The organism is Litoreibacter albidus (genome assembly GCF_900107015.1).
Classification (GTDB): Bacteria; Pseudomonadota; Alphaproteobacteria; order Rhodobacterales; family Rhodobacteraceae; genus Litoreibacter; species Litoreibacter albidus.
The window spans coordinates 1-56661 of sequence record NZ_FNOI01000008.1 but is presented as its reverse complement, the minus strand read 5'-3'; the positions used below and the strand labels follow the sequence as shown (position 1 = coordinate 56661).

The following is a 56661-nucleotide window of genomic DNA, read 5'->3' as shown; positions in this document are numbered from 1 at the left end:
GTGGTTTGTCCATGAATGGGCAGCAATTTTCAAGGAAACAGTCTGTGAACATACTTCTTACGGTCTTGGAGATTGTGGCCCCCGTTTTCATCTTGGCGGCTATCGGCTTCACGTGGGTAAAGCTTGGTTTTGACTACCGGATCGAGTTCGTAACTCGTCTTGCGATGACCCTGTCTGTGCCATGTTTGATCTTCTCCGCGCTAATGCGCACGGAGATCGCACCGGACGCTTTGACCATCGTGTCTTTGGCGGCAGTTGCAGCCTACGGCATTGTTACCATTGCATGTTTCGTCTTGGTCAAGCTTGGCCGGATGGACGTTCGCACCTATCTGGCCCCGCTTATTTTCGGAAACACAGGCAACCTTGGCTTGCCACTCGCCTTGTTCGCATTTGGCGATGAGGGGTTAGGCTACGCCGTTGTGATCTTCGCGATCATGGCGATTTACTCGTTCACCTTCGGCGTCTGGCTGGTGTCTGGCGGCGGCTCTTTGAGTAAAGTTTTGAAGGAACCTCTCGTGGCGTCAACTATCTTGGGCGCGTTGTTTTTGGTGATGGATTGGGAAACCCCGCGCTTTCTAACAAATTCGATTGAGCTTATCGGGCAGATGGCCATTCCAATGATGCTGATCACTTTGGGCGTCGCGGTGGCACGCCTGAAGCCCCAAGGCGTGGGCAAAGCTGTCGTGGCCTCAACCATAAAGGCAGGGATTTGCGTCGCAGCGGCCACCGCCGCGGGCATGTGGTTTGAATTGCCACCGATCCCATTCGCGGTACTGGTGTTGCAAGTGTCGACACCGGTTGCGGTGACCTCCTACCTGTTGTCGGTGAAATACGAGGCGGATAGCGATGTTGTTGCGGGGCTTGTGGTGGTTTCCACGCTGCTGTCGGTTGGCTACATACCGCTCACATTGGCGTTTTTGATCTAATCTTGACGATTGTGCAGTTTGCGTAACGTGGAATTTACGTTAAGATTTGGCAAAGCCAAAAAGGCACAAAGCCAAATCAAGGCGAGCAGGTACCATGAAAAAGATATTCACCGCGTTAGCGTTAGTTTTGATCGTGTCCGCATGCGGCGGCGGTGGCGGCACACCGCCACGGAACTTAGACAACGCGTGCTCGATCGTATCGCAGCGCGCAAGCTGGCTGAGCGACATGAAATCCGTGGAGCGCAAATGGGGCATTCCCGTCCACGTGCAAATGGCAACTATTCACCAAGAGAGCAAATTCGTGAGCGATGCGCGCACGCCGTTCCGCTATGCCATTGGCGTGATTCCTATGGGGCGTCAAAGCTCTGCATACGGCTTCAGCCAAGCGTTGGATGCAACGTGGAAAGAATACCAAGTTGACCAGCGCCGGTTCGGCGCCAAGCGCGAAAAATTCCGCGACGCGGTCGATTTTATGGGCTGGTATATGCACGGCAGCACAGAGCGTTTGGGCATTTCCAAATACGACGCACGAAGCCAGTACCTTGCCTATCATGAAGGCCGTACCGGCTTCGCCCGTGGATCGTATAACGCCAAGTCCTGGCTGTTGCGCGTATCGCAGGCCGTTGCCGACCGCTCAGAGATGTACCGCAACCAATTGATCAGATGCGGGAAAGCGTAGGGGCTTAGTTAAGCCCCCGTGCCTGTATTTCCTGTGGGATGTTGAACGGGCGCGCACCGATTTTCACACCTGTCTTCAGATCGCCCAGAATAACCGTCGTCTGGCCGCCTGCGTCATCGGTGATGACCCATTGGCGCAGTTGCACCGGATTATCGGTGAACTTTAGCTGGATGTTCCCGTATTCTGGGTGCTGCGGGTCTTGAACCTTCACCACAGTGGCTGTGCCATCGTCGCGGTGACCAACAACCATGTTGGAACGGCTGAAATCAACCTTACGTGCCAGAATCAGGTTCAAAGGCGTCCGCTTTAGCGGGAACTGCTCCGGCGGGACATTCGATTTCGGGTCAAACACAGCCACCTGACTACCGCCGGCAATCACCAAGCTGTTGTCTGGTGCCGCGTAGTCAAAGCGGATACGGCCCGGACGTTTGATCAGGATCTCGCCGGTGGTGACGGAGCCGTCACCATTGATCTGGGTGAACTCCCCCTTAGCGGTTTGAAAGCTGTTGAGGTATTTCGAGACTTCGGAGAGCGAAATCTTATCGGCCATAGCTGGCACTGCCAAAGCGAGCGACAGAATGGGGGCAAGGATCAGTTGTTTAATCATCATAAGCTCAAGATAGGCAAAAGGCCGGGGGTTTAAACCCTCGGCCCTTCACGAAGCTGACATAGAGCGCAATATTGCGCAAAGGCTAGTGCTGCTCTGGCACAAGTATCTCACGTTTACCAACATGGTTGGCTTGGGAGACAACGCCCTCCTCCTCCATCTGCTCCACAAGGCGGGCTGCCTTGTTGTAGCCGATCGCCAGCTTGCGCTGGATATAGGAGGTGGAACACTTGCGGTCCTTCAGGACGATTTGCACCGCCGTGTCATAGAGCGCATCTTCGCCGTCGGTGTTGCCGCCAAGGCCAAGCACCATGTCGATGTCGTTGGATTTTTCGTCTGCCGGCCCTTCGACCACGCCGGACATGTAAGATGGTGGCCCGAATGATTTCAGGTGGTTGACGATTTCCTCAACCTCCTCATCCGACACGAATGGCCCGTGAATACGCGTAATCTTGGAGCCACCGGCCATGTACAACATGTCGCCCATACCCAAGAGCTGCTCCGCCCCCATTTCACCAAGGATTGTGCGACTGTCAATTTTCGACGTCACTTGGAAGGAAATACGCGTCGGGAAGTTGGCCTTGATCGTACCAGTGATAACATCGACCGAAGGGCGTTGCGTCGCCATGATCAGGTGGATACCGGACGCCCGCGCCATCTGTGCAAGGCGCTGGATACAGGCTTCGATTTCCTTGCCGGCAACCATCATCAGGTCGGCCATCTCGTCCACCACAACCACGATGTATGGCATGGTTTCGGGCTGGAACTCTTCGGTCTCGAAAATCGGTTCCCCTGTCTCGTCGTCGAAACCTGTCTGGACGGTGCGGGTGAACATCTCACCCTTAGCAAGCGCATCTTTGACGCGGCTGTTATAGCCGTCGATGTTGCGCACGCCCATTTTGGACATTTTGCGGTAGCGCTCTTCCATCTCGCCCACAGTCCACTTGAGGGCCACAACGGCCTTCTTAGGGTCTGTTACGACTGGGCTAAGCAAGTGTGGGATGCCGTCATAGACGCTGAGTTCCAGCATTTTAGGGTCGATCATGATCAGGCGGCATTCATCCGGCGTCAGCTTATAGAGTAGCGACAGGATCATCGTGTTGATTGCCACAGATTTACCGGAACCGGTTGTCCCCGCGATCAGGAGGTGAGGCATTTTCGCGAGGTTGGCCACGACAGGGTCACCGCCGATGTCCTTACCCAGTGCCAATGGCAACTTCTGGTTGCCGTCGCCGAAGTCACGCGCGGCGAGGATTTCGCGCAGCACGACCATTTCGCGTTTATCGTTGGGCAATTCGATCCCGATGACCGTGCGACCCGGTACAGTAGACACACGCGCCGACAGCGCGGACATGGACCGTGCGATATCGTCAGACAGACCAATCACGCGGGATGCTTTCAGGCCGGGCGCTGGTTCCAACTCGTACATGGTAACAACTGGGCCGGGGCGAACGGACACGATCTCCCCTTTTACGCCGTAGTCATCAAGGACGGCTTCCAGCATCCGCGCGTTTTCTTCCAATGCCTCGTCACTAAGAACGTGGCGTTCTACGGTGGAGGCTGGGGTCAACAGGCTAAGCGGCGGCAACTCGAAATCCGACGCGCTGTCTTCAAACTGCAACGCGGGCTGCGCCTCGGCTTCGGCACGTTTAGATTGCGCGACGGGCTTGCGGACGGGCTGTTGCACGACGGGTTTGGTCAGCGGTGCGTTCATCCGGTTGATGGTCGGCGCAGGTGCTGCCGGAGCAGGCTCGATCACCGCGTCGTGGTCATCTTGCATGTACTCTGGTGCAGGTGTTTCACGCAGTTTAGGCTCTATGCGAAGCGGTTCGGGCCCACGACCACGAGTAAGCTGAGGCTCCGGCCGTAGGGCTGGCTCCTCCACGTATTCCAGCGGTTTGGTCCGGCGACCACGGTTTTTGATCACGTCCGAGATCTTGGACTTGATGCGATCCTCTGGGTCCACATCGTCATGGATCACAGCGGGTTCATCATCGTAATCAGGCTCTAACAAGGGTTTCAGACCCGGCAGGCGCGCCAGCAGGCTGGGCTTGGCCACGGGCTGTTCTAAATCTTGGTAGGTATCAGCAACAGGTTGCGGCGCGTGCACGATAGGGGCGCGGCGCAGGGATGGGCCTTCAATCGGCACGTCGTCTTGGTACGTCTCAACCGCAGCGTTCATCCGTGCTTCTTTGCGCTGGAGGCGAATATCATTGGCCTTAGCCGCCGCAAAGACAGCGCCCTTACCTGTGGAGCCCAAAATTTTCATGATGCTGGCGTAGGTCAGGATGACACCAACCAACATGAAACGCGCGGCGGTTTTGATTTCCTCGCGGTCAAAGCCAAGCACGAACAAGGACAGGAAAATCAGGCCGAAGAACACGATGAACGCCAAGACCTTCAGGCCAAAGGTGGCGCTAATTGGTGCAACGCCCAGAATCGCGCCCAGAACAGTGTCCCCGAACAAACCGCCCAACCCGAAGGAGTGCGTCCATTCGCTAACCGGAACATGAGTGGAGGCGTAAACCGATGCCAAGGCAATGGCCAACGGCGCAAAGATCAGGCGGCTGATCGCGCGGTCTTCACCGCGATGCATGACGAAACGAAGCCCCCACACGATGGCGACGAACGGAATGGCCCACGCGCCGAAACCGACGATGATGAACAACGGGCTCGCGAGGTATGCGCCGTAGCGGCCCAGCCAGTTTTTCGCAGGCTCGTCGGTGGCGGACATCCAGCTTGGGTCCTCTGGCACGTAAGACAGCAGCAACATGGTTACCATGACGCCGATCGCGAGCAGACCGAAGCCGAAGAGCTCCTTGCCCCTCTTCTCGATTGCTGCTTGCATATCGCTGTCCAAAAACGGATCGCGTGGCCTTGCCTGATACGCCATAACTACTTCCTCACCTTCAACCGTATATGCAGCTCTTGAGCAGGGTTAGCCCTGGCTGCAGTTCGTTCATTGGGGCGACCAACGCCACCCGGATATAATTCTGTCCAGGGTTCGTGCCCTGATAATCGCGGCCCAGATACGCCCCGGGCAACACTTTCACGCCGGTCTTGGACCAAAGCTGGGTCGTCGCCGCCTCCCCGTCTGGGACGGGCAACCACAAGAAGAAGCCAGCCTCGGGCGATTTGTAACCGTCTATCTCGTCAAACAGCGTGTCACTGAAATCCAGCTTCTCACGGTAAAGCGCGCGGTTGGCTTTTACGTGTTCTTCGTCCGCCCAAACCTTTTCCGCAACCCGTTGCAGCGGCAGTGGCAAAGGTGCGCCGGCGTAGGCCCGCAGCGCCTTCAGGCGTTTCATGTTCTCAGGGCCGCTTGCCACGAAGCCGGACCGAAGACCCGCAAGGTTGGAGCGTTTGGAGAGCGAGTTGAACAGAACCACGCGTTCGGGGTCCAGATCCTTGCCCGCCGTCAGCGCGCCCATTGGCGCCGCCTCACGGTAAATCTCCGAATAGCATTCGTCCGCGAAAATCTTGAAGTCGTATTTTTCGGCCAGCGCCAGCAGGTCAGCCCAATACTCTGCGGTCGCAACCGCGCCTTGCGGGTTGGAGGGCGAGCATAGGTACGCCACAGCCGTGCGGTTCAACACATCGGCTGGCAGCGCCGCGAAATCAGGCAGAAATCCTGTGTCCAACGTTGCAGGCACGTAAATCGGTTCCGCACCAGCGGCGAGAGACGCAACCGCGTAAACTTGGTAAAACGGGTTCGGCATAAGCACGACCGGCGTGCCGTTCTTGTCTTCAGGACACAGCGCCAACGCCGCGTTGAACAGCCCTTCACGCGTGCCGTTCAAAGGCAATATCTGCGTCGCCGCATCAACGGCAACGCCGTATCTGCGCGCAATCCAAGCCGCAATTGCGGACTGCAACTCTGGCGTTCCGTCGTTTGGCGGGTAGCCACCAAAACCGGCCGCGTGCTCCACAACAATGTCGGTGATCCAATGCGGGAACGGATGCAATGGCGATCCGATCGTCATGTCCACAGGCACTCCGCCCGGCTCTATGCCGGCGAGAAGCGACCGCAAACGCGGAAATGCATATGGTGGCAGGTTCGAAAACCGCTCAGGAAAGGTCATTGGGACCTACTTTTACTGCCTCAAGGATCGGGATCATTATTGCCCCGTTACCCCCAAGCTATCCCACCGAACGGCGTATCGTCCAGAAAAAGGACCGTGATTTCAGCAATGTGGTCACACGCCTGTGACTTTTTGGCCCTTTAGCTTCGTAGAGGGGAACTGTCGGGGCTGCCAATACCCACAGGCCAGTTGGAACGCGTCAGCACAGCGCATGGACAATCCGGCGCATCCACTCATATTGAGGGGTATGGAATATGATAGCGAAATCGCGATTGTCGGCGGCGGCTTAAACGGCTGCGCCCTTGCCATTGCCCTGTCTAGCGGCGGGCTTTCGGTCACCTTGGTGGATAGCCTTGCCGTCGACACGGCGAAAAGTGACAGTTTTGACGGGCGGTCCTACGCCCTTGCACTGGCATCTAAACGCCTGCTTGAAGCTGTGGGGCTTTGGGCGGACATCGCCGCAGATGCCCAGCCCATGTTGGAAATTAAGGTCACTGACGGTCGTGCGGGCGAAGGCCCGTCGCCGTTCTGGATGCATTTCGACCACGCCGAGATCGAAGAAGGTCCGATGGGCTACATGGTAGAGGACCGCCATCTGAGGCGTGCCTTTCTGGCAAAAATCGCATCCGACACGCGCATCAAGCATGTGACGCCTGACACCGTGGTTGCGCAATCCGTCGACCACACTGGCGCGCGCATTTCGCTGGCGTCGGGTAAAACCATCCGCGCGCGCTTGCTGGTAGGGTGCGATGGTCGGCGCAGCGGCGTGGCAGAGCGTGCGGGCATCACCCGCAGTTTCAAGGATTACGGCCAAACCGCCTTGGTGGCAGCGATCGGCCACGCTCTTCCGCACAACGGCATAGCGCATCAATTTTTCATGCCTGCGGGACCACTGGCGATCTTGCCTTTGACAGGCAGCAGGTCGTCTATCGTCTGGGCCGAAACCCATGCCCGAGCGGCGGAGCTGTCGGCGCTAGATGACGACGACTTCATCAACGCGTTGCGCCCTGCGTTCGGTGATTTTCTGGGTGATATCCACGTCGCGGGTGCGCGATTCTCCTACCCCATGAACCTGACTCTTGCGAGCCGACTGGTGGATCAGCGTTTGGTCTTGGTCGGCGATGCTGCGCACGGGGTTCACCCAATTGCGGGCCAAGGGCTAAACCTTGGGCTGCGCGATATTGGTGCCTTGGCAGAGGTGCTGGTAGAAGCGCGTCGGCGTGGCGAAGACATCGGCACCGACGCGGTTTTGGCCCGTTATGCGGAGTGGCGACGCTTTGACACCGCGACACTCGCGATGGCGACGAACAGCTTTAACGGTCTGTTTTCAAACGATAACCCAATACTCCGCGCAGGTCGCGATATTGGCATGGGTCTGGTGAATGCCTTCCCAGCCTTGCGCCGCAACTTTATCCGAGAGGCGGCGGGCCTAACTGGTGACTTGCCTCGATTGCTACAGGGGCGCGCGCTTTAATCCAGCTTGCGGGCTTCGTCGACTAACATGATGGGAATGCCGCCACGGATGGGAAACGCCAGTTTTGCGCCCTTGGAAACCAGCTCCTGCTTGTCCGCGTCGTAAGACAGCGTGGCCTGCGTGACGGGGCACACCAAACCTTCAAGCATGTGTCGGTCAAAGCTTGTTTCAGTCATTGCAGGGTCTCCTCGGCGGTGCCGCCACGTAGTGAGAATTCAATCAACGTCGTCAATGTTTCGCGTCGCGCGGCCAGTGTTGGCGCCTCTAGCAGGGCTTGCTTCTCTTCCGGCTCGAACGGGCAAAGCATCGAGAGCGTGTTGATCAACATCTCTGTCTCGGCTTCTTTCAGGCCGTCCCAGTCGGTGCGTAGCTCCTCCGCGTCGAAAAACTTTTTCAACAGGTTCATGAACTTAGGTCTATCAAAACCCGCGTCGGTTTCGGCTTTCCCCAAATCGCGCCCGAACGCCGACCACATCACATCCGCATTGCGGTACGCGCTAAATCCCGTCACCTCTTGCGCGATTTCAAACCGCGAGACACCGGTCAGGGTCATCATGTAGCGCCCGTCTTCGGTTTCGGAAAACTGGGTCACACGCCCCGCACAGCCGACAGTATGCAACTTATCGTCGCCGTCCACCGTACGCAGCGGTTGCACCATGCCGATCAAACGCTGAGGCGTCTTCAGGACGTCCTCAAACATCTGCAAGTAGCGAGGTTCAAAAAGTTGCAGTGGCAACCTTGCCCGAGGCAGCAAAAGCGCGCCGGGCAAAGGGAAAAGCGGAATGGTATCTGGGAGGTCTGCTGGGTTCATCATACGCATGCACTTAGCCCGCCCGCGCCATCAGACAAATATCATCGACGACAATTTACGCCGACCATTCAGAACAACTGGATCATCGGCCTTCAGCGCGTCGAAGACGGTGAAGAGCTGTGCCTTAGCCGCGCCATCGTTCCATTCGCGATCACGGCGGAACAGTTCCAGCAAGTGATCAACAGCCCCCGCGGCATCGCCTGCCGCGTGCAGCGCAACGGCCAGATCCAGCCGTGCCTGATGGTCATCGGCGTTTGCATCAACCGCAGCTTGAAGCTCCGCTGCGGGGCCGGTGTCTGCGGCTTGTTGCAACAGTTCCAATTGCGCGCGCACGGATTCGATTTCCGGCAAGCCGTTCAGCTCTGCCGGCGCGTTGGCCAGCAATTCGGACGCTTTGTCGAGATCTTCCAGCGCCAATTGCGCGCGGATCAGGCCCGCGTAGGCAGCAGGGTTGTTCGGCTCTTCGCCCAGAATGGCTTCGAAGGTTTGGGCGGCGTCGGCTACGTCGCCGTCTTCCAACATGGCTTCAGCGGCGGCGATGGCCTCGCCCAAGCCGTCGTCTACTTCACCACCGGATTCGGCGATCAGCTTGTCGATGAACCCTTTGATTTCGCTTGCAGGAAGCGCGCCTTGAAAGGCATCAATCGGCTTCCCTTTGTAGAATGCATAGACGGTCGGGATGGACTGGATTTGCAACTGGGCCGCGATTTGCTGGTTCTGGTCGACGTCGACCTTCACCATCTTCACGGCGCCTTTGGCGTCTTTTACGGCGGCTTCCAGCGCAGGGCCCAAAGTCTTGCACGGGCCACACCAAGGCGCCCAAAAGTCAACAATCACAGGGACTTCATGGCTCGCTTCGACAACATCGACCATGAAAGTTGCTTCGCTGGTGTCCTTAATCAGGTCGGTCCCGCCAGCGGGAATGCCACCTACGTTGAGTTCAAGCATGCTCTGTTCCTCGGAGTTTAGGCTAAGTTGCCCTGTATATGTGCGCTCTTTGCTCAAAGATCAAATGTCGCAAATACCGGCGCGTGATCGGAGGGCTTTTCCCACCCGCGGGCGGTGCGCACGATCCGCGAGGAGTGACCAGCCGATGCGATATCGGGGGTTGCCCAGACGTGGTCCAACCGGCGGCCCTTGTCTGCCGCGTCCCAGTCGCGGGCGCGGTAAGACCACCATGAATATAGCAGACCGTCGGGAATATCGTTGCGCGTCACGTCGGACCAGCCACCCGCGTCCATGACCTCGCCGAAATGCTCTACCTCAATGGGCGTGTGGCTGACGACCTTCAGCAGCTTCTTGTGGGACCATACATCATCCTCCCGTGGTGCGATGTTAAGGTCGCCCACTAGGATGGATTTGCTGGGCTTATCGGCGTGGAAGGCGTCACGCATCTCGGTTAGGTAGTCGAGCTTGTTGCCAAACTTGTCGTTCACGGCGCGGTCAGGTACATCGCCGCCCGCCGGAACATAGTGGTTATGGATCGTCACGCCGTTTTCCAAACGACCCGCGATGTGGCGCGCGTGGCCCAAGGATGCGTAATCTTCCGCGCCCGCCTCAACCATCGGCAGCCGAGAGATGATTGCGACGCCGTTATAGCCCTTTTGGCCGCGCGCTACGATGTGATTGTATCCAAGCGCCTGAAACCCCTCCAGCGGGATCTTATCGACGGGGCTTTTGCATTCTTGCAGGCACAAAACATCCGGCGCCTCCTCGCTGAGCAGTTTTAGCACCAACTCCTCGCGCAGACGGACGGAGTTGATATTCCAAGTGGCGAGCGTGAATGACATAGCTGTTCTCCGGTTTGACTTGGCGCGAGATTAGTCCGACGTTCGCTTCAGCACCACAGGGAAACATTTTATGTCGCTATTTGCTGCCAACCGGAACTATCGCTTGCTGTTTTCAGCCACCGCAGTTTCCAATTTAGGCGATGGCATTTCTGCGCTGGCATTTCCGTGGCTTGCGACCCTAATCACCCGCGATCCGCTGTTAATTGCCGCTGTGGCGGCTGCCACACGGCTGCCATGGTTGCTGTTTTCACTGCCCGCAGGCGTGATCACGGACCGGATGGACCGGCAGCGCCTGATGGTCGGTGCAGATGTGCTGCGCACGGTTTTAACGATGGGCGTAATCGGGCTGATTCTATCGGCCCCTCCTATGCCCTTGGCAAATGATGCTGCCGAAGCCCTGTCCTTGATCATTGGTCTATGCGCGGCGGCCTTCCTGCTCGGAAGCGCAGAAGTGCTGCGCGACAACGCGGCGCAAACCGCCCTGCCCTCGGTCGTGGACAAACAAGATCTGGAACGCGCCAACGGGCAGCTTTGGAGCATTGAGCAGATCATGGGGCAGTTTGTCGGCCCTCCGGTGGCTGGCCTGCTGATCGCACTCGCGGTACCTGCGCCGTTTCTTGTGGATGCCGCAACATTCGGGGTTGCCGCCTTCCTTGTTTGGCAAATCGCAATGATGCCGCGCGTGCGGGTTCACACGGTGGATGGCTTCTGGTCGCAACTGCGCGAGGGGGCAGTGTGGATGCAAGGACAGCCGTTGATCCTTCGCCTGGCATTGATGCTAGGCGTGCTGAACTTTGTGATCATGATGAGCGCGACAATGCTGGTGCTTTTGTCGCAAGAGATTATGGGGCTAGATGCCGCTGGCCACGGATTTTTGCTAACCGCAGGGGCGGCAGGCGGTGTTTTTGGCGGCATGGTCGGCCCACGGCTGGTACGTCGCTTCGGCGCGCAAGCCTGTGTCTTGGGCGCGCTGGCAATCTTCCCGCTCCCATTCGTTATCCTAGCCCTCACATCGAACGCGTGGCTCGCTGGCTGCGCGCTATTCTTGGAGATGGCGAGCGGGATCACGTGGAACGTCGTCACCGTCTCCCTGCGCCAGCGTTTGATCCCAGACGCCCTTTTGGGGCGCGTGAATTCGATCTACCGCTTCTTTGGCTGGGGTTCGATCCCGCTGGGCGCACTCTTCGCGGGCTTTCTGGTCACGACGTTAGAGGGAGATATCGGGCGGGAGGCCGCACTCCGGACGCCCTACGTCTTTGGCGCAATCGTATGTGTTGGGCTGGCCCTGTACGGGGCCTTACGTTTGCGACTGCCGAGAACCTAGGCCACTGCGCAAAAAAAGCCCGGGCGTTTGCCCGGGCAAGTCCAACAGGGAGGATACCGCAACATAACCCCGTCGCGGTCAGGGGAACTTTGCCTAAGGAACCCCTTAGGAGTTTAACTTATATCCGCCGGATTCGGTCACAAGAAGGCGCGCATTTGACGGATCTGGCTCAATTTTCTGGCGAAGGCGATAAATATGTGTCTCCAGCGTGTGCGTGGTGACACCTGCGTTGTACCCCCACACCTCGTGAAGAAGGACATCGCGCGGCACCACGCCATCTGTGGAGCGGTAGAGAAACTTCAGAATGTTGGTCTCTTTTTCCGTGAGACGGATCTTCTTCTCGTCCTCCGTGATCAGCACTTTCATCGCGGGCTTGAAGGTATACGGCCCAAGCTGGAACACAGCATCTTCGGACTGCTCGTGCTGGCGCAACTGGGCGCGAATACGGGCCAAGAGGACGGGAAATTTGAACGGCTTGGACACGTAGTCATTTGCGCCGGCATCAAGACCCAAGATCGTATCGGCATCACTGTCATGACCTGTAAGCATCAGAATGGGACACTTAACGCCTTGCTTGCGCATCAGGCGGCACAGCTCGCGCCCGTCGGTATCTGGAAGGCCAACATCAAGCACGACGAGGTCGTAAATTGCCTCTTTCGCCTTCTGCATCGCGTCAGCGCCGTTTGCGGCTTCGAACACGTCGAAATCTTCGGTCATAACCAACTGTTCGGAAAGCGCTTCGCGCAGGTCCTCGTCGTCGTCAACCAGTAGAATCTTTTTCAGCGTCGTCATGTTCAGTGTCCTCTCTTGTTAGTTACAAGATGTGTGCTGATCCCCTCAGAAACAACTCACGGCGGCGTTATTCACAGCCTCGTGTCGCAATATGGGTGTTTTGTTTCAACTTCCTTTCATTTCGCGTAAAAGGAAGCTGACTTTGTTACAAAATTGATCCCATGACACTGGCACCTGACATAATTGAACTAACCGCCCGCGCCCGCGCAGACCTGCGAATGGGGGTTCCAGTTGTGATTGGTTCGTCCCTTATCCTTGCGGCAGAGACGTTGAATGAGACCCGTCTGCGTGCTTTGCAGATCACCGGAACGCCACTTGTTCTGGCAATCACCGACTGGCGCGCGCGGACGCTAAAGGCGCGTGCGTATGACACCGACATCGCGCGCGTTGTCGTGCCGGAAGATGCGCCTGTCGATTGGATCACCGCTATTGCGGACCCCGCCGACGATTTGAACGCCCCGATGAAAGGACCGCTTCAGACCCTGCGCGACGACGACGCCACGGATGCGCGCCTTGCGATCCAGTTAACTAAAGACGCCCGCCTGCTACCCGCCGCCGTCGTTGCGCGGCTTGACGCCCCGCGTGAATATGCAGCGAGCCACAGCCTCACGATGCTAAACGCCGACGCGCTGGAGAAGACGTTTAGCGCGCCAAGCCCGCTGCACCCGTTGGTAAGCGCAAGGTTGCCGTTGGAAGTGAACGAGGCGGGGCGCCTACACGTGTTTCGCCCTGAGGACGGCGGCGAGGAGCATTACGCGATTGAGATCGGCCAGCCGTCGCGAACCGAACCGCTGCTGACCCGCCTGCATTCCGCCTGCTTCACTGGGGATTTGCTCGGCTCCTTAAAATGCGATTGCGGCCCGCAGTTGCGCGGGGCGTTGTCACAAATGGGCACGGAAGGACAAGGCGTCCTGCTATACCTGAACCAAGAAGGGCGCGGGATCGGGCTTGCCAACAAAATGCGCGCCTATTCACTACAGGACCAAGGGTTCGACACGGTTGAGGCCAACCACCGCCTCGGCTTTGAGGATGACGAGCGTGATTTCCGCATTGGCGCCGGTATTTTGAAGTCCATGGGCTTTAGCAAAGTGCGCTTACTGACAAATAACCCTGCCAAGATCGCTATGCTTGAGGCAAATGGCTTGGAGGTGGTGGAGCGTGTGCCGTTGAAGGTTGGCGAAAGCCGTCACAACAGCGCTTATCTGGCCACCAAGGCGGCGAAATCGGGGCACCTGTTGTGAGCCCCAACGACCTTGTCGTGACAAGATGGGGCGCGCGTTTTTTGGGCCGCGATATTCCCTGTAGCATCGGCTCGGGCGGTATCTCAGCGGGTAAACGCGAAGGTGACGGCGCGACACCGGTGGGCACGCACCGGATCGCGGGGATGCTGTATAGGCCCGACCGTGTACGCCGACCTGCTACTTGGGCCACGCCGATTGGCCCCGCCGACCTGTGGTCTGACGACCCGACGGACGCGGCGTATAATCTTCCTGTGCGTGTGCCTTACGCGCACAGTCACGAGGCCCTTCGGCGGGCCGATCCACTGTACGACTTGGTGCTGCTGACCGATTGGAATTACCCGGATGCGACGCCTGGCAAGGGGTCAGCTATTTTCATTCACCGGTGGCGCAAACCCCGTCACCCGACGGAAGGCTGCGTGGCGTTCAGCGAGCGGCATCTGCACTGGATTGCCCACAACGTCGACATCGGCACCCGCGTTATCGTTAAGCCGTAGGTGCCACCCTTTCGCCAAAGATAGCAGAGCCCACGCGCACGCATGTGGCGCCTTGCGCGATGGCGCACTCGAAATCGCCACTCATCCCCATGCTGAGTTCCGCCAGATTGTTTTGCGCGGCGAGTGCGCGCAGTTGCGCGAAGTGCGGTGTCGGATCTTCATCCGCAGGGGGGATGCACATCAGGCCGATGACGGGCAAGCCCAACGCGCGGCATTCTGCCACGAACGCATCCGTATCTTCGACCGAGACGCCCGCTTTTTGTGGCTCGTTGCCGGTGTTGACTTGAATAAACAGCGACGGGCAATGCCCTAGCTCCGAAGCGAGCGTTGCGATGCGCTTGGCCAGCTTGGAGCGGTCGAGCGTGTGGATACAGTCGAACAGTTCCATCGCTTGGCGCGCTTTGTTGGTTTGCAACGGACCGAGAAGGTGTAGCTCCACGCCATCGTAGCTGTCGCGGAACGTTGGCCACTTTTGGGCCGCCTCCTGCACGCGGTTCTCGCCGAAAACGCGGTGGCCTTCCTTCAGAACGGCCTCGACCCGCTCATTGGGTTGCACCTTGGACACCGCGATCAGTTTGGTAGTCCCCTCGGGGCGGCCAGCGTTTTTATCGGCGGCTGTGATGCGGGTGAGTATTTCGGGTAGGGACATCGGCGGCTCCTGAACGTGGTCTTACCTACATCCAACATAGACCCGCACAAAAGAAAAGAGCGGGCCGAAGCCCGCTCTCTCTTAATTAGTAGGTGGTGGTGGAGCTTAGAAGCTCAGGCCAAGACCCAGCGATGCGGATTTAGTAGATACGCCACCGGTTGGCTTCGAAGAACCGTAACCGAAGTGTACAACTGCGCCGCCGCCCAGGTCGTAAGCTGCTGCCAGACCGTAGCCTTTAACGTCAGCGCCGCCAGCAACTGCTGCGTTGTCTGTGTACTTACCGTAGTTGGCGTGTACCGAGATCGCACCAGTGGTGTAGCCCAGACCAAGGGAGTAGTGCTTGTCGTTCGCCATGTCGGACATGTCTGTGTAAGTCATGCCAGCGGACAGGCCGTTTGCGAAGGACGCGGACACGGAAACACCAGTTGCGCTACCTTGGTCAGTGAAGCCAGCTGCGATTGCGCCAGCTGCTTTTTGGTAACCCAGACCGAAGTTAACAGTCGTGCCGGACAGGTCCAGAGCGTATTTGAAACCAACAGCGTAACCTACGTCTGTGTTAGCAGCTTTGGAGCCGTTGTCGTCTTCCAAGGAGACTGCAACGCCGAATGCGCCCGATGTGTAATCCCAACGCAGGATTTGACCGTCTTGAGCACCGTCAAGGTACGCGCCAAGGTAGCCGCCGTGCGAAGTTTCGTCATCAGCGATGGAACCTGGGTTGCCCACGTTGCCAGCTTCAGTCATTGCCCAGTCAAGCGCGCCGTCTGTGTCGCCCATTGTGACTGTACCGAATGCGCCGGATACGAAGATCGTTGCGCCGCCGTCGTCAGAGTTGTCGCCAGTCGCGCGGTTCTGAGTGGAGAACCCTGGGGCCGTAACGCCACCAATTTGAACGTTGTCTGTGCCGCCACCTTCGTCCAGATCAACGGACGCACCGAATGTCAGACCGTTGTCTGTTTCGCCGGACATTGTGAATGTCACGTCGATGTCGGTGAAGAACTGAGCGTCAGTTCCGGAAACTTGGTAGATACCCATTTCGGCGCGGCCGGAAAGGGCAACGTCAGCGGCAGCTACACCAGCGGTGGATACCAGCGCTGTGGATGCGATAAGAATTTTTTTCATGACATTATGCCTTTGTGAGTTGCTGCGCCAATGAGTCGACGCATGTATTTCCAGAACGTTGATATATAGAAACCGTTCCGTGTGAAAGCGGTTGGAACTTCGCGCCACAAAATAGGCGCTTTTTTGCAACAATTCCTAAAACGGAAAAAGGCGAGCCCGAAGGCCCGCCTTTAGTAGTCTATCGCTTAGGTGGTTGAGCTTAGAAGCTCAGGCCAAGACCCAAGGACATTGTTTTGGATGTGTCAACCAGTGCAGTACCAGCTGCGTTGGTTGTGTCGCCGGAGCCGTAACCGAAGTGTACAACGGCACCGCCGCCCAAGTCGTAAGCTGCTGCCAGACCGAAGCCGTCAACATCAACCTGAGTACCTTGACCGGTGAACTTACCGTAGTTGGCGTGTACGGAGAACGCGCCAGTGGTGTAACCCAAGCCGATGGAGTAGTGCTTGTCGTTAACCATGTTTTTCATGTCTGTGTAAGTCACGCCAGCGGACAGGCCGTTAGCGAAAGTTGCGGACACGGAAACACCGGTTGCTTTTGCGTCATTTACAGTTGCGCCACCGACGCCATTGTCTGACGCCTTCTGGTAACCCAGACCGAAGTTAACAGTCGTGCCGGACAGGTCCAGAGCGTATTTGAAACCAATCGCGTAGCCTACGCCAGTGTTAGCTGCTTTGGAGCCGTTGTCGTCTTCCAAGGAGACTGCAACGCCGAATGCGCCCGAAGTGTAATCCCAACGCAGGATCTGGCCATCGCTCGAACCATCGAGGTACGCGCCGAGGTAACCAGCGTGCGAAGTTTCGTCATCCGCGATGGAACCTGGGTTGCCCACGTTGCCAGCTTCAGTCATTGCCCAGTCAAGCGCGCCGTCTGTGTCGCCCATTGTGACTGTGCCGAATGCGCCGGATACGAAGATCGTTGCGCCGCCATCGTCGGAGTTGTCGCCAGTTGCGCGGTTCTGAGTGGACAGACCTGGGGCCGTAACGCCACCAGCTTGAATGTTGTCTGTGCCGCCGCCTTCGTCCAGATCAACGGACGCACCGAATGTCAGACCGTTGTCTGTTTCGCCGGACATTGTGAATGTCACGTCGATGTCGGTGAAGAACTGAGCGCCGTTTGTAGTGACAACGCCAGTGTTGGCTACGGAGTCAGCTTTGAAGATACCCATTTCGGCGCGGCCGGACAGAGCAACATCAGCAGAAGCGGCGCCAGCGAAGGCTACCAGTGCTGTGGATGCGAAGAGAACATTTTTCATGTCGTTTTCCCTCGAGAGTTAATAACTTAGGTGCACCTCAATTCAGGGAATCCGAACTGAGTCTGACCTTGTTTCTTACGGACGGCCCCGCAATTCAAGCCAACTGACCCTAACGCGGAGTTTGCCGGCCAAATTGATGCAACTTCGCCACAGTCGGTTTTCTGGCCCATATCCTGGGCGATATGCCCATACAGCTATTCTTTCTTGTTCCACCCCGCCCTGTCCGATATGACAGGGAAAACAACAGGCCGAGAGCATTTATCCATGGCGATCACCCGTATCTTGAAGGCGACCACAGTTTGCACGCTGGTCTTTGCACTGTCCGCATGCGGCGGAAGCGGCATTTTTGGCAAAGGCAAGAACGAGCGGCGTGAGAACGACGCCAACGGCTTCTCGCGCGATTACGACAGCGCCGCCCGCGCCAACGCGGTAAAGAAGGGCAGCCGTCTGGCTGACCTGTTCACCAACAACGACGATCCAAACGTGACCCTGAAGGTGAACAAATACCTTTGGAAGGCGTCGCTGGACGTGCTCAACTTTATGCCCGTGGAAGCCGCTGACCCGTTCACCGGCACCATCGCGATGGGCTATGGCCGCCCGCAAGGCGGTGGCCGCGCCTACCGCGCCACCGTGTTTATCACGGATCCGGCGCTTGATGCGCGGTCCCTGCGCGTGTCCTTGCAGGGTGCTGGCGGCGCCGCCGTGTCGAACCAGACTGCCCGCGCCGTGGAAGACGCCATCCTGACACGTGCGCGCCAGTTGCGCATCGCCGACGGCAAGCTCTAACCACTGGACCAAGTCCAGTTGCACCCCTATTACATGCGCCGGGCCTCATCGCCCGGCGCTTTTCGTATCTGAGGAAGACAAAATGTCCCGCTACAATGCCCGCACCGTAGAACCCAAATGGCAAAAAGCTTGGGACGACGCCCAAACCTTCCTCGCCACGCGCGACGAGTCCCGCGAGAAATACTACGTCCTAGAGATGTTCCCCTACCCGTCCGGCCGCATCCACATTGGCCACGTGCGGAACTACACGATGGGCGACGTGATCGCGCGGTATAAGTCGTCATGTGGCTTTAGCGTGTTGCACCCGATGGGCTGGGACGCCTTCGGCATGCCCGCAGAGAACGCCGCGATGGCCATCGGCGGCCACCCCAAGGAATGGACCTATGGCAACATCGCCGCGATGCGCGACCAGATGAAACCGCTGGGCCTGTCAATTGACTGGACCCGCGAATTCGCGACCTGCGACCCAGAATACTACGGCCAGCAGCAGGCCCTGTTCCTCGACATGATGGAAAAGGGCCTGGTCTACCGCAAGAATGCCACCGTGAACTGGGATCCGGTCGACATGACGGTTCTGGCGAACGAGCAGGTGATTGACGGCAAAGGCTGGCGGTCCGACGCACCGGTGGAGCGCCGCGAGTTGACGCAGTGGTTCTTCAAGATCAGCGACTGGTCCGAGGAACTTTTGGGCGCGCTAGACGGGCTGGATAACTGGCCCGACAAAGTAAAGCTGATGCAGGCCAACTGGATCGGCAAATCGCGCGGCTTGCAATTCGGCTTTGAACGCACGGACGGCGGCGCGCCGATTGAGGTCTACACCACGCGCCCCGACACATTGATGGGCGCCAGCTTCGTTGGCATCTCCCCCGACCATCCGCTGGCGAAGGAGTTGGAAGCCTCCAACCCAGAAGCCGCCGCCTTTATTGCCGAATGCCGCAAGGGCGGTACTACCGCGGAAGCGTTGGAGACCGGCGAAAAGCTTGGCTTTGACACCGGTATAAAGGTGAAGCACCCCCTGAACCCCGATTGGGAGCTGCCGGTTTGGGTCGCCAACTTCATCTTGATGGACTACGGCACGGGCGCGATCTTCGCCTGCCCCGCCCATGACCAGCGCGATTTGGACTTCTGCCGTAAGTATGACTTGCCAGTGATCGACACTTTCTTTGCGTTGGATGACACGAGCCCAGTCGAAAATACTGCCTTCGTGCCTTTGAAAACTGAAAAAGTGAAATGGGTCGACCATTTCGCGGGGCTTGACGTCGCCACAGGTGAAGACGCCGTGAACACCACAATCGACTTCGCCGAGAAGGCCGGCTGGGGCAAAGGCGTCACGCAATACCGCTTGCGCGATTGGGGCCTGTCCCGCCAGCGCTATTGGGGCTGCCCGATCCCTGTCGTCCATTGTGATGACTGCGGCGTGGTCCCCGAGAAGAAAGAGAACCTGCCGGTCGAGCTGCCCGACGATGTGTCTTTCGACATTCCCGGCAACCCGCTGGACCGTCACCCCACGTGGCGCAACACGCCTTGCCCGTCCTGCGGCAAGCCCGCGACGCGTGAAACTGACACGATGGACACCTTCGTCGATAGCTCTTGGTATTACGCGCGCTTCACCTCGCCACGGGCCGAAACGCCCACCGACATGGCGGACGCCGAATACTGGATGAACGTTGACCAGTATATCGGCGGCATTGAGCATGCGATCCTGCACCTTCTTTATTCCCGCTTCTTTGCTCGCGCGATGCAGGAGACGGGCCACTTGCCCGCGTCCGCCAAGGAGCCGTTTAACGCGCTGTTTACCCAAGGCATGGTGACCCACGCGATTTACCAGACCCGCGACGACAACGGGCGGCCTGTGTATCACCTGCCAGAAGATGTGGACGAGACGAACGCGACACTGCGCGCGACGGGCGAAACGGTGGAGGTGATCCCCTCCGCCAAAATGTCGAAATCCAAGAAGAACGTGGTCGATCCAGTTGATATCATCGATCAATACGGCGCTGATACGGCCCGCTGGTTCGTGCTGTCCGACAGCCCACCAGAACGGGATGTTGAATGGACAGCCTCCGGCGCGGAAGCGTCGTGGAAGTTCCTTGGCCGCGTATGGCGCTTGGCCGCCGAATTGGGCGACGGTGACGACACCGATCAGGATCTAGAGCGCGCGAGCGCCATCGCGATCAACGAAGTGACGCTTGGAATTGAGACTTTCGGCTTCAACAAATCGGTGGCAAAACTCTATGAGTTCGCCAATGCGATCTCCAAATCCAAGGCTGGCCCCGGCGCGAAGCGCAAAGCCGTCAAGGTGTTGGCGCAGCTGATGTCCCCGATGACCCCGCACCTCTCCGAAGAGATTTGGTCCCATTTGGGTGGTGAAGGGCTGATCGCGAACGCCCCTTGGCCTATCGCCGACGAAGCACTGTTGGTGCAAGACACCATCACAATGCCGATTCAGATCAACGGCAAACGTCGTGGTGAAATCGACGTAGCGGCGGAAGCCTCGAAGGAAGAGGTTGAAAAGCTGGCCCTGGCGCATGATGCTGTGGTGAAGGCTCTCGAAGGTCGCGAGCCGAAGAAACTCATCGTGGTACCGGGTCGGATTATCAATGTTGTCATTTAACCGCCGCTTTCTGCTATTGGCATTGCCTGCCCTTGCCGCCTGCGGGTTTGAACCCGTCTACGGCACGGGGGGCAGCGCGGAGGGCCTGCGCGGCTCCATCCTCGTGGACGCGCCGACCACCCGCGACAGCTTCAACCTAGTGGCGCAGTTGGAACAACGTTTAGGCCGTGCGCAAGCGCCGGTCTACGGCATGAGTGTCGCCCTCAGCGTCGAAGAAAAGGGCCTCGCGATCTCGGACACCAACAACATTACGCGCTACAATATACTCGGGCGCGCCGACTACGTCCTGCGTGACCTTGCCACCGACGATGAGCTCTACAAAGGCAGCGTGAACACATTCACCGCTTATTCAGCGTCGGTGCAACCCGTGGCAACTTTGGCCGCCGAACGTGACGCCAATGCACGGCTGATGAGTGCCCTTGCGGACAAAATAACATCGGACCTGCTGCTAAACTCCGGCAAGTTTTGACATGAAGCTGGCCCCGAAAGACGCCCGCGCGTTCTTCGCCAAACCCGACCCGACCCGCGCCGGACTATTGATCTACGGCCCCGACGCGATGCGCATCGCGATGCGCCGACAGGAAGTCATCGCTGCTCTCGTTGGCAAGCAAGGTGAGGAAGAGATGCGCCTGACGCGCATTCCAGCGTCGGAATTGCGCAAAGATCCGGCAATGTTGATGGACGCCATCAAGGCGCAGGGTTTCTTCCCCGGACACCGCGTCGCTTTCGTTGAAGATGCTACGGACACTGTCGCAAAGGCGATAGAGGCCGCGCTGAAAGAATGGCGTCAGGGCGACGCGACGATCCTAGTGACTTGTGGGCAGCTCACCCCGCGCTCCGCCATTCGCAAAACGTTCGAGGGGCACAACAACGCCTACGCCGCCGCGATCTACGCCGACCCGCCCGGCCGTGACGAGATCGAGGCGGAGCTGCGCAACGCTGGTGTCACAGACATTCCGCCGGATGCAATGGGCGATTTAATGGATTTAGGTCGCGTGTTGGAGCCCGGTGACTTCCGTCAAACCGTTGAGAAGCTGTCTCTTTATAAACACGGGGATGCGACCCCCGTGACGTCGGATGATATCGCCAACTGTGCGCCCGCCACCTCTGAGGCGTCGCTGGACGACGCGTTGGACATCGTCGCCGAGGGCCGCTTTCAAGAAATCGGGCCGATCCTGACTAAGCTGGAGGCGCAAGGCGTTGCCGCCGTCCGCCTATGCATCGGGGCCACGCAGCACTTTCGCAAGCTGCATCTTGCGGCGAGCGACCCGAAGGGACCGGAGGCTGGTATCGCCCGCTCTCGCCCGCCCATCCCGTTCAAACGCAAAGACCGTATGCTGCGTCAGGCGCGCAGTTGGGGCACCCACAAACTAGAGAATGCATTGCGATTACTGACGGACACCGACTTACAACTTCGATCAGCAAGCACTGCGCCACAAATGGCATTGATGGAACGCGCTCTGATACGGCTCGCCATGATGAACCGCCGATGAGGATGACCTAATGTACACTCTGATCGGGGCGAACCAAACCCGCGCCTTGCGCGTGAAATGGGCGCTTGAAGAACTGGGCGTTCCCTACACGCAGCTGCCAGCAGCCCCCCGTTCTGCGGAGGCAAGGGAACACGCCCCGTCGGGCAAGGTGCCCGTGCTGATCGTAGACGGTGCCACGCTCACAGACAGCACGGCGATCATTACCTACTTGGCGGACCATCATAACGCCCTGACGCTAAAGGCAGGCACATTGGGACGGGCGCGCCAAGACGGCTTCACCAACATGGTGCTGGACGAATTTGACGCCGCGTTATGGACGGCTGCGCGCCACAGTTTTGTTCTGCCCGAAGACAAACGCGTCCCCGACGTGAAGCCATCCTTGCGTTGGGAGTTCGCACGATCGGAGGAGTTACTTGTATCGCAGATGGGCGACGGGCCATTCCTGATGGGCGCGGAGTTCACAATAGCCGACATCGTTCTGTGTCACTGTCTGGACTGGGCCGTTAAAGCGGGCTTTGGCGTGTCGCAGCCGCGTTTGGCCGAGTACCACGCCGCTATGCGGGCGCGGCCCGCCCATATCGCCGCCCGCGCTGAATAAGCCGGCTCCGTCACGGCTGCCGTGTCGCATAGCTTGCGGCCGCCTGTCCCGCCCAGCGGCCTGTCGCCAGACATCCGGTGATCAAGTAACCACCCGTCGGGGCCTCCCAATCTAGCATTTCACCGGCGGCAAAAACGCCGGGACGATCACGCAGCATCAGGTTCCTATCGAGGGCGCTCGCCGCTAATCCGCCCGCGGTCGAGATCGCCTCATCCATCGGGCGCGGACCATTATGGCTGACTGGCAGTGCTTTGATTGTCGCCGCCAACGCGGTCGCATCATCAGGCAACGGTCGCGCGAATTCCTGTAAAAGCGCCAGCTTCACAGGCTCTAACCTTAGGTGTTTACGTAAATGGTTCGTCAGGCTGTTCTTGCCGCGCTTCCGGCTCAGGCGGCTTACCACGTCTTTAAAGCTAAGGTCAGGCAGCAAGTCGATCGTAAGCGGAGCCCCGTCTCGTACCGCCGCGGATACAGCGTAAATGCCGCCGCCCTCCAGACCGCGCTTGGAAATTACGGCCTCCCCACGTTTAGTGCCGTTCAGCGCGATGTTCTTTAGCGGCGCGCCCATATGGTCCGCCATATGCCTAGACCAAGCGACCTCAAAGCCCATATTTGCAGGTTTGAAAGCGCGCAACTGATCCTCAGAGAAATGCGTTGACCATACACCATCAGATCCTAACTTGGCCCAAGATGCCCCCCCAAGCGCCAAAACGGTTGCTTTGGGAGAAAGCGACGCGGGGCCATCGGGCGTCGCGAAAACTGCGGCTTCGCCGTCCCAACCCTGCCAGCGCCACTGCGTCTTTATAACAACACCCTTCGCCCGCAACCGCGTCAACCACACACGCAACAACGGGGAGGCCTTCATCACGGTCGGAAACACCCGACCGCTGGAGCCGGTGAATATCTGCTGCTCCAGATCTTCCGCCCATGCCATCACCTCCACTGGGCCAAACTCGCGCAGGGCGGGCAGCAGCCAGTCAGCATTGAACGCCGCGAAAAACAGGTCCTCTGGCTCGTCTTTCGTCAAGTTTAGACCCGATTTTCCCGCCATCAGGAACTTCCGGCCAACCGACGGCTTTTGATCCGCCACCGTCACTCTGTGACCCGCGTCAGCCAGCATTTCAGCCGCCATTAGCCCCGCAGGGCCGCCACCAATGACAAGCGTGTCACTCACTTCGGCATCTCGCCTTTGAATTCCACAACGCGGTGCGGATAGGGGATTTCGATACCGTTGTCTTTCAGCGCATTCCAGATCAGGAACAGCACGTCGGACGTGTATTTATGTCGCCCGTCGTCGATACCGTTCACCCAGAACTCGACCGAGAAATCTATGCCGCTTTCGCCAAAACCACGCAGCTCGCAATCGGCAGGATAAGGCTCTAACAAGACGTCTGGGTGGCCTTGAACTGCCGCCTCAACAATCGCAGGGACCGTGTTGATATCGGTGTCATAAGACACGGAGAACTCGGCCTCATAACGGTTGGCAGAACCTTGGTCGCTGTAATTAATGACCCGCGTGACGATGAAGTCTTCGTTCGGGACGACGATCCAACGCCCGTCGTAGGTTTCCAAGATGATCGCGCGGGCGGTCATCTTTACGATCGTACCCGCCTCCCCGCCGTCAAGTTCCACGAAGTCGCCAACCGTGGCTTGCCCCTCCAGCAAGAGGATCACGCCGGAGATGAAGTTCGACGCGATCTTTTGGAGACCAAAACCAAGACCCACACCAACGGCCCCGCCCAGCACGGCCAAGCTGGCCAAATTGATGCCCATAATGTTCATCAGCAGCAGGAACGCCAAGCCGAAGATCGCGATTTCAACGGCCTTCACCGCCAGTTGCCGCGTGGCAGGTCGCAACTCTTCTTTTTTGCCGATCAGTGCTGCGCTTTGATCATTTGACCAGCGGCCCAGCCAGAACAGCAAGGAGCCCGCGATAACACCGCGCACCAGTGCCATCAGCGAGAACGAGATGTTGCCGACACCCACTTGAAACTCGCTCAGTGCCGCCGAAGCAGTGTCTAACAAGCCCAGAGCGTAGAGTGCTGCGATCGGGATCAGGATGAATTTGCCAAGTAGTTTCAGGAACGGGTCGGTTATGATCCGCTGCACCAGGATGCGCGCCGCCAAGAATAGAAACAGGCGCTTGCCGAACGCAATCACCGCACCGCTGTCGAACAGGGAGCGCACCACTTGCTCCCCGATTGCGGTGAACACATAGGCGAGCAATGGCAGCAATAGCGGCAGGAATCCTAAAACGAAGCGCCGTGATGTCGCCACCAACCCGACTGCATCTTCCGCCGGAGTAAGAAGGGGACTGATCGCTTTGTTCAAGCGACGGCTTAGATACCAAGCCAAGCCAAAGGCGACGACCAACAGCCCGAACTGGGACCAAGCCGCGGGGCTTGTCAGCCAGCCAAGGGCCAAGTCCATCCCTTGCTCCGCGTAGCCAAGCATTTTCTGAATGAATGGGTTTTCTAGCATGTCACGCGCCCTCGGTCCTTGTACCTAACCCGACTTTCTCTAATCGCTCAGCACGCGCAAAGGAAGCTTTTGACGCCTAACCCAACATCGCCTTGATCGCCGTCACGTGGTCAGCCTGCGCGGACACGACGTCCGCCGCCAAAGCTGTCGCGGCATCCACAAGCTCGACTTGGGGCACGATCCGGTCGACCAAACCCCACGCCAACGCCTCCTCCGCTTCGATTTTCTGGCCAGCCATCAAGATCACCTTCGCCCGCGCAGGACCGATCAGCGCAGACAGGCGTTGCGGGTCGGAGGGTTGGGGCAAGAACCCCAGCTTCATCACAGGATAGAAAAATTTTGACGTGGGGACGCAGATGCGCATGTCACACGCCAGCGCCATACCCATCGCGCCACCAGCAAGCGTTCCGTTCAACGCGGCGATGCTCAATCCCGGAAAATCCGCAACGGCTTTCGAGAGGCGTTCCCAGATCGGGTCTGTGGCGAGCCCCTCTTTCGCCGCCTCCAGATCGGCACCCGCACTAAACACCTTCCCTTCGCCGGTCAGTATTATGGCTTGCGCTTCGCCCGCAGCGGCCTCCACGGCCAGTGCCAAATCCCGAAGCATACGGCGTGTCAGTGAATTGGCCTTCTCTGGCCGGTTGATCTTGATGATCCAGATGGCGTCATCCTTGCTCACGTCGATCATTCCCCAAGGCCCACGCGCCTACGCACCTCCTCGTCCCGCAGCGAGATTTCTTCACCTAGATAGCTGTCTGAGTCTTCGCCGCACATCCACAGCAATGCCTTCGCGGGCCAATCTGCGGGGATGTGCACGGCCGGGTCTAACTCGCTGACTGGATTAATGCCGCTGGCCTTGATCTTCACCTGCATGTCGGTCGCGACGGTTCCCGGGGACAACCCCATGACCCGAATGCCTGTCCCGCCGTGTTCTGCTTGGATGCAGCGCGTCAGCATGGCTGCGCCAGCCTTGGAGGAACAATAAGCGCTCCACCCTTCCAGCGGCCCGTGCGCCGCGCCAGAACTGATGTTCAAAATAGTGCCTGAACCTTGGGACGTCATGGTCTGCAAAACGGCTTTTACGCCGTAATAGACACCTTTCAGGTTCACATCTATCAATGTGCTCCACGCGGCGGGGTCACTGTCCTCCAAACGCGCTATTGGGTCGATAAGCCCTGCGTTGTTGACCAGAATGTCGACGCGGCCGGTCTTTTCTAGCGCAAGGTCCACCGCTTTGGTCCAGTCGCCAAAATCCGCCACATCGGATTTGCAAACGCTGGCCTGCGGCCCGATCTCGGCGGCAAGCTTTTCCAGCTCTTCGCCACTGCGCGCCATCAGCACTACATGGGCACCTGCCCCCGCCATGACCCGCGCGGTGTCCGCACCAATGCCCCTGCTTGCGCCGGTGATCAGCGCTGTTTTTCCAGTAAGATCGACCATCATCAGCTCCCTCTTTGTTCGCACTATCTGACCCGTAGAGGCACCCAGTTGCAAGAGATCGTTACGGGAGCTGCCTTGCAAGCAGCGTCCCATCAGACTACCTCCAATCATAGAATTACCGGAGCACGTTATGTCCCAAGATCTATCCGCCCTAACAGACCGCATGCTGCTAGCCGCCCGAAAGGCCGGTGCAGAAAGCGCTGATGCAATGGCCGTTGACGGCACATCCGTGTCTATCGACGTGCTTGGCGGCAAGTTGGAGCACGCTGAGCGTTCCGAAGGGGTCGACATTGGCTTGCGGGTTATGATCGGGCAAAAGCAGGCGGTTGTGTCATCGTCTCTGTTCGACGACGCAACGCTGGACACAATGGCAGAGCGCGCCGTAGCAATGGCCACCGAGGCCCCAGAAGACCCCTACATCGGCTTGGCAGATACATCGCAACTGGCCGCGTCTTGGGACGTGGATGCGCTGGAGTTATTTGACCCGACGCCGGAGCCCAAGGCATCCGAATTGGAGGACGACGCAAAGCGCGCAGAAGCCGCAGCGCTGTCCTTTGATGGGATCAGTCAGGTGCAGTCCGCCTCCGCAGGTTACGGACAACGCCGCATCCATTTGGCCACATCGAACGGATTTTCCGGCGGCTATCAGCGCTCCAGCCGGAGTCTGTCGTGCGTGGCCATATCCGGTGAGGGCGCCGATATGGAGCGGGATTACTGCGGCGAGGGCCGCATCTTCCAAAACGAGCTACCAAGCCCCGAAGACATCGGCCGCATCGCCGCGGAGCGTACAGTGGCACGCACCGGCGCGCGTCGCCCCAAAACAGGGTCTTATCCAGTCATTTTCGATGAGCGCATTTCCTCATCTTTGATAGGTCATTTACTGGCGGCGTCGAACGGCGCCATGATCGCGCGCGGTTCTTCTTGGCTGATGGGGAAACTGGGCGAGCAAATATTGCCAGCCGGATTGTCCGTTACTGAAAACCCTCACCGCCCGCGCGTGTCAGGTTCCAAGCCGTTTGACGGCGAAGGGCTTGCGACCCAGCCGCGCGACATTGTCCAAGACGGTGTCCTGCAAGGTTGGACGCTGGACCTTGCCACGGCGCGCAAACTGGGCATGAGCAGCACCGCATCCGCGGCGCGCGGCACCTCCGGCCCGCCCAGCCCGACAGTCTCTAACATTGCGCTCACGCAGGGTGACCAGAGCCTCGCGGAGCTTATGGCGGACATGGGCACAGGGCTTTGGATCACATCAATGATCGGCTCCACCATCAACCCAAACACCGGCGATTATTCGCGCGGTGCATCGGGCATTTGGGTCGAGAATGGCGAACCCCAATACGCCATCAACGAGTGCACTGTCGCCGGGAACTTGCTGGACATGTTGCAACGCATCAGACCTGCGAACGACGCTAAACCCCACCTATCCCGCGTTGTGCCCAGCCTATTGGTAGAGGGGCTGACCCTTGCCGGTGACTGACGACCTTCAACTGTTGATTGATGCGGCCTATGCCAGCGGCGATATCGCACGCAAATTCTTCAACGCAGAGCCTGAAGTGTGGGATAAGGCTGGCAACGCCGGTCCGGTGACAGAGGCTGATCTGGCCATCGACACGATGCTCAGAACCGATCTGCTAGCCGCGCGGCAGAACTATGGCTGGTTGTCGGAGGAAACCGAAGACACCCAAGACCGTCTAATGAACGAGCGCGTGTTCATTGTAGACCCTATCGACGGCACCCGCGCCTTTATCGCGGGAGAGCAGCATTTTTCCCACTCGCTTGCAATTTCGCAAGAGGGGCGCATCACGACTGCGGTTGTATATGTTCCCATGATGGACCTGATGTTCGCGGCCAGCGAAGGACAAAAATCGACCCTAAACGGGGAAATTATCAACACTTCCGACCAGTCGGCACTTGAGGGTGCGACCGTCCTCGCCACGAAGCCGCACATGCAGCCGGAGTTCTGGATCGGCGACGTGCCACCCGTAAAGCGCAAGTTTAGACCCTCTCTGGCCTATCGCCTTTGCTTGGTTGCGCAAGGCCGCTACGACGCGATGCTGACGCTGCGCGACTGTTGGGAATGGGATATCGCCGCGGGTGACCTGATCGTTCGCCAAGCAGGTGGAACAGTGACGGACCGCCACAACGGCCCGCTGTATTTCAACAGCCCCCGTCCGAAAACCAAGGGATGCCACGCGGCGGGGCCTAGTCTGCATAAGGCGCTGCAAGCACGTATTCGCCAACCGGAGCCGCAATAAGCCACTGTCGCTCTCTTGAGCCATCGCCTATTGTCGCCGCAAAATATGTACCAACACCGGAGCACTTCCATGACACAGCGCTTGCACCTCGTCTTTGGCGGCGAACTCATTGATCCAACCAAGAACGCGTTCAAGGACATCAACGACATCCACATCGTCGGCATGTTCCCGAACTACGAAACCGCCTACGACGCATGGAAGTCCGAGGCGCAAAAGACCGTGGACAACGCCCACATGCGCTATTTCATCGCGCATATTCACCGTCTTCGGGATGAGAAGATCGAAGCTTCCTCTACCGAAGAACTCGGCAACTAGGTTAGGCCGCGCGGTCCGTTATGGCTTTTTCCCCCATGCTGGCACTTTATCTGGCTGCGTCGCGCTGGATGGTTCCGCTTGCCAATCGCAAGCTGGCCTCTCGCTTGGCGGAGGGCAAGGAAGATCCGAACCGGATTGAGGAGCGGCGCGGAGCTGCGTCGCAGCCGCGCCCGAACGGAGAGCTGATCTGGTTCCACGCGGCATCCGTTGGTGAGTCCCTCTCGCTGCTGGACCTTATCGAATCGCTCATTGACGAGCACCCTGATCTGAACGTGCTGATCACCACCGGAACGCGCAGCTCTGCCGACCTTCTGGGCGCGCGCCTGCCAGATCAGACCATTCACCAGTTTGTGCCACTAGACGCTCGCCCCTTCGTTCGGTCGTTCCTTGATCACTGGAAGCCGGATGTCGCGATCTGGACCGAAAGCGAGCTTTGGCCCGCGTTGATCCATGAGACTCACGAGCGTGGCATCAAGATGATCTCGCTCAACACACGGATGTCGCAACAGTCGTTTAACAAATGGCGTCGTGTACGCGGCGCCGCGCGCGCGTTGCTTGGCAACTTCGATCTGTTTTTGACGCAGGACCGCGTAACAGCAAAGCATTTGCTGCGGCTGGGTGCACCTTCAAAGAAAGTCCGCATCAGCGGGTCGCTGAAAGAAAGCAGCGCAGCCCTGCCCCACAACGAGGAGCAGCGTCAGGAAATATCCGCCGCCTTGGAAACCCGTCCCGTCTGGCTTGCCGCCAGCACCCACCCGGGTGAGGATGAGATGGCCGCCGAAGCACAGCGCATCGCGCGGCGCGCGTCTCCGCGGCTGCTTTTGATTATTGCTCCCCGACACCCCGAACGCGGCCCCGATATTGCCGCCAAGCTGCGAAACGCCGGATGGCGCGTCGCGCTGCGATCCGAAGGAGCGCCGCCAGATGCCGTCATCGACATCTATATCGCCGACACCCTTGGTGAGATGGGGCTATGGTACCGCATCGCCCCGATCAACTTTTTGGGCGGTTCCCTTGTCGATATCGGCGGGCACAACCCGTATGAGCCTGCCGCATTAGGCTCCGCAATCATTCACGGGCCGCATGTTCAAAACGCCCAAGATGTTTACGACCGATTGGACGAGGCAGAAGCCGCAAGGCTGGTTAAGACCCCGCAAGAGCTTGGCGCGGCGGTCATTGACCTTCTAGAGCCGCAAAAGTCGGCTGCCATTGCCCACGCCGCGTGGGAGCTGAGCAGCCAAGGCGCACATGCCGCTGAAGCGGCATTCGTGGAAATCAATGCCGCGCTTGGCAAGGCGACAGGGGGCCGCTGATGCAACCGCCTCAGTTTTGGCACAGGCCAGCGGGTCTACTTTCGACCGTACTTGCGCCGTTTGGCGCGCTTTATGCGATGGGAACGGCGCGGCGCCTTGCGCGCGGCACACCATTACGACTGGGCGTACCGGTTATTTGTGTGGGCAACATCAACGCTGGCGGGACCGGCAAAACGCCCACAGTCGTCGCCATTGTGCAGCGGTTACAGGCCCAAGGTCACACGCCGCACATCGTATCACGTGGATACGGTGGCACCGTTACGGACGCCGTGCAGGTCGATGAGCGAACCCACCGCGCTGCCGATGTAGGAGACGAGCCCTTGTTGCTCTCTGCTTTCGCGCCGACATGGGTATCACCGGATCGCACCAAGGGCGCACAGCTCGCCGTGCAGGCAGGGGCCGACGCTATCGTTCTGGATGACGGCTTTCAAAATCCTGGATTATACAAAGACCTATCACTCGTCGTTGTCGACGCTGCGCGCGGGTTCGGGAACGGCAAGGTTATACCCGCAGGCCCCTTGCGTGAACCCATGAAAACAGGGCTTGCCCGTGCGGATTTGTTGCTAAGTATAGGCCCTAATAAGGCGCAAACCCACTTTTTAGATGCGTGGGGCGCCCCGCCCTGCCCACACCTGAAAGGTCGGCTGACACCGCTTCAAACGGGGATGGACTGGCAAGGCAGTCGCGTTCTGGCATTTGCGGGCATAGGGCATCCGCAGAAGTTTTTCGCGACACTTAAAGACTTGGGCGCGGAAGTTGTGAAATCCGAAGCATTGGAGGATCACCAGCCCCTGTCCTCCGCCTTAATGGCGCGCCTAGAGAACGAGGCGATGCTTCTTGGGGCGCAGTTGGTCACCACCGAAAAGGATGCGACCCGTTTGCCAGACGAGTTTCGCGCCAAAGTTTTGACGGTTCCAGTCCGTCTAGAAATAGAAGACTGGTCAGCGCTAGATGATGCGCTGACCAGTTTGTTTTAGGCTTACAGTTCGGCGTCGAGAATTTTCTTCAGGTCGCTGTAGCTCATGTTCTCGTGCAACTTGCCGTTGATCACCAAAGACGGCGTAGAGCGGATGCCATCCGCCTTTGCATTCTCTTGGTAAACCGCAGTCATCGCCGCAGCTTTGTCGCCGTCGGTCATGCAAGCGTCTAGCGTTGCGTCGTCCAATCCGGCTTGCTTGCCAAACTTGCGAAGCTTACCTGCGATTTGTGCCGGCTCACCCTGTGCCCAATCGCGCTGGTTCTCGAAAATCAGGTCTGTGATACCAAAGTAACGCGCGCCATCGCCGCAACGTGCAACCATTCCCGCCCACAGGCCGTAACGGTCGAAGTATACTTCGCGGAACACGAACTTAACCTTGCCGGTATCTACATAGTCCTTCTTCAGATCCTTGAAGACGTTCTTGTGGAAGGTTGCGCAGTGCGGGCATGTGAAGGAGGCGTATTCGATCAGCGTGATCGGCGCGTTTTCGTCGCCGATAAACATTTCTTTCACACCCGAGGTGTCGATTTCGCTGGCCTCAGCGGTTTGCGCATTCAGCGGCGACACGGGTTCAGGCGACGTGCCAGTCAGCACAAATGCGCCAAGGCCGATGGCCAGAACGCCAACAATGGCAATCAGGATGTTGCGGTTCATCTAGTTCAATTCCTTCTCAGGTGCTCTTTTTCTTGGCCATAACATTTTGACCAAGTCGTTCCAATGCGCGGCGTAAGCCGTCGCTCTCGACGTCGCTGGCAAGCTCTTTGCTAGCGGCTATAACATGCGCGGGTGGGGGCGCTTTTTGCACGGGCGCGGATTGAAAAGCCATCTGCCCCTCGCTGAACCCGACCGGCGCGGTTTGTGTTACACGGACACGGCTAATCGCCGAGTACCCATAACAAGCGTTAACTTTCTCACGAATTTGCGGCAGCATCTGCTGGACCAATGGTGCGGCAGACCCCGTGCAAAGCACCGTTAGTGTCGCCCCGAACCCTTCGCGGCCGTAACCGACATCCACGGGCCGCGCCATTTTTGCCGTATCTTCACCGACAATTTCGTTCCAATGGGTCAGCAGCCGCATCACGGCGAAACCACGCTGCTCACCGGCCTTACGGACCTGCCCGTCAATGAAACCGGACATCGCAGAAAACCCTTTAGACCCGCGCCGGCGAAACGGCGGGCGGCCCTTCGTGTTAGGCGCGGAATATGGCGTCGGCTTGCGAGTCACGTGAATTGCCCTAAGTTGCGCGACGAACCTAACGCTTCGTCGGCGTGCTGTCAGACAAAAGCGACCAGATAAGGGTATAAACTTTGCGTGAGCCTGCTTCCTCCGACGATCTTTTGGCGTGGTACGATCGTCACGCGCGGCAGATGCCTTGGCGTGTTCCGCCCCAAGACCGCGCGAAAGGCATCGCCCCTGATCCCTACCGCATCTGGCTTAGCGAGGTGATGCTTCAGCAAACAACCGTCGCAGCTGTAAAGGACTACTTTGTAAAGTTTACCAGCCTTTGGCCAACTGTGGTGGACCTTGCCGCAGCCGAGGACGCAGATGTCATGGCCGCGTGGGCGGGTCTGGGCTATTATGCGCGGGCGCGGAATTTACTGAAATGCGCGCGCGTCGTTACCACGGAGCTTGGCGGCATTTTCCCTACCACGCGCGAGGGCTTGCAAGCGCTACCAGGCATTGGTCCCTATACATCCGCCGCGATTTCCTCCATCGCCTACGATCTGCCCGAGGCCGTGTTGGACGGAAACGTGGAACGGGTGATGGCGCGGCTCTATGCCATAGAGACCCCGCTACCCACTGCCAAACCCGAACTGATGGCGCTTTCACAGGCTCTAACACCGCCCAAAAGGGCTGGCGACTACGCACAGGCTGTGATGGACCTCGGCGCCACAATATGCACTCCGAAGAACCCTGCATGCGGTATCTGTCCTTGGCGCGACCCATGCGAAGCAAGAGCATCCGGGATTGCCACTGAACTGCCGCGCAAACTTGCCAAGAAGGCCAAACCCGTTCGGCGCGGCATAGCGTATGTTCTGCGTAATCCGGCTGGCGACTGGCTGTTGGAGACCCGCCCCGAAAAAGGGCTGCTGGGCGGAATGCTGGGGTGGCCCGGATCGGAATGGAATGACGCGCCTGTGCCTACGCCACCCGCCGATACGGACTGGGAGCGCGTCGAAGTGGAGGTTCGCCACACATTCACCCACTTCCACCTCATCCTTGATGTCATGACGGCCAACGCCGATTCAGACCCTAACGTGGGTAAATTCGTGCCTCATGCTAAGTTTCGCCCCACTGATCTGCCGACAGTGATGCGCAAGGTTTTTGACGCGGCGAAACACCGCTTTGAGCAGAATTGAGTGCCCCCGAATAACCGCGTAGTATCCGCCCACATACCGGATACGCGAAAGGTGCGTCATGGCAGTTTTACCGACCACAGAAGTTTCTAAATTCAGCGCGGCGGTGCCATTCTGGCTGTCCCTGCTGATGGTCCCGCTTGCGATAGTAGGCGCGACGCAAGGTGGTTGGTGGCTGGCACTGCTTCCGCTTTATGGCTGGGGGATGTTCTCGGTGCTGGATGCGATTCTCGGGCTCAACCTTGATAACGCCGATCCAGATGCCGATCAGGACGACCTGCTTTGGTACCGCATGATAACTATGATGTGGTTTCCCCTGCAGTTCCTTTTGATCTTTGGCATGATCGCTTTTGCGACCCGTGCCGAGCATCTGTCGGGCGGCGAGAAAATCGCGCTGTTCTTCGGTATTGGTGTTGTGTCGGGCACCATCGGGATCAACTACAGCCACGAGTTGATGCACCAGAAAAACAAGCTCGAACGCTGGTTGGGTGATCTCCTGCTGGCGAGCGTCCTGTATTCGCATTTCCGGTCCGAGCATCTGTTGGTCCACCATCGGTATGTGGCGACCCCGAAGGATCCGGTGACGGCGCGGTACAATGAGGGATTTCACCGCTTCTTCCCGCGCGTCCTGCGTCAGAGCATTTTATCGTCTTGGAAGGCCGAAAAGGCGATGCTCGCGCGCAGGGATTTGCCCGTGTCAGACACGTCCAATCCGTTCTATCGCTACGCGGCGCTTCAGGGTGGGATGCTGCTGCTCGCGTTGCTTGCTGGCGGCTGGGCCGGGGTTGGGCTGTTCGTGTTCCAAGCCTTCGTGGCCATCTGGCAGTTGGAATTGGTCAACTACATCGAGCACTACGGGCTGACCCGTAAACACCTTGGCGACGGAAAATATGAACATGTACAGCCGCGCCATTCATGGAATGCGGCGCATAAAGCCTCCAACTGGCTTTTGATAAACCTCCAACGCCACTCCGACCACCATTACAAACCGGACCGCCGCTTCCCGCTTTTGCAAAACTATACGGAAGACGAGGCGCCGCAGTTGCCCTTCGGGTATCCCGTTATGACAATGGCGGCGATGGTCCCGCCTATCTATCGCCGCATCATGAATCCGCGTGTTCGCAAATGGCGGGCAATGTACTATCCTGAAATCACCGATTGGGCCCCGTATAAGACCGCGACCAACCCGATGCCCCGTTAGGCGCTACAACGCATAGCCGTTGCGGCGCGAGGCCTCGACCAGCGGCCGCCAGTACCCTAAAGAAGCATCCGTCGAACTGCTGTGGGAGGGCGCTTCGGTGCCGATCATCTCTGCGCGATCCCGTAAGGCCTCTGCTTGGTAAGGTGCCATTCCCACCACATAGATGGAGGGTGCAATTTTGGCACATCTGTCGTCGTCCTGCTCCGCCGAGAACCCTAGATACGGCGCGATCAGCAGCGTTCCGGGGCGGGCCTGCGCCATGATCGTGTCTTCCATGTCCTTGAGGCCGACGGGGTCTTTCAGCGGGCGGTAGAAGTAAATCACATCGTAGCTTGCGTAGTCCGTAAAACAGCGGGCGTCTGCTTGCAGAATACAATTTTCCGGCGCGTTCAGCTTTGCCATTGCAGCTGCGCCAACCTGCACTTGCGTAGGGTTGTTCTCCAAGCCGCAGGCATTCGGGAAGAATGGAAGGGCCGCCCATATCTTGGTGCCCCCCCCACAGCCGACATCTAGGAACCTTGGTGGCTTGCTACGTTCTTGAGCAAGGCAAATGCGGTAGGCGGCGTGCATCAAGGCCTCAAAATGTGTAGCAGGCAGCGCGATATCGGCATGTGCGTCGGACAGGAGGTTCATCATCGCCTCCGCCGACGGCAGGGCCAAAGTATGAAGCGCCGAGTACAGGTGGTTCACATATCGGTTGTGCGCGCCTTCCATGTAGTCGGCAGGCCGCGGCATGAGCTGTGTCCGTGCGGGCGTCACTTGCTTGTTCACCATGTCCTCAATACTAGGCCAAAGTCTTAGCCGCCGATGCGCGGCGTTGTAATCGACGCGCCGTTCCATTTCAGACTTTCCTGCGCCGTGATATCTAGGATCGGATAGGACCGAGCCTTGGGCTTGCAACGCGGACCGCAGCTTGACGCGATACCGCGAAATTGGGCGCCAGATTTTGGCAAATCCCGGTACGCTACGTTCAGCCGGTGGAAGGGATAGGAATTGGGCCAGTTGCTTTGTTAACTGCGCAAGCTCAGCTTCAATTTTTTCTAGCTCGGTCATTTTAAGGCCGTTCTGACAAGGTACTTAATAAACAATATACGAACAGGTTAGACATTAGTGATTGCTGTGACCAGTACCACAGGCTGTGAAACCGCGTGAAAAAAATGCCCCGCACCTTGGGTTAGGGCGGGGCAGTTGTGTGCCTTCGGAGACCCGAAGACACTGGCGGTAACTGTTGAATTTCGGTGTGTTTAGTTCATTTCCGCGCGGACTTGCTGGCGAAGAAGGTCGATCGGGACCTTTTTGCCATCGCGTTTGAACGTCCAGTAGGTCCAGCCGTTGCAGCTTGGCGCGCCCTCCAGGGCGGCCCCCACTTGGTGGATGGAGCCTTTGATATCATCGCCAATCAGCGTGCCATCGGCGCGGATTTTGGCTTTATGGCGACCGTTCAGGCTCCACAACTCTTCGCCCGGCGTCAGCATGCCGCGTTCTACCAGCTGGCCAAACGGCACGCGTGGTTCTGCCCGTTTGGAGCGGGTCACTTCAAGAGAGGTCCGGTCAAACTTGCGCACGTTCTTCAGGCGTTTCTCAGCGACCTCGCGGTAGGCTGCTTCGCGCTCGATCCCGATAAAATCACGGCCCAGCTTCTTGGCAACCGCACCGGTGGTGCCTGTACCAAAGAACGGATCCAAAACAACATCACCGGGGTTAGTGGTAGCGACCAGAACGCGGTGCAGCAGGCTTTCCGGCTTTTGCGTCGGGTGTGCTTTATCGCCGGCGTCGTTCTTCAAACGCTCGTGGCCAGTGCAGATCGGCAGAACCCAGTCGGAGCGCATTTGCGTTCCCTCGTTCAGGGCCTTCAGCGCTTCATAGTTGAAGGTGTATTTGCTGCCTTCCGATTTAGAGGCCCAGATCAGTGTTTCGTGGGCGTTCGTCAGGCGTTTGCCGCGGAAGTTCGGCATCGGGTTGGATTTGCGCCATACCACGTCATTCAGCATCCAGAAGCCTTGGTTCTGCAACTCGTGGCCGACGCGGAAAATGTTGTGGTAAGAGCCAATAACCCAGATCGCGCCATTCGGCTTGAGCAAGCGCTTGGCGGCTTTCAGCCATGCTTGGGTGAATTCGTCATATTTGCGGAAAGAGGAAAACTGGTCCCATGCGTCGTCGACGGCATCAACCTTAGAGTTGTCGGGGCGGTGCAAATCGCCACGCAATTGCAGGTTATAAGGGGGGTCCGCGAAGATCAAATCTACGGAAGCCTCCGGAAGACTGTTCATTGCCTCGATGCAATCACCGTCCATGATCGAATTCAGCGGCAATGCATCATGCATTACCTTAGTCATTTTACCCATTTTATCGCCTCAAGCTGATGCACGTTTCGTGCTTATTTGCTGTGTTGCTCTAAAGATGAGTCAAAGGGGATTCCCTGTCAAAATCTTTATATTTCAATGAGTTGAAAATTATTGATGACACAAGATATTGTGTACGGGCTTAAAGCTACGTCTATGATGTGGGGTCACACCAAGCTCAGCTAGTGCAGAAATGTGACCCTTTGTCGGGTAGCCGGCATTTTTGTCCCACCCGTAGCCCGGGTATTGTTGCGCAAGTGCATCCATGTGTCTGTCGCGCGTCACCTTGGCCAGTATAGAAGCGGCGGCAATTGACTGTGATTTGCCGTCGCCCTTCACGATCGCCGTGGCCGGTGGCTGCATATCGCGGGGGATTTTGTTGCCGTCGACAAGCACGTGTTCAACATTGCCCAGGCCTTCCACCGCGCGGCACATCGCCAGATGCGAGGCGTGGTAAATGTTCAAGGCGTCGATCTCTTCCACCGAAGCCTCCGCGATGCAAAAGCGCGCGCAGTTGACGATCTGGTCGAACAGAACCTCCCGCTTCTTCAGGCTTATCTTTTTGGAGTCGTTCAATCCGTCCGGAATGTTGTGCGGGTCTAGTATGACGGCAGCGGCCACAACGGGCCCCGCCAAGGGGCCACGCCCCACCTCATCGGTGCCTGCGACGGTTAAAATGCCTTGGGCGATCAGGGCATACTCATATGTAAAATCTGGTGCTGTCATGCGGCTACAAAGACGTGGATTCGCGGGCGGGCGCAACAGCTTGTCCCTAAACAAGGAAGGGCGAACCCTGCGGTCCGCCCTGCTGCTCGATTGTAGAAATAGCTTAGGCCTTCCAGCCGTGCTTGCGAAGACAGTTCGGGGTGTAGAACCGGCGCACCCCGTTACGGGTTTCAACAACGCGCTTACAGTTACGCGGCAACGCATGGCGAGCGTTGTTCTTCATACACCCCGCGCCGTAGACATCACGGACGCCATTATGCGTCCATTGCTCACGCAGGCACCGACGAGGGGCAACCTTGCGCGCGCGGTTGGATTTGGCGCGGCGCGGTTTCGCTTTCTGGGCATGGCGCGGATGAGCGCGTTGCGCGCGGTAAGGTTTATGCGCGCGTTGCGTTGCGACCTCACGCTTGTTGTCCTTGGCAGCATTGGCAAGGATGCCGAGCAATGCCAGCCCCGCGATTACCTTTACTACATCTTCATCTGCGCGCGCTGGCGCCGTGGCCATTGCGCTAAATCCAATCGAGAGGCTCAACAAAGCGGCGATAAATTGGCGTGTCATAGTCTTTCCTTCCGTTGTGCCCACGGTGGCGGGCTTTCGATAGGAAGACTTTGACCGTCGTGGCCATTGTCACTCAATGACGTCCCGTGGTTATTGGATAACCCGCCGCTATCGCCACTTGATATTGAATAACGCGCCGCTGCGGATCATGGTCGGCGCATGAAACATGCTATTTACACACTCGCCCTTGGCTTTGGGCTGTCCGCGATGGCAACGACGGCGACTGCCGCCTGCTACGTCGATTACAAGGCCAAGAAGGATAACCCGCTAAAACTGCATTACGGCGTTGCCGCCGTGCCGGATGGCGCGTGTACCTCGCCAAGGGCTGCGGCCAAGGCCATTGCACCAAGGTTGTCCGCCGCTGGCTGGACATTACTGAACATCGTGTCCCTGTTTGACGACAGCGGCCTGAACGGGAGGAAAGCCAATGCCGGACCTTACTTCCTCCGCTTCTAAAGTACCGTCGCCGGCGCAGGTCATCATCGTGGGCATGGCCGTCATTGTCAGTATTCTGGTCGTGGCGGCGCTAGTATTGTTCCTGAACCTACCCGACGCCAATGCCTTTAACATGCGGGTCGAGCGCATCTTCATAGAGAACGATGCCCTGACCCAAGGCGGCGAAGTCCGCTTGCTGGAAATATTAGCACAGTCCGGCACCGCGTTCTCTGACACATTGGCGTCCTACCGGTTCATTATCTTTGTGCTGTTGGTCTTTGCCACCGCGTTGCTGGTCGCCGCGCTGGTATCGATCGTGTTTCTCGTCACTCTCGCCCGTCGCATGGCCGAGATTGAAAAGAGCGGTATTCAGGTGAACTCACTGATCGTGAGCCGTGATGAGCGTGTCGTCCAGATCAATGACATGGTGTTCAAGCTCACCGAAGCCGCGCTGGAGACATTGTCTGTGCTGGCAGAGGCCCGATTGGACGATGACATATTGTCCGGCTTGGAAATTGAGGCGATGATTTCTGGCAAACCCGAGATTGATTGCGACGAGGCCTCGGGTGCTACGCGGATCAAGCGGCTGCGCGATCACCTAGGCAACCAGATGATGAGCGAGTTGCTGATTAAGAACATCGCCCGCAAAGGTTACGTGCTGGCGGTGGAACCTACTGCGATCAAGATGCTTTGACGGCCCGTTAGGATGCGTCGTCCGGTGTCGCAAGGCGGCTCGACAGCAGGCCACCAGTGGCTTCCACAATAGGATAGGCCACGTAGGTGAATGCGGTGTTGACTTGCTTGAGGGCCCGAATGGTTTCTTGGTGCAGGCTGCTGGTCTCCACGCTCGCGGTATTACCACTACGCAACCGATCTAGGTGATGGGCTTGTAGCCGTTGCTCCGCCTCGCGGGCACGGTCTTTCTCTTCTACCAGCTGGATTGCCGCCTCCGCGTCGCCGGTCATGAGCACATTCAGCCCAAGCTGGACGTTGGACAGCACCTGATCGTGGAAATCACACAGATCGCGCCAGCCCTCATCCGAAAACGACAGCCCGTTCGCATGGAGGCGTTGGGCGAAGTCGATCAGATTTGTGGAGACTTGGTCCCCTGCGTCCTCAAGGTGGTTCGAGATACTCGCAATATCCATCGCACGGCGTGCTTGGTCCGCGGTCAAAACCCCCTCCTGAAGCCGCGCAATATAGAGCTTCACCTCGAAGTGCATGCGGTCAACTTCATCCTCGCTCTCGCGGATAGCGGTCAGGACATCCTCATCCCAATCGCGAAACAGCCCAAGAACGGGCGTTAGCATACCGTGAACCTGCTCCCCCATCTCCAGCACCTCACGCGCGGCGCAGGCCAGCGCGCGGTCGAGGTCGGTTAATGTCGGGTCTAGCGCGCTAATACGGCGCGGCTTGGACGGGGCTGCTTTTGGTAAAACCGCGGAGACGATGTGCAATGCGGGACGGATAAAAACCATACCTGCAAAGAGGACGACCGCATTGAACGCGAGGTGCAAATTGATCGACTGCACAGCGGCGGTTGACCCAAGCAATGCAATCAACGCCTGCCATTGAAGAAGGGCAAGTAACGCTAGCAATGCGCCGCCGCCACGTATGAACAGATTGGCGAGCATCACGCATTTCGCCGCCTGCGTGCCTGTTAGGGTAAGCAAGACCGGAATGGTCGCCCCACCGAAGTTGGCCCCCAAAACAATGGCTGCCGCAACTGGTGCCAACAGCAGGCCTTCCGACGCCATCGCTACTACCGCGAGGACTGTTGCGACACTTGAATGCGTGGCCCATGCCAACACCGCCCCGATCAGGAACGACGTCAATAGATCCTGCGCGAGATAGGAAAACACAACTTCTGTCGCCTGACTGTCCTGCAGCGGGGCAGTCGCCACGCGGATCATCGACAATGAGGTCAGCACCAATGCGATACCGATCACAATGCGGCCCGATTGCTTTGCCCGTCTTGTGCGTCCTTTTAAAAAGAAGGTGACACCGATCACCAGCAGCAGCGGGACCAAGGCAGAGATCGGCGTTAGCAAAATTCTTGCGGCAATAGCAGACCCCAAATCCGCGCCCAAGATGACGGCAAGGCTGCTGCCCAGCGGCAATGCTCCTGCGGAGACAAATCCGGCAACCAGCATGGCAACCGCGGTGGAACTCTGCATCGCAATCGCAGCGATCAGGCCGCTTCCGGCGGCGGTCGCATTGTTCTGGGACGCGCGCCGCACACCCGTGCGCAGCGGACCGGAGAAGCCACGCTCTATACCCGTGCGCACCAGTCTGACGGACCACAACAAAAGCGCGATCGCACCCGCTAGATTTCCGATGATTTGGATCACTGGGCTTCGTCCGATTCAAGTTGAGAAACACAATCCGATGCCACGTGGTCACCGTGCGCCCAAGGCGCTACGCGGCGGCTATCCACCTAATCGGAGCATCTAAATCTGCAATATGCAACATTATTTCTTGCAATAATGTGGGGAACCTCACAGTTTTGATTACGAGGTGGGGGATTCTGACATAAATGCCAGTGGGTAACATACCAACCGATGTTGACCTTGAAACGCGGCCAAAGCTGCGTAAGCAAGAGCGGCGCAAGCACATCTTGCTTGAGCTAAGGTTGCGCCCTCACGTCAGGATTTCGGAACTGGCCGATCACTTTCGGGTCTCTGCAGAAACGGTGCGGCGCGATATCGGAAAGCTTAGCGACGACGGGCTTCTTGACCGCGCACATGGCGGCGCATCCGCCATTATCTCTGGCCGCTACCCGTCATTTAATGAACGCGCAACAGACCGCGTGAACGAGCGTGAGCGCATAGGCCGATTGGCCGCAAATTTAGTGCAACCCGGTGAAACACTCATGGTCGATTCCGGCGCCACGACGCTACAGCTGGCCCGCTTTCTGGCGTTTGATGGCACGCCCTGCACCGTGTTCACCAACAGTTTTCCCGTGGCTATGGCCCTAGGCCAAAGTGACGCTGCGAACGTTGTGGTGTGTCCGGGCGATTACCTGTCATCCGAGTCCGCCGTTGTCGGGACCGACGCCGTCGAGTTTCTTCAGCGTCACTCCGTGGACAGGTGCCTTATCGGCGCATCTGGTCTGTCGGAGGGAGGACCATCGGAAACCATCCGCGGGTTTGCAGCTGTAAAGCGGACAATGCTTCGCCAGTGCCGCATGTCCCACCTGCTCATTGACGGGCGGAAGTTCGGGCGTGAAGGCCTCGCCCAGATCGGCAACCTATCGGACCTCACATCGGTCGTATCGGATCAGGACCCGACGGCCGAACTCGCGAAATCACTGCGGCATTCAAACGTCGAGGTGTTAGTGGCACGATAAGACGACCGCGCCCGCTGGGAGGACGGCAGGCGCGTTAATAAAACCAAGGGAGAAGAAAAATGACTGTACTAAAACGAATACTCGCAGCGACAGGCGCCGTAGCGGCCCTGACGATCTCTGCAACAGGTGCGTGGGCGCAAGACTGCCCGCACGGCGACTTGGATGCACGCTATTGTGACCGTGACGGCGACTTGATCGCGGACATTCCAGAGGACGCATCCGAACTGCTGGACCCTAACCCGCTGATCTTTGCATACACGCCGGTTGAAGACCCAGCCGTGTACAAAACCGCATGGTCTGATTTCCTGTCGCACCTAGAGGAAACCACTGGCAAAGACGTTGTGTTCTTCCCTGTTCAATCCAACGCCGCCCAGATCGAAGCGATGCGCTCCGGCAGGTTGCATATCTCCGGATTCAACACCGGCTCCAACCCGCTCGCGGTGAACTGTGCCGGCTTCAGACCGTTCACAATCATGGCCTCCAAAGATGGGCATTTCGGGTATGAGATGGAAATCATCACCTATCCAGAGTCCGGCATCGCGGGTGTAGAAGACATTAAAGGCAAGCAACTTGCGTTTTCTTCGCCGACGTCCAACTCCGGCTTCAAGGCACCGTCTGCAATCCTGAAGTCCGAATACGATCTGGTCGCAGAGCGCGACTTCGAGCCTGCGTTCTCTGGCAAGCATGACAACACCATCCTCGGCGTAGCCAACAAAGATTACATGGCCGGTGCTGTTGCAAACTCCGTCATGCAACGGATGATTGAGCGTGACGTCATCAAGCCAGAACAGGTGGTATCGATCTACAAATCGCAAACATTCCCGACGACCGGATTTGGTACTGTTTACAATCTCAAGCCAGAGCTTCAGGCCAAGATCAAAGATGCTTTCTTCAGCTTTGATTGGGAGGGGACCACCCTTCAGGAAGAGTTCAAAAAATCCGGCGAAGAGCAGTTCCTTGAAATGAACTACAAGGAATTTTGGGACGTAATCCGCAAGATCGATGCGGCCAACGGTGTAAGCTACTCCTGCCAGTAAGCGAATAACAAATGGCGGTGCCCGACGAAGGGTGCCGCCTATAAACCTAAGTCAACTGAGGCTGGATATGCTGAAACTCAAGAAGCTCGTGAAAACCTACGCCACGGGCGATCAGGCTTTGAAATCAATCGAACTCGAAGTGCCGGAGGGCCAAGTGCTTGCGCTGATCGGACCATCGGGTGCTGGTAAGTCGACGCTGATCCGGTGCATCAACCGCCTTGTAGAGCCAACGTCGGGCGAGGTCTGGCTTGGCGATACAGAGCTGACCAAACTGAACTCATCCGGTCTTCGCCGTGCGCGGCGCGAAATGGGCATGATCTTTCAAGAATACGCCTTGGTCGAACGGTTGACGGTCATGGAAAACGTACTGTCCGGTAGATTGGGGTATGTCGGGTTTTGGCGCAGCTTAACCCGCCGCTTTCCACAGTCCGACGTAGATGAAGCATTCAGGTTGCTTGACCGTGTTGGCCTTTTGGCAATGGCTGACAAACGCGCGGACGAGCTATCAGGCGGCCAGCGCCAACGCGTTGGCATTTGCCGCGCCCTGATCCAAAATCCCAAGCTGCTGCTTGTGGATGAGCCAACAGCATCCCTCGACCCGAAAACCAGCCGCCAGATCATGCGCCTGATTTGCGAGCTTTGCGCAGAGCGCGGACTAGCGGCCATCATCAACATTCACGACGTCGCCCTTGCACAGATGTTTGTGCAACGCGTGGTCGGCTTGCGGTTCGGAGCCGTTGAATTCGACGGCCCGCCAGAAGCTTTGGTGCCGGACGTCTTGACCACCATCTACGGCGAGGAAGACTGGGAAGCGACCATCAAGAAAGACGACGAAGAGGTCGCCCAGTGAGCACGCATCTAGACACCGTAATTGGCCAGCCGTGGAAGCGGCCGCCCTTCATATCAAACCCGATCCTACGGTGGGGTTTGGTCATCGCGTTTTTTGCCTATTTGATCGCCGCTTACATGACGATCGACATCAACTGGGCCCGCGTCTACGCGGGGCTGGATCGCGGCGCGCAGTTCGTGCTGGCGTTCACCAGTCCTGACTTCACCTCACGGTCCTCCGACATATGGGGCGGGCTGATGGAAAGCATCATCATCACGGTGGCCGCATCCGTCGTTGGCATTTTGATCTCTATCCCCATCGGTTTAGGCGCGGCACGCAACATCGCGCCGCTACCAGTCTACCTGATCTGTCGTGGCATCGTAGCTATCAGCCGTGCGCTGCAAGAAATTATCGTGGCGATCCTGCTGGTCGCAATCTTTGGCTTTGGCCCGCTTGCGGGTTTCTTAACGCTTAGCTTCGCCACCATCGGCTTCCTGTCCAAGCTGCTCGCCGAAGACATCGAAAGCATGGACCGCGTTCAGGTCGAGGCCATTCGTGCCTCCGGTGCGCGTTGGGCGCAGTGGGTCAACTACGGGGTACAACCGCAGGTCATGCCGCGGCTCGTAGGCCTGTCCATCTACCGCTTGGACATCAATTTCCGTGAAAGTGCTATCTTGGGGCTGGTTGGTGCCGGTGGGATCGGGGCTACTCTGAATACAGCCTTCGATCGGTATGAGTACGACACCGCTGCCGCGATCCTTATCTTGATCATCGTGATCGTCATGGCGCTGGAATATATCTCCGGCATAGTTCGCGCGAGGGTCCAGTAATGCCTGTAACGCAACACGACGACACCACCGTCTGGCACCGGCGCACGTTTAAACAAACCCTGGCACACTCCGCGATGTGGCTCGGCGGGTTGGCCGTATTCGCCTACTGCTGGATGCAGATATCAAATTCCACCACGTGGTTTTTCGTGTGGGATGCACCGCGCATTGCAGGCGATATCTGGTCACGCGCAACGCCACCAAAATGGGAATACATCACCCAGTTGGGTCGCCCCATCTGGGACACGTTGAACATCGCGACGCTGGGCACGCTGATCTCGCTATGCTTGGCCGTGCCGGTGGCCTTTCTAGCGGCGCACAATACAACACCCTCCAAACTTTTCATCCGGCCCGTCGCCCTGTTCATCATCGTCGCGACACGGTCCATCAACTCTCTGATCTGGGCGCTTCTGCTTATCGCCATCATCGGCCCCGGCGTCTTTGCGGGCGTCGTCGCCATCGCGATACGATCGATCGGGTTTTGCGCAAAGTTGCTATACGAGGCGATTGAGGAGATTGATTCCGTCCAAGTCGAGGCGATCACCGCAACGGGTGCGTCCCGCTGGCAGGTTATGGCGTTCGGTATCGTGCCGCAGATCATGCCAGCCTTCGCGGGCATCGCCGTGTTCCGCTGGGACATCAACATTCGGGAGTCGACCGTGCTGGGCCTTGTCGGTGCCGGTGGGATCGGCCTGCAACTGTCGGCATCCCTGAATGTTCTGGCGTGGCCGCAAGTCAGCCTGATCCTGCTGGTTATCCTCGCAGCCGTGGTGATCAGTGAATGGGTGTCGGCAAAAGTGCGCGGGGCAATCATTTGAGCGGCATGGATACTGAAACCGCCTTCGCGGCCTATGAGGCGGTTCGGCACCGCCTGCCGAGTCCTGCAACTGGGCGTAAAGCCGCCACTCGCTCGGAAACACTGGACGACGTTGCAGACAGCTACGACGCGTTCTTCCTAGATGCCTTTGGCGTCCTGAATATCGGAGAGACCGCAATTCCCGGCGTCGTTGAGCGGGTCGCCAGCCTCAAAGCGCGCGGGAAACGTGTTATAGTGGTCTCCAACGCCGCGGGCTTCCCGCATGCGACGTTGATGGAAAAGTACCATCGCCTTGGCTACGGCTTTGCACCCGAAGATGTCATAACCAGCCGCGCGGCCCTTCTGGCGGCGCCGCAACCAGCCGGACCTATGAAATGGGGCTTAATGGCCACGCCAAGTGCTGGCTTGCAGGACTTCGAAGGGCTGGACGTGACCTATCTGGACGATGATCCTGCCATCTACACGCAGGTCGACGGCTTTCTGATGATCGGCAGCGCCGTTTGGACGGAGCATCGCCAAGCCCTGTTGACTGCCGCGCTAAGGGATCGCCCGCGCCCTGTCTGGGTCGGAAATCCCGACATCGTCGCCCCCCGTGAGACAGGTTTCTCTATTGAACCGGGCCACTTCGCACATCGCCTCGCGAATGGGACCGGCGTCACGCCACGTTTCTTCGGCAAGCCGTTCCTAGATATATACGATCTGGCGTTCCAACGGCTCGCCCCCGAGATTAAGCGCGCACGTGTGTTGATGGTCGGCGACAGCTTACACACCGACATCCTTGGAGCGCAGAACGCTGGCGTCGCCTCTGCCCTGATAGCTGGCTACGGATTTTTCGCAGGCCAAAACGTGGAAAGCGCCATCGCCAAATCCGGTATCAAGCCTGACCACATCCTGGAACGCCCATGAGAAATGGTGGCCCCGACTGGATTCGAACCAGTAACCTGCCCCTTAGGAGGGATGCGTTCATAGCGCTATTCCTTTTGTGATTTCTTAGAGTTGGGTATTTGTACAGCGTCATCCTGTACGTGGTTTGTACGAAAACGCGCCCTGATGTCGGCCTCGTCGGTCTCTGCGTGGGCATAGATCCGCATGGGCAAATTTGGGTCTGACCAGCCGCCAGCCTTGGCTGCGGTGACCGGGTCTACACCTTGGCGCACGACTAGCTCAGTGAAGAACCCATGCCGACCGGCGGGATGCGCCGACAGGTACGGAATGCCCGCGCGTTGGCAGATCGTCTTCCAGCGCGTGTTGTAACCGGTGGAACTGCCATAGCCGAAAACACGCGCCTTCATCAGTTTGCCAGTCTTCCGGTTCTTCGGGCGTTTCGGCGGTAACGCAAGAAGCTCGTCCATCATTTGAGGCGACACAGTAATCCAGCATTCCGGGTGCCCCTTTTGAGCTTTCACTCGGACTTTGTTTTCATGCGGCCGAAGGTCGTCAGGCTCCAACGATACGGCCTGATCAATCCGCGCAGCCGTTTCAAACATGAAACGGACCAGTGTTGCATTGTATGGATCTGCCGCACGGCAAAACGCTTCGATCCATTCCTTGTCGGCTGGCGTGCGCTCCACGCGGCTGAGCTTCCCACGCCGCTTGTCCTGAGCGATCCGCTCAAACTTGTCGTAGGGCTTCACGCGGATTAGCGGCGTCCCCTCCAGCTCGTGCGCATTGTTGATCACCGCACTCGCTGGCGTCACGATCTCGCGCCACCAGGTATCGGTCGACGCCTTGGGTTTCAGCTTTGGTCCAAGGCTCTTCAATAGTGCACCAGAAATTGCGCCCAGCGACAGGTCGCCGATTGCTTCGACAATCGGGATCAACTGCTTCGCTGCTTTTGGGGACGCGTTGTAGAGCATAATTGCATCGGAGAACGTCTTGCTCGGTTCGTCGCCCACGACATAGCGACGGATCTGCCGTTCGGTCTCATGGTTTATCCAGTCCCGTGCGCCCTCTTCTGTAGATGCCTTAGTGCTTCGCCGGTATGGGCCGGCGATTGGCCTGCCGTTGTATTCGATCCACCCCTTGGCCCAGTAAACGTGGCCCCTCTTGTAAATTTGGAGCGGCATGACTGGCCTCCTTCAAAAATCGTATCAATCTGCGCGGGGGTGATCAGCATGGTTCGCCCAAGGCGATAAAATGCACCCGTCTCATTGGCGCGTTCGCGCAAGGTGCGTTCCGAAATATCGATCCCCATCCCGGCCATGACTTCGACCCACTGCGCGGGCGTTTTCCCAAGCCCCAGGATCTGAGAGCTGTCTGAATAGTTGGTCTCTGCCATTTCAGTCGTCCTTGTCCGCTTAAGTTGAATCAGCGACACGCATGGAATCGCTTGTTCTGCACCTTCTGACGTGGTCAGATGTGATTAACTGTAAATGTTCGTCATTTTTTGCAAAGTTCGCGAATTTCGGCGAAGTGGTCAATTGGAAAATTCAGATGCCGCAGAAACCTGCTGATCTTTTTGCTGCAATGGGTGCTCGTCTCACCATTGCTCGCAATGAAATCGGCTTCTCACAAGCGGCCATGGCGGAAGCTATCGGTGTCTCACCGCGCGCGTATCACAGCTACGAAAAGGGCCAGCGCGGAATGCCTGTAGAAGCCTTGGTCGCGATGGGTGAACGGTTCGAGGTGGACGTGCCCTGGCTGCTACTCGGCACCAAATCCATTCGGGCGGGGCATGATTTCGATGCCCTCAAACACATCGAAAGCTCACTGGATCAGCACCTCACCGAAGAGGGCATGAAGATCAAAAGCGAAAAGCGCGGGGCCATCGTGGCTCGTTGGTATCAATCGCATGTCGAAGGCCGTGAAGTGACGGATGACGACGTGCACACATGGATCGAGTTGGTAAGGGAATGATTTGGTGAACAAGGCAAGCAAACGCTGGAACATGTTGCGAAATTCGGTCTTGGAGCGCACTCGTCGTGAGGTGATTGAACCCTTTGATCCGCTTTACCTGATCTTCCTAGGAACCAGCGTGTTCTACCTGATTGGTTTCGGCCAACTATCGTTGGCGCAACAGCCCACCGAATACTCGGTTTTGGCCGCCATCATGATTTTTGCCATCGCCACAGCAGGCTTGGCACTTCCATTTTTGACAGGTGCGGTGCTGACCTTACGCGCGGCCGATCGAAAACTGGAACGTCTTCAACGCGGGTGATCCGATGGCCTTCGGTATCTTCATCCATCGCAGCGACTCGATCTACGACGACATTCCCTCGGAGCGGTATCAGTTTCCCAAGCAATACCTCTCTCGTGCCCAACAGTGCGAAGGGGATTGGATCGTCTACCTGGAGCCAAGCAAAGTCAAAGAGACCAAAGGGTACTTTGCTGTCGCTAAGGTTCAGGAAATCATTCCGGATCCAAGGAAGCAGGACATGTTTTTGGCGGTGATTGAGCCGGGAACGTATCTTGATTTCGGCGACCCAGTTTCATTCCGGGACGATAATTCAATCATCGAAAGAGGATTGCTGAACGATCAAGGCAAGATATCCGGACGCGCGCAGGCTGCAGTAAGAACTCTTTCAGCTGAAGACTTTGCCCGAATCGTCGAACGTGGACTTGGTCGAGATGAGGACATCCTGCCTCGCGTGGGCGACACGATGCACCTGCCAGGTTTTCAGGACGCGCAAACGCCTTTCCAACACATGCCCGCACGGGAACGCGTCAACCAACTGACCAACCGGGCGGTTCGCGATCGTAATTTCAGAAAGAACATCCTGCGCGCCTACGGCGAGCGCTGCGCCATCACTGGTTTACGTCTGATAAATGGCGGTGGCCGAGCTGAAGTGGAAGCCGCTCATATCAGACCAGTCGAGCATGACGGACCCGACATCGTCAGCAACGGGCTCGCCCTTTCTGGAACGGCGCATTGGATGTTTGATCGGGGTCTCGTTGGATTGGCTGACGACCTGACAATTCTGGTTTCCCGTCAAAGCAACGACATCGAAGCCGTGACATCGATGATCAACTCATCCGGCAAGATCTTGGTGCCGGATCGCCTCGCCAACCGGCCAAGGACTGAGTTTGTAACCTGGCACAGAGAGAATTGTTTTAAGCAGTAATGGCCTATCTATTTTTGGACGACAGTAAACACCATAGATCCGGATTTTCACTTGCAGCATTTGCAATATGTGATGCGGATCCCGCAGAAGAAATGGGCACCCTTTTTCTCAAGCACGGCTTCGATCCGAGTACGTTCGAATTCAAGTCTTCAGCGTCAATGAAAGATGACAATGATCTTCAAGCGCTGCGGAACAGTTTAAAAAGTTTCATCACGCGAAACTGCAAAATGGCCTTGTGCGTGGTAGATAGCGCAGATGACACCAAAAACTTAGGGCCCGCTTCCCTGGCGCTTTTGCGTAACGCGCTGAAGCATCCCCAGCTCAAGGGTGGGCAACATAAGGTCTTTTTTGATGAAGGTCTCTTCAAGCACAAAAGTGCGGCCGAGGCTTTAACTGCACGAGACGAAGATTTTGCAGGCTGCAACTTCTACTTTGAACAAGATTCCAAAGCGGTAATGGGTATCCAACTGGCCGACATCATGGCCCATACGTGCAGTATCATGCTGTTAGAAGCTCTTGGAGTTTTGTCCAAAATGGTGGTGCTCGATTTACCGGGCGACAGCATTTACGATGGCTTGGAAGTTGAGTTGGGCTTCGAGATGTGGGCCGGAATCCGCTACGCATTCCTCAGCCAAAACAAGCGAAACCCAAAAGATGATTTCGATCTTGCGAACGTAGACGTTTACCCTTGGGGCCTATTCATTGATGAGAGCGTCAACGAGCGGATCGCACCTGTTGTGATGGAGCGTTTTGGCGAAAACTACTTGGGTTGTATTCATTGAATGCAAAAATTCGAGCGGTGACTTAGGTCAAGGCAGCTCTGTGCTGAACCGGCTGGTACCTGACTTTGGTAGAATGCGCCGAATAGCGGTCGTATGTTGTCCTTGTCATTACAACTCAAACGCGAGACCCTATGAGCAACAATGGACCGGCGAGTATGACGAGTATTAAGCGTTGAAAGAAAAGAACAGCCCGAAGTGGAATCCCGAGAACCCCGTTGAGGTTACGCCAGAAGAGTATGAGAAACAGGTTATTTCTTGGCTGAAATCTGCTGGAGCCGGACTTCTGGAGTTTTCCGTCTCTCACTTGAAAAAGATACAAGGAAGTAGTGGTGAATACAGCATTGATGGTTGGGTTGAGTTCGAAGTCCTCGGGGGCGCCAAGGTCTGCGTCCTGGTCGAATGTAAAAGACGTGGACGGCCGGTTGAAAGAGACGTCATTTTGGGCGTGCACGCAAAGGCCCAAGAAATTGGAGCGCAAAAGTCCATAGTGTTTTCAACCTCGGGCTTTCAGAGAGGAGCTGTTGAGTTTGCCTCGTCTGCCAGTATTGCACTTGTAATCTTCGTGGACGGCAAACTGACCTATGTCACTCGCAGCAAAGAGCCGTTGTCCGAAGCAAGCTATCCACCTGATCTGCCAGATTTCGCAGGGCAAATGATACGGTCTGAGGGCAATATAACCACAATTTCGACCATTACAGATGACCGGATCAACCCATTGGCAGATTGGTTCAAACCAGTACGCAAGCGCGGTTGAAGTTCGAAGCAAGATCACTTGAGTGATGCAATAGCGAGAGAGTTTTTTTGACCACTGATTATGTCTCCTTGTCCCGAAGATTTGCGGAAGTCACTACTGGTGATTTCGAAAGCGAGCCAGAAAGTATTTGGGCGTCATTGGCCAGCCAAAATAAAGGTAGCACGTGGGATGAAATACTCTCAAATGACATTTCTGTACTTCTAGGCACTGCTGGTTCTGGCAAAACTACAGAGCTTCAACATCAAGTGACGCGCATGATAGCGGCGGGGCAAGATGCGTTTCTGTTTCGGCTGGAAGCGCTTCAAGATGGTTCGGTATCTGGCGCATTCGACTTTGAGCTCGAAGAGCAAGGCGAGAAGTTCGAAAGATGGAAGCGCACAAGAAAGGGTGGGGTACTGTTTTTTGACGCGCTTGACGAAGCTCGCCTGCCTTCATCAAGCAATGAGAGCGCTCTAGAGAAAGCCCTCGAAGTCGTGTCGCGCGAAATTGGGCGACGAAACGCGCCTATACATGTAGTGGTCACAAGTCGCCCCAGTGAGTGGCTCGGAGACGGGGATGCAAGACGTCTCAGTCAATTCATTCGAAGGACAAGGCATGCTGAGCAAGACTTGGAGGCTTCCGGTCCTAGTTTCAAGATGTACCGTCTCGCCCCGCTAGCGAACGAGGACATCGAGAAACTTGCAGATTCCCGCGGTGTGAACCCTTCGGACTTTATCAACGCCGTGAATGCCAATCTTTCTACTGGGCTCATCCAGCAACCGTTGGATGCGCATCTTTTTTTGGATGTTTGGAAAAAGGCTGTTAATGAAGGTCGCCCCCCTGAGGAAGTGTTCAAGTCTCGACTTCAAGTAATGCGTGATTTGGTGACGTGGCGGCTATTCGGCAGGTCTGAAAGTCAAGATAGACTTAGCATTGATCTGATCAGAGCTAGGAAAGCTGCCGGCAAGCTTGCAGCTTTTGTAGTTTTGTCTGGCAAACAGGATTTTTCCGTGCATGCGTTGCCTGGAGGTGATGCGACCAATGCCGCTCAGGTCCTGTCCACCGACGTAGACTCATGGACAGCGCCAGAAGTTCGCGAGTTGCTTGCCTGCGGGCTCTTCCAGCCTTCTGTCGGGGGGCGTATCAGGTTCGCGCACCGAGAGATTCGGGACTTCCTTGCAGCTGAGCATTTCGACGAGAGCTTGCGAGCTAGGGCGAACTCTGAGGACACAATCGCACCACTACTTGCCGAGGGCTTGGGACAGCGATCGATCCCACAATCGACTGAACATGTAATGGGTTGGCTAGCCAGTTTGAACAGCGCAGCGAAGACCGTTGTGGCAAATGTAAGGCCTGCACTTCTCATTGAAACGGGAGACCCGAAATCATTGTCCGTCGGTGACAAGGAGGTCGCCCTGCGCCACCAAGCGCGCCTCTATGACCACCTTCGATTTAGGGGCGAATGGTTCTATCACGACGACATCAAGCGCTTCACACATCCCGAATTGTGGTCGGTAGTCGGCGAACTACTCGACAATTCGAGCTCTCCAGAATTGACAGATTTTTTGATTGAGGTCTCGCGCTTTGGTCAAATGGAGCCACTTGCTCCAAAGCTGGCGGGCTTTGTTGGAGATGCAAGTTTAGGCTATCGAAGCAAAGCAGAAGCGTGCGCCGCCCTAGATGAGATGGGAGACCTGCGTTACCGAGCTGATGTATTGTCAGAAGCCCTTAAGGCCACACCACCGGACGCAGAGGATTCTGATTCTGCGCCGAACTGGAACATGTTCCAGTTGAAGGCATTGAAGTACGGCTTTGGCGAAGCCACTCTGCTCGACGGAATTAACATTCTTTCAAGAATTCAAAGAGAGCGCTCAAACTATTCGTCCGCGACATCCCAGTATTTGATCGAACTTTTTGAAGGCTTGTCGAGGCCTGAGAAGCGAACTTGGTTATCCATTTTGTTGCGTTTTACATTTTCTGGCCGAGCCGAAAACAGATACCGCATGCCTGATGCTTCAGCACGATACAAAAGGTTTGTGCCAGCCATCATCCAACTAGCGTCTGAACTAGTTGATGATAAAGATGTTCCTCCTGACGACAGCGACTTGCTCAACGCTGTTGAGTTGGCGATGGGCAAAGACGACAGGATTGACGTATTCGGACGAAAGGCACCGACGACGCGGTTGGCCGATAGACTCCGGGCACGGCCCGAAGTCAAACACGCTCTCATTCAAAGACGAGTCGCTCTTTTCTCTGATCGTGTTCAGCAGCACCGCGTCCCGTTTGGAGTGATCTACCCTTTGGAGTTTGATGAAAAAGAGGAAAACGGAGAGGTCTTCGATCAATCCGATGTGTCTCACTACTGCGAGCTTGCTTCGGAAGCTACCGATCAGTCCGAGCGGGCATTTCTACTCGACTTGGCACAAACCATTCTGGCCAAACTCAGGGGAGAAGATCATGACTATGCGCTAGGTGTGTTCCGGGGGTATCTCAGGAAATATGGGAACGAGGATCAACGACGGCAATTCGGCATCCGTGGTTGGTTTCTTCGAACAAAATCACGCTTCCAAAATCAATATCGCTATGACACCCAAAGGTGGTTCCAGGGCAAGAAGGAAGCCTTTCAGTCTTGGAGAACAGCCCGAAACAATCGAAAGTTCATCACTAGCAACCGCAAGGAGATTTCCGCTGGTGAGTTCGACAACAGCAATGCAATTTGGCTGTTTGAACGAGCTCCAGATGATCTTGGAAATGGAACAATCCGCGCGATCAATGAGGAGTATGGGTCCGAGATCGCCCAACTTTTCAGTAATGGCTTGCGGCAATACTGGAAGATAAATGATACGAGCTATTCTGAGCGACGAACATATCTTGGCCACATAGGCCTGGCAGGCGTGAATCTCGATTACTCGTTTGGCGAACTGCCTGTTGACCCCAACCTTGTGCGAAAGGCCTTCCGTTACGCGTTCCACGAATTGAACGGCTTTCCTGAGTGGGTCGAGGAATTGGCGGTCAGTTTCCCGAGCCAATTTTTCTCCGAGGTCAAATATGCGTTGTTAGTAGACTTCGATTCTGCGCGCGGCGACGGCGACCAGCATGCATCGGACTGCTTGAGCAAAATCGCCTACTCTGGTCTGGAGATGAGAAATCTGGTAGCTCCTATGCTTCTGCGGATGATGATGCGAGGTCTTCCAAGAAACCGTCGCGATAGAATGCTCTGCCTAGACATTGTAGCTCGAGCGCCAACTGTCGAGCGAAACCGTCTTTCCAGGTTTCTTGTCTCAGGCTACCGGGCGGCGAGGACCCGTTTCGATTTCCGAGAGGCATGGGTCTGGCTTGACGGACTAATGAACGCGAACTCACACGCCGCCAAACATGTTTTAGCCTCAACATTTGGAGATCTGCATAGCGCAGGACAGAAAGCGCTCTTCTTCGAATATCTAGGTCGCGAAGGTAATAAGCCTGCTCTGGGAGAAGGTTCAGAACATGTGCGAAGCGAGTATGAGAGAGATTCAATTCTGCTGGAGTGGCTGGTTCGGGCATCGTACTTGGCATGGCCACCTGAGAAGGATGTGAAGCACGAAAGTGTCTACTCGCCGGGAAAAGAGGACCACGCCGAGACGAACCGGCGAAACTACACCAATATGCTGTCTGCGTTTCAAACGCCTGATGTTGTTATTGCATTTGGAAGACTGGCTCAGTCCAAGGAGCTTTCGAGCTACCGAGATACGTTTTTACATCAGATCGAGCTGATGAAACGAGGGGCGGGGAGGAGACCCGAACTCTCAATTCACGAGACAATTCAATTTCTGAATGATCAATCCAAGCCACCGGCGACTGTGGAAGAGTTTAGGAAACTCTGCCAAATGCACCTAAAAACACTGCTCGAAAAACTGCACACTTCCGATGACGATGAAAGCGCATTCTTCCGGCGTGGCGAAGCGAAAGAAGGCGATCTGAGAAATTGGCTGGCCGCTCGCCTCAGAGACGCGGGTGAGCGCTACTACACGGTAATCAGGGAGCAAGAAGTCGCAGGTGAGAAGCGGCCTGATCTCCGAATCCACTCAAGAGCTGATGCGTTGGGAAAGGTATCGGTTGAGATTAAGCTTGCCGATATGAAACACTGGACTGGGGATGAGCTGGTCAACACTCCTGATAAGCAGCTCTCAAAGCAGTATTTGTTTGAGCCTTCATCCCACACCGGCATTTATGTTCTCGTGAATGCTGCTCGCCCTAGAAAAGTTGAGAAGGATAAGAAGACAAAGAAAGTCAGACGGAGTGCGTTCCGCAAAAATGTAGACGGCCAACCAGTTGACTTTGAAGGCCTTATAGAACGTGTAGATGCCAAGTGTGCCGAAGTGAACGATGGGCTTCCTGAAGGTAAAAGAGTAATTGCCGTGACCCGCGACATTTCAGAGAAACCGTCGGAAACCGTTTAATTTTCTGTGGTGTAGGTGAGCGGTAGCTCGTTCTTTATTTTTCTCACCTTTGCAATTCTTCCCGTTGTCACGACATTCATTTTCTTCAGTCACCTGTTACGCGAATTAAAGAGAGCCATCGACTTGCTCCGCTCGAAACGGTGCAAACGAACCGAAACACCCTTGGCTTCAGGGTTGGTGCAAACTGTTGACGTTTTGAGTGTTTCACCTCTCTGTAGTCTCGAGCTGCGTTAAAGCGAATGCCCCGCGCTGCGGTGGCTATCTCTCGCGTCTAGCTCTCGGTCAGCCGCTTCTCGGCATGGACCTGTCGCGCTTTCGTGCCGCCCCTGGTGCTCGTTTAGGCCACCTTTCGTTCGAATGCGACAGGGCTTTTCCAACCTAATGTTGAATGGCGTCGTCGTGGATTGTAGAAGCCGTTGATGTATTCGAAGATCACCATCTCAGCCTTCCTGCGGGTTCCCCAGTTATCGCGCCAGATCAATTCTGCCTTGATGGTTTTGAAGAAGGTTTCGACGGCGGCATTATCATAGCAATTGCCTTTGCCAGACATGGATACTTTGAAGCCATGCTGGCGCAGGATTTTTTGGTAATCGTGTGAGCAATATTGGCTGCCACGGTCGGTATGATGGATGCAGCCTTTTGCAGGTGCGCG

56 protein-coding genes are annotated in these 56661 nt (G+C 57.2%); 32 read left to right on the top strand and 24 right to left on the bottom strand.

The genetic code is table 11. The annotated features are described in order from the left end of the window. The first annotated feature begins 44 nt into the window (after window positions 1–44). Both BLW66_RS15425 and BLW66_RS15420 read left to right on the top strand, forming a co-directional pair. Window positions 45–926 carry an AEC family transporter gene (locus BLW66_RS15425; RefSeq protein WP_089948055.1) on the top strand — a complete coding sequence of 294 codons (882 nt, stop codon included), beginning with the start codon at window positions 45–47 and terminating at the stop codon, window positions 924–926. 94 nt (window positions 927–1020) lie between these two features. After that, on the top strand, window positions 1021–1605 hold the full coding sequence (locus BLW66_RS15420; RefSeq protein ID WP_089948054.1) for a transglycosylase SLT domain-containing protein: 585 nt from the start codon (window positions 1021–1023) through the stop codon (window positions 1603–1605). A 4-nt stretch (window positions 1606–1609) separates the two neighbouring features. On the opposite strand, the gene BLW66_RS15415 is transcribed toward BLW66_RS15420, so the two are convergent. The 3 genes from BLW66_RS15415 to BLW66_RS15405 all read right to left on the bottom strand — a co-directional run bounded on the left by BLW66_RS15415 (window position 1610) and on the right by BLW66_RS15405 (window position 6294). Continuing rightward, the gene (locus BLW66_RS15415) at window positions 1610–2215 is read right to left on the bottom strand and encodes a LolA family protein (RefSeq protein WP_089948053.1); all 606 of its coding nucleotides are present in this window, start codon (window positions 2213–2215) and stop codon (window positions 1610–1612) included. 82 nt (window positions 2216–2297) lie between these two features. After that, window positions 2298–5105: a DNA translocase FtsK gene (locus BLW66_RS15410; protein WP_089948052.1), complete on the bottom strand. Its 2808-nt coding sequence runs from the start codon at window positions 5103–5105 to the stop codon at window positions 2298–2300. Window positions 5106–5121: 16 nt separating this feature from the next. After that, window positions 5122–6294, bottom strand: coding sequence for an aminotransferase class I/II-fold pyridoxal phosphate-dependent enzyme (locus BLW66_RS15405; protein WP_089948051.1), 1173 nt, complete (start codon window positions 6292–6294; stop codon window positions 5122–5124). 211 nt (window positions 6295–6505) lie between these two features. Between BLW66_RS15405 and BLW66_RS15400 the strand changes: the two genes are divergently transcribed. Further along, a complete protein-coding gene (locus BLW66_RS15400) occupies window positions 6506–7768 on the top strand; it encodes a UbiH/UbiF/VisC/COQ6 family ubiquinone biosynthesis hydroxylase (RefSeq protein ID WP_089948050.1) in 1263 nt (420 codons plus the stop codon). On the opposite strand, the gene BLW66_RS15395 is transcribed toward BLW66_RS15400, so the two are convergent. From BLW66_RS15395 to BLW66_RS15380, 4 genes are read right to left on the bottom strand one after another with little or no spacing between them, the layout of a single operon-like run. Next, window positions 7765–7944: a Trm112 family protein gene (locus tag BLW66_RS15395; protein ID WP_089948049.1), complete on the bottom strand. Its 180-nt coding sequence runs from the start codon at window positions 7942–7944 to the stop codon at window positions 7765–7767. The genes BLW66_RS15400 and BLW66_RS15395 overlap by 4 nt on opposite strands. Further along, window positions 7941–8582 carry an LON peptidase substrate-binding domain-containing protein gene (locus BLW66_RS15390; RefSeq protein ID WP_089948251.1) on the bottom strand — a complete coding sequence of 214 codons (642 nt, stop codon included), beginning with the start codon at window positions 8580–8582 and terminating at the stop codon, window positions 7941–7943. The genes BLW66_RS15395 and BLW66_RS15390 overlap by 4 nt, the downstream gene beginning before the upstream one ends. Window positions 8583–8609: 27 nt before the next feature. Further along, window positions 8610–9527: a thioredoxin gene (gene trxA / locus BLW66_RS15385; RefSeq protein ID WP_089948048.1), complete on the bottom strand. Its 918-nt coding sequence runs from the start codon at window positions 9525–9527 to the stop codon at window positions 8610–8612. Between the two features lie 53 nt (window positions 9528–9580). Next, window positions 9581–10369 (bottom strand): exodeoxyribonuclease III, encoded by a 789-nt coding sequence (locus tag BLW66_RS15380; protein ID WP_089948047.1) that lies wholly within the window; start codon window positions 10367–10369, stop codon window positions 9581–9583. A gap of 70 nt (window positions 10370–10439) precedes the next feature. Between BLW66_RS15380 and BLW66_RS15375 the strand changes: the two genes are divergently transcribed. Beyond that, on the top strand, window positions 10440–11693 hold the full coding sequence (locus tag BLW66_RS15375; RefSeq protein ID WP_089948046.1) for an MFS transporter: 1254 nt from the start codon (window positions 10440–10442) through the stop codon (window positions 11691–11693). A gap of 105 nt (window positions 11694–11798) precedes the next feature. Here the strand turns inward: BLW66_RS15375 and BLW66_RS15370 are convergent, their stop codons facing one another. Then, entirely contained in the window at window positions 11799–12485 is a 687-nt protein-coding gene (locus tag BLW66_RS15370) for a response regulator transcription factor (RefSeq protein WP_089948045.1), read from the bottom strand. A 161-nt stretch (window positions 12486–12646) separates the two neighbouring features. Here BLW66_RS15370 and ribA point away from each other — a divergent pair, with 161 nt between their 5' ends. Both ribA and BLW66_RS15360 read left to right on the top strand, forming a co-directional pair. After that, entirely contained in the window at window positions 12647–13726 is a 1080-nt protein-coding gene (gene ribA / locus BLW66_RS15365) for a GTP cyclohydrolase II (RefSeq protein ID WP_089948044.1), read from the top strand. After that, the gene (locus tag BLW66_RS15360) at window positions 13723–14220 is read left to right on the top strand and encodes a L,D-transpeptidase family protein (protein ID WP_089948043.1); all 498 of its coding nucleotides are present in this window, start codon (window positions 13723–13725) and stop codon (window positions 14218–14220) included. Before ribA ends, BLW66_RS15360 begins: the two co-directional genes overlap by 4 nt. Here the strand turns inward: BLW66_RS15360 and BLW66_RS15355 are convergent. The 3 genes from BLW66_RS15355 to BLW66_RS15345 all read right to left on the bottom strand — a co-directional run bounded on the left by BLW66_RS15355 (window position 14210) and on the right by BLW66_RS15345 (window position 17240). Continuing rightward, on the bottom strand, window positions 14210–14869 hold the full coding sequence (locus BLW66_RS15355) for a YggS family pyridoxal phosphate-dependent enzyme (protein ID WP_089948042.1): 660 nt from the start codon (window positions 14867–14869) through the stop codon (window positions 14210–14212). The two genes, BLW66_RS15360 and BLW66_RS15355, sit on opposite strands and share 11 nt — an antisense overlap. A 105-nt stretch (window positions 14870–14974) precedes the next feature. Next, a complete protein-coding gene (locus BLW66_RS15350; RefSeq protein ID WP_089948041.1) occupies window positions 14975–15988 on the bottom strand; it encodes a porin in 1014 nt (337 codons plus the stop codon). A gap of 199 nt (window positions 15989–16187) precedes the next feature. After that, window positions 16188–17240 carry a porin gene (locus BLW66_RS15345; RefSeq protein WP_089948040.1) on the bottom strand — a complete coding sequence of 351 codons (1053 nt, stop codon included), beginning with the start codon at window positions 17238–17240 and terminating at the stop codon, window positions 16188–16190. 228 nt (window positions 17241–17468) lie between these two features. On the opposite strand from BLW66_RS15345, the gene BLW66_RS15340 reads away from it, so the two are divergent. The 5 genes from BLW66_RS15340 (at window position 17469) to BLW66_RS15320 (ending at window position 22731) form a co-directional block, all read left to right on the top strand. Next, on the top strand, window positions 17469–18026 hold the full coding sequence (locus tag BLW66_RS15340) for a DUF3576 domain-containing protein (protein WP_244508670.1): 558 nt from the start codon (window positions 17469–17471) through the stop codon (window positions 18024–18026). Between the two features lie 82 nt (window positions 18027–18108). After that, window positions 18109–20640: a leucine--tRNA ligase gene (leuS, locus tag BLW66_RS15335; protein ID WP_089948038.1), complete on the top strand. Its 2532-nt coding sequence runs from the start codon at window positions 18109–18111 to the stop codon at window positions 20638–20640. Beyond that, a complete protein-coding gene (gene lptE / locus BLW66_RS15330; protein WP_089948037.1) occupies window positions 20627–21109 on the top strand; it encodes an LPS assembly lipoprotein LptE in 483 nt (160 codons plus the stop codon). The genes leuS and lptE overlap by 14 nt, the downstream gene beginning before the upstream one ends. A gap of 1 nt (window position 21110) precedes the next feature. Beyond that, on the top strand, window positions 21111–22133 hold the full coding sequence (holA, locus tag BLW66_RS15325; RefSeq protein WP_089948036.1) for a DNA polymerase III subunit delta: 1023 nt from the start codon (window positions 21111–21113) through the stop codon (window positions 22131–22133). Between the two features lie 10 nt (window positions 22134–22143). Further along, complete coding sequence (locus BLW66_RS15320; protein WP_089948035.1) at window positions 22144–22731, top strand: glutathione S-transferase family protein; 588 nt, start codon at window positions 22144–22146, stop codon at window positions 22729–22731. Between the two features lie 10 nt (window positions 22732–22741). On the opposite strand, the gene BLW66_RS15315 is transcribed toward BLW66_RS15320, so the two are convergent. The 4 genes from BLW66_RS15315 to BLW66_RS15300 all read right to left on the bottom strand — a co-directional run bounded on the left by BLW66_RS15315 (window position 22742) and on the right by BLW66_RS15300 (window position 26652). After that, window positions 22742–23905, bottom strand: a complete 1164-nt coding sequence (locus BLW66_RS15315; protein WP_089948034.1) for a TIGR03862 family flavoprotein — start codon at window positions 23903–23905, stop codon at window positions 22742–22744. Beyond that, window positions 23902–25212 carry a mechanosensitive ion channel family protein gene (locus BLW66_RS15310; RefSeq protein ID WP_089948033.1) on the bottom strand — a complete coding sequence of 437 codons (1311 nt, stop codon included), beginning with the start codon at window positions 25210–25212 and terminating at the stop codon, window positions 23902–23904. The genes BLW66_RS15315 and BLW66_RS15310 overlap by 4 nt, the downstream gene beginning before the upstream one ends. A gap of 76 nt (window positions 25213–25288) precedes the next feature. Then, entirely contained in the window at window positions 25289–25900 is a 612-nt protein-coding gene (locus BLW66_RS15305; RefSeq protein WP_089948032.1) for an enoyl-CoA hydratase/isomerase family protein, read from the bottom strand. Next, complete coding sequence (locus BLW66_RS15300) at window positions 25897–26652, bottom strand: SDR family oxidoreductase (RefSeq protein ID WP_089948249.1); 756 nt, start codon at window positions 26650–26652, stop codon at window positions 25897–25899. The genes BLW66_RS15305 and BLW66_RS15300 overlap by 4 nt, the downstream gene beginning before the upstream one ends. 130 nt (window positions 26653–26782) lie before the next feature. Between BLW66_RS15300 and BLW66_RS15295 the strand changes: the two genes are divergently transcribed. The 5 genes from BLW66_RS15295 (at window position 26783) to lpxK (ending at window position 31512) form a co-directional block, all read left to right on the top strand. Next, window positions 26783–28129: a TldD/PmbA family protein gene (locus BLW66_RS15295; RefSeq protein WP_089948031.1), complete on the top strand. Its 1347-nt coding sequence runs from the start codon at window positions 26783–26785 to the stop codon at window positions 28127–28129. Then, window positions 28122–28907: an inositol monophosphatase family protein gene (locus tag BLW66_RS15290; protein ID WP_342027827.1), complete on the top strand. Its 786-nt coding sequence runs from the start codon at window positions 28122–28124 to the stop codon at window positions 28905–28907. The genes BLW66_RS15295 and BLW66_RS15290 overlap by 8 nt, the downstream gene beginning before the upstream one ends. Window positions 28908–28976: 69 nt before the next feature. Then, window positions 28977–29222, top strand: a complete 246-nt coding sequence (locus BLW66_RS15285; RefSeq protein ID WP_089948029.1) for a DUF4170 domain-containing protein — start codon at window positions 28977–28979, stop codon at window positions 29220–29222. A gap of 20 nt (window positions 29223–29242) precedes the next feature. Next, window positions 29243–30535: a 3-deoxy-D-manno-octulosonic acid transferase gene (locus tag BLW66_RS15280; RefSeq protein ID WP_089948028.1), complete on the top strand. Its 1293-nt coding sequence runs from the start codon at window positions 29243–29245 to the stop codon at window positions 30533–30535. After that, on the top strand, window positions 30535–31512 hold the full coding sequence (gene lpxK / locus BLW66_RS15275; protein WP_089948027.1) for a tetraacyldisaccharide 4'-kinase: 978 nt from the start codon (window positions 30535–30537) through the stop codon (window positions 31510–31512). The genes BLW66_RS15280 and lpxK overlap by 1 nt, the downstream gene beginning before the upstream one ends. A gap of 2 nt (window positions 31513–31514) precedes the next feature. Here lpxK and BLW66_RS15270 read toward each other — a convergent pair whose 3' ends face one another. Both BLW66_RS15270 and BLW66_RS15265 read right to left on the bottom strand, forming a co-directional pair. After that, window positions 31515–32168 (bottom strand): DsbA family protein, encoded by a 654-nt coding sequence (locus BLW66_RS15270; RefSeq protein ID WP_089948026.1) that lies wholly within the window; start codon window positions 32166–32168, stop codon window positions 31515–31517. 16 nt (window positions 32169–32184) lie between these two features. Further along, window positions 32185–32652, bottom strand: coding sequence for a DUF721 domain-containing protein (locus tag BLW66_RS15265; protein WP_089948025.1), 468 nt, complete (start codon window positions 32650–32652; stop codon window positions 32185–32187). A gap of 170 nt (window positions 32653–32822) precedes the next feature. Between BLW66_RS15265 and mutY the strand changes: the two genes are divergently transcribed. Continuing rightward, window positions 32823–33875 (top strand): A/G-specific adenine glycosylase, encoded by a 1053-nt coding sequence (gene mutY / locus BLW66_RS15260; protein ID WP_089948024.1) that lies wholly within the window; start codon window positions 32823–32825, stop codon window positions 33873–33875. A gap of 58 nt (window positions 33876–33933) precedes the next feature. Then, a complete protein-coding gene (locus tag BLW66_RS15255; RefSeq protein ID WP_089948023.1) occupies window positions 33934–35073 on the top strand; it encodes an alkane 1-monooxygenase in 1140 nt (379 codons plus the stop codon). A 3-nt stretch (window positions 35074–35076) separates the two neighbouring features. On the opposite strand, the gene BLW66_RS15250 is transcribed toward BLW66_RS15255, so the two are convergent. The 4 genes from BLW66_RS15250 to BLW66_RS15235 form a co-directional block, all read right to left on the bottom strand. Beyond that, window positions 35077–36126, bottom strand: a complete 1050-nt coding sequence (locus BLW66_RS15250) for a class I SAM-dependent methyltransferase (RefSeq protein ID WP_089948022.1) — start codon at window positions 36124–36126, stop codon at window positions 35077–35079. 191 nt (window positions 36127–36317) lie between these two features. After that, entirely contained in the window at window positions 36318–37397 is a 1080-nt protein-coding gene (locus BLW66_RS15245) for a site-specific DNA-methyltransferase (protein ID WP_139254581.1), read from the bottom strand. A 129-nt stretch (window positions 37398–37526) separates the two neighbouring features. Continuing rightward, window positions 37527–38141 carry a ribonuclease HII gene (locus BLW66_RS15240; RefSeq protein WP_089948245.1) on the bottom strand — a complete coding sequence of 205 codons (615 nt, stop codon included), beginning with the start codon at window positions 38139–38141 and terminating at the stop codon, window positions 37527–37529. A 103-nt stretch (window positions 38142–38244) separates the two neighbouring features. Continuing rightward, a complete protein-coding gene (locus tag BLW66_RS15235; RefSeq protein WP_089948020.1) occupies window positions 38245–38700 on the bottom strand; it encodes a hypothetical protein in 456 nt (151 codons plus the stop codon). Window positions 38701–38859: 159 nt separating this feature from the next. Between BLW66_RS15235 and BLW66_RS15230 the strand changes: the two genes are divergently transcribed. After that, a complete protein-coding gene (locus BLW66_RS15230; protein ID WP_089948019.1) occupies window positions 38860–39156 on the top strand; it encodes a hypothetical protein in 297 nt (98 codons plus the stop codon). Continuing rightward, window positions 39128–39829 (top strand): winged helix-turn-helix domain-containing protein, encoded by a 702-nt coding sequence (locus tag BLW66_RS15225; protein WP_170833503.1) that lies wholly within the window; start codon window positions 39128–39130, stop codon window positions 39827–39829. Before BLW66_RS15230 ends, BLW66_RS15225 begins: the two co-directional genes overlap by 29 nt. Before the next feature lie 7 nt (window positions 39830–39836). Here the strand turns inward: BLW66_RS15225 and BLW66_RS15220 are convergent, their stop codons facing one another. After that, on the bottom strand, window positions 39837–41486 hold the full coding sequence (locus tag BLW66_RS15220) for a Na/Pi cotransporter family protein (protein ID WP_089948018.1): 1650 nt from the start codon (window positions 41484–41486) through the stop codon (window positions 39837–39839). A 191-nt stretch (window positions 41487–41677) separates the two neighbouring features. On the opposite strand from BLW66_RS15220, the gene BLW66_RS15215 reads away from it, so the two are divergent. The 6 genes from BLW66_RS15215 to BLW66_RS15190 all read left to right on the top strand — a co-directional run bounded on the left by BLW66_RS15215 (window position 41678) and on the right by BLW66_RS15190 (window position 46900). Beyond that, window positions 41678–42484 carry a DeoR/GlpR family DNA-binding transcription regulator gene (locus tag BLW66_RS15215; RefSeq protein ID WP_244508669.1) on the top strand — a complete coding sequence of 269 codons (807 nt, stop codon included), beginning with the start codon at window positions 41678–41680 and terminating at the stop codon, window positions 42482–42484. 59 nt (window positions 42485–42543) lie between these two features. Next, window positions 42544–43521: a phosphate/phosphite/phosphonate ABC transporter substrate-binding protein gene (gene phnD / locus BLW66_RS15210; protein WP_089948016.1), complete on the top strand. Its 978-nt coding sequence runs from the start codon at window positions 42544–42546 to the stop codon at window positions 43519–43521. 67 nt (window positions 43522–43588) lie between these two features. Next, a complete protein-coding gene (gene phnC / locus BLW66_RS15205) occupies window positions 43589–44371 on the top strand; it encodes a phosphonate ABC transporter ATP-binding protein (protein WP_089948015.1) in 783 nt (260 codons plus the stop codon). Beyond that, the gene (phnE, locus tag BLW66_RS15200) at window positions 44368–45180 is read left to right on the top strand and encodes a phosphonate ABC transporter, permease protein PhnE (RefSeq protein ID WP_089948014.1); all 813 of its coding nucleotides are present in this window, start codon (window positions 44368–44370) and stop codon (window positions 45178–45180) included. The genes phnC and phnE (BLW66_RS15200) overlap by 4 nt, the downstream gene beginning before the upstream one ends. Then, entirely contained in the window at window positions 45180–45995 is an 816-nt protein-coding gene (phnE, locus tag BLW66_RS15195; protein WP_089948013.1) for a phosphonate ABC transporter, permease protein PhnE, read from the top strand. The genes phnE (BLW66_RS15200) and phnE (BLW66_RS15195) overlap by 1 nt, the downstream gene beginning before the upstream one ends. A gap of 5 nt (window positions 45996–46000) precedes the next feature. Continuing rightward, the gene (locus BLW66_RS15190; protein ID WP_244508668.1) at window positions 46001–46900 is read left to right on the top strand and encodes an HAD-IIA family hydrolase; all 900 of its coding nucleotides are present in this window, start codon (window positions 46001–46003) and stop codon (window positions 46898–46900) included. Window positions 46901–46965: 65 nt separating this feature from the next. Here BLW66_RS15190 and BLW66_RS15185 read toward each other — a convergent pair whose 3' ends face one another. Then, window positions 46966–48060 carry a tyrosine-type recombinase/integrase gene (locus tag BLW66_RS15185; protein ID WP_089948011.1) on the bottom strand — a complete coding sequence of 365 codons (1095 nt, stop codon included), beginning with the start codon at window positions 48058–48060 and terminating at the stop codon, window positions 46966–46968. A gap of 253 nt (window positions 48061–48313) precedes the next feature. Here BLW66_RS15185 and BLW66_RS15180 point away from each other — a divergent pair, with 253 nt between their 5' ends. The 6 genes from BLW66_RS15180 (at window position 48314) to BLW66_RS18035 (ending at window position 56009) form a co-directional block, all read left to right on the top strand. Next, window positions 48314–48850 carry a helix-turn-helix domain-containing protein gene (locus tag BLW66_RS15180; RefSeq protein WP_244508667.1) on the top strand — a complete coding sequence of 179 codons (537 nt, stop codon included), beginning with the start codon at window positions 48314–48316 and terminating at the stop codon, window positions 48848–48850. A gap of 4 nt (window positions 48851–48854) precedes the next feature. Then, window positions 48855–49151, top strand: a complete 297-nt coding sequence (locus BLW66_RS15175; protein ID WP_139254580.1) for a hypothetical protein — start codon at window positions 48855–48857, stop codon at window positions 49149–49151. Window positions 49152–49155: 4 nt separating this feature from the next. Then, window positions 49156–50055, top strand: a complete 900-nt coding sequence (locus tag BLW66_RS15170; protein WP_089948009.1) for an HNH endonuclease — start codon at window positions 49156–49158, stop codon at window positions 50053–50055. Then, window positions 50055–50837, top strand: a complete 783-nt coding sequence (locus BLW66_RS15165) for a DUF3800 domain-containing protein (RefSeq protein WP_089948008.1) — start codon at window positions 50055–50057, stop codon at window positions 50835–50837. Before BLW66_RS15170 ends, BLW66_RS15165 begins: the two co-directional genes overlap by 1 nt. A gap of 172 nt (window positions 50838–51009) precedes the next feature. Beyond that, window positions 51010–51591 (top strand): restriction endonuclease, encoded by a 582-nt coding sequence (locus BLW66_RS15160; RefSeq protein ID WP_089948007.1) that lies wholly within the window; start codon window positions 51010–51012, stop codon window positions 51589–51591. A 47-nt stretch (window positions 51592–51638) separates the two neighbouring features. Further along, entirely contained in the window at window positions 51639–56009 is a 4371-nt protein-coding gene (locus tag BLW66_RS18035) for a P-loop NTPase family protein (RefSeq protein WP_211664282.1), read from the top strand. A 337-nt stretch (window positions 56010–56346) separates the two neighbouring features. Here the strand turns inward: BLW66_RS18035 and BLW66_RS15150 are convergent. Continuing rightward, window positions 56347–56661, bottom strand: a 315-nt coding sequence (locus tag BLW66_RS15150) for an integrase core domain-containing protein (RefSeq protein ID WP_139254579.1), incomplete at its 5' end; no start/stop codon positions are given.

Coding starts and splice junctions, on each gene's coding strand:
- BLW66_RS15245 (WP_139254581.1), bottom strand. CDS start 37,397: ATGCATGATGCATTGCCGCTGAATTCGATCATGGACGGTGATTGCATC.
- BLW66_RS15310 (WP_089948033.1), bottom strand. CDS start 25,212: ATGCTAGAAAACCCATTCATTCAGAAAATGCTTGGCTACGCGGAGCAA.
- BLW66_RS15345 (WP_089948040.1), bottom strand. CDS start 17,240: ATGAAAAATGTTCTCTTCGCATCCACAGCACTGGTAGCCTTCGCTGGC.
- phnD (WP_089948016.1), top strand. CDS start 42,544: ATGACTGTACTAAAACGAATACTCGCAGCGACAGGCGCCGTAGCGGCC.
- trxA (WP_089948048.1), bottom strand. CDS start 9,527: ATGCTTGAACTCAACGTAGGTGGCATTCCCGCTGGCGGGACCGACCTG.
- BLW66_RS15355 (WP_089948042.1), bottom strand. CDS start 14,869: ATGTCCCTACCCGAAATACTCACCCGCATCACAGCCGCCGATAAAAAC.
- BLW66_RS15250 (WP_089948022.1), bottom strand. CDS start 36,126: ATGACCGAGCTAGAAAAAATTGAAGCTGAGCTTGCGCAGTTAACAAAG.
- phnE (WP_089948013.1), top strand. CDS start 45,180: ATGCCTGTAACGCAACACGACGACACCACCGTCTGGCACCGGCGCACG.
- BLW66_RS15390 (WP_089948251.1), bottom strand. CDS start 8,582: ATGATGAACCCAGCAGACCTCCCAGATACCATTCCGCTTTTCCCTTTG.
- BLW66_RS15230 (WP_089948019.1), top strand. CDS start 38,860: ATGAAACATGCTATTTACACACTCGCCCTTGGCTTTGGGCTGTCCGCG.
- BLW66_RS15185 (WP_089948011.1), bottom strand. CDS start 48,060: ATGCCGCTCCAAATTTACAAGAGGGGCCACGTTTACTGGGCCAAGGGG.
- BLW66_RS15180 (WP_244508667.1), top strand. CDS start 48,314: ATGGAATCGCTTGTTCTGCACCTTCTGACGTGGTCAGATGTGATTAAC.
- BLW66_RS15170 (WP_089948009.1), top strand. CDS start 49,156: ATGGCCTTCGGTATCTTCATCCATCGCAGCGACTCGATCTACGACGAC.
- BLW66_RS15270 (WP_089948026.1), bottom strand. CDS start 32,168: ATGAACCGCAACATCCTGATTGCCATTGTTGGCGTTCTGGCCATCGGC.
- BLW66_RS15285 (WP_089948029.1), top strand. CDS start 28,977: ATGACACAGCGCTTGCACCTCGTCTTTGGCGGCGAACTCATTGATCCA.
- BLW66_RS15320 (WP_089948035.1), top strand. CDS start 22,144: ATGTACACTCTGATCGGGGCGAACCAAACCCGCGCCTTGCGCGTGAAA.
- BLW66_RS15295 (WP_089948031.1), top strand. CDS start 26,783: ATGTCCCAAGATCTATCCGCCCTAACAGACCGCATGCTGCTAGCCGCC.
- BLW66_RS15375 (WP_089948046.1), top strand. CDS start 10,440: ATGTCGCTATTTGCTGCCAACCGGAACTATCGCTTGCTGTTTTCAGCC.
- BLW66_RS15420 (WP_089948054.1), top strand. CDS start 1,021: ATGAAAAAGATATTCACCGCGTTAGCGTTAGTTTTGATCGTGTCCGCA.
- ribA (WP_089948044.1), top strand. CDS start 12,647: ATGACACTGGCACCTGACATAATTGAACTAACCGCCCGCGCCCGCGCA.
- BLW66_RS15340 (WP_244508670.1), top strand. CDS start 17,469: ATGACAGGGAAAACAACAGGCCGAGAGCATTTATCCATGGCGATCACC.
- BLW66_RS15380 (WP_089948047.1), bottom strand. CDS start 10,369: ATGTCATTCACGCTCGCCACTTGGAATATCAACTCCGTCCGTCTGCGC.
- BLW66_RS15190 (WP_244508668.1), top strand. CDS start 46,001: ATGGATACTGAAACCGCCTTCGCGGCCTATGAGGCGGTTCGGCACCGC.
- BLW66_RS15405 (WP_089948051.1), bottom strand. CDS start 6,294: ATGACCTTTCCTGAGCGGTTTTCGAACCTGCCACCATATGCATTTCCG.
- BLW66_RS15225 (WP_170833503.1), top strand. CDS start 39,128: ATGCCGGACCTTACTTCCTCCGCTTCTAAAGTACCGTCGCCGGCGCAG.
- BLW66_RS15350 (WP_089948041.1), bottom strand. CDS start 15,988: ATGAAAAAAATTCTTATCGCATCCACAGCGCTGGTATCCACCGCTGGT.
- leuS (WP_089948038.1), top strand. CDS start 18,109: ATGTCCCGCTACAATGCCCGCACCGTAGAACCCAAATGGCAAAAAGCT.
- BLW66_RS15240 (WP_089948245.1), bottom strand. CDS start 38,141: ATGACAGCACCAGATTTTACATATGAGTATGCCCTGATCGCCCAAGGC.
- BLW66_RS15370 (WP_089948045.1), bottom strand. CDS start 12,485: ATGACGACGCTGAAAAAGATTCTACTGGTTGACGACGACGAGGACCTG.
- lptE (WP_089948037.1), top strand. CDS start 20,627: ATGTTGTCATTTAACCGCCGCTTTCTGCTATTGGCATTGCCTGCCCTT.
- BLW66_RS15395 (WP_089948049.1), bottom strand. CDS start 7,944: ATGACTGAAACAAGCTTTGACCGACACATGCTTGAAGGTTTGGTGTGC.
- BLW66_RS15305 (WP_089948032.1), bottom strand. CDS start 25,900: ATGATCGACGTGAGCAAGGATGACGCCATCTGGATCATCAAGATCAAC.
- BLW66_RS15400 (WP_089948050.1), top strand. CDS start 6,506: ATGGACAATCCGGCGCATCCACTCATATTGAGGGGTATGGAATATGAT.
- BLW66_RS15165 (WP_089948008.1), top strand. CDS start 50,055: ATGGCCTATCTATTTTTGGACGACAGTAAACACCATAGATCCGGATTT.
- phnC (WP_089948015.1), top strand. CDS start 43,589: ATGCTGAAACTCAAGAAGCTCGTGAAAACCTACGCCACGGGCGATCAG.
- BLW66_RS15280 (WP_089948028.1), top strand. CDS start 29,243: ATGGCTTTTTCCCCCATGCTGGCACTTTATCTGGCTGCGTCGCGCTGG.
- BLW66_RS15300 (WP_089948249.1), bottom strand. CDS start 26,652: ATGGTCGATCTTACTGGAAAAACAGCGCTGATCACCGGCGCAAGCAGG.
- BLW66_RS15235 (WP_089948020.1), bottom strand. CDS start 38,700: ATGACACGCCAATTTATCGCCGCTTTGTTGAGCCTCTCGATTGGATTT.
- lpxK (WP_089948027.1), top strand. CDS start 30,535: ATGCAACCGCCTCAGTTTTGGCACAGGCCAGCGGGTCTACTTTCGACC.
- BLW66_RS15255 (WP_089948023.1), top strand. CDS start 33,934: ATGGCAGTTTTACCGACCACAGAAGTTTCTAAATTCAGCGCGGCGGTG.
- BLW66_RS15415 (WP_089948053.1), bottom strand. CDS start 2,215: ATGATGATTAAACAACTGATCCTTGCCCCCATTCTGTCGCTCGCTTTG.
- BLW66_RS15410 (WP_089948052.1), bottom strand. CDS start 5,105: ATGGCGTATCAGGCAAGGCCACGCGATCCGTTTTTGGACAGCGATATG.
- holA (WP_089948036.1), top strand. CDS start 21,111: ATGAAGCTGGCCCCGAAAGACGCCCGCGCGTTCTTCGCCAAACCCGAC.
- BLW66_RS15265 (WP_089948025.1), bottom strand. CDS start 32,652: ATGTCCGGTTTCATTGACGGGCAGGTCCGTAAGGCCGGTGAGCAGCGT.